61 protein-coding genes (1 of these 61 only partly in view) are annotated in these 57286 nt (G+C 39.1%); 25 read left to right on the top strand and 36 right to left on the bottom strand.

Going from position 1 to position 57286, the window contains the following annotated elements; all coding sequences use genetic code 11:
• Nucleotides 1–236: 236 nt before the first annotated feature.
• Complete coding sequence (locus tag kam1_RS10035) at nt 237–1409, bottom strand: L,D-transpeptidase family protein (RefSeq protein ID WP_143958436.1); 1173 nt, start codon at nt 1407–1409, stop codon at nt 237–239.
• 35 nt (nt 1410–1444) lie between these two features.
• On the opposite strand from kam1_RS10035, the gene kam1_RS10030 reads away from it, so the two are divergent.
• From kam1_RS10030 to kam1_RS10020, 3 genes are all read left to right on the top strand, one after another.
• Complete coding sequence (locus tag kam1_RS10030) at nt 1445–1660, top strand: hypothetical protein (RefSeq protein WP_143958435.1); 216 nt, start codon at nt 1445–1447, stop codon at nt 1658–1660.
• Nucleotides 1661–1764: 104 nt separating this feature from the next.
• Nucleotides 1765–2073 (top strand): Rieske (2Fe-2S) protein, encoded by a 309-nt coding sequence (locus kam1_RS10025; protein WP_039721502.1) that lies wholly within the window; start codon nt 1765–1767, stop codon nt 2071–2073.
• Nucleotides 2074–2111: 38 nt separating this feature from the next.
• Nucleotides 2112–3281, top strand: a complete 1170-nt coding sequence (locus kam1_RS10020) for a hypothetical protein (RefSeq protein WP_039721501.1) — start codon at nt 2112–2114, stop codon at nt 3279–3281.
• On the opposite strand, the gene kam1_RS10015 is transcribed toward kam1_RS10020, so the two are convergent.
• The 13 genes from kam1_RS10015 to kam1_RS09970 form a co-directional block, all read right to left on the bottom strand.
• Complete coding sequence (locus kam1_RS10015; protein ID WP_244946080.1) at nt 3278–5137, bottom strand: BatD family protein; 1860 nt, start codon at nt 5135–5137, stop codon at nt 3278–3280. The genes kam1_RS10020 and kam1_RS10015 overlap by 4 nt on opposite strands.
• A 65-nt stretch (nt 5138–5202) precedes the next feature.
• Nucleotides 5203–6003 carry a BatD family protein gene (locus kam1_RS10910; RefSeq protein ID WP_244946079.1) on the bottom strand — a complete coding sequence of 267 codons (801 nt, stop codon included), beginning with the start codon at nt 6001–6003 and terminating at the stop codon, nt 5203–5205.
• Nucleotides 5957–6577: a hypothetical protein gene (locus tag kam1_RS10010; protein WP_172616770.1), complete on the bottom strand. Its 621-nt coding sequence runs from the start codon at nt 6575–6577 to the stop codon at nt 5957–5959. Before kam1_RS10010 ends, kam1_RS10910 begins: the two co-directional genes overlap by 47 nt.
• A 109-nt stretch (nt 6578–6686) precedes the next feature.
• Entirely contained in the window at nt 6687–7718 is a 1032-nt protein-coding gene (locus tag kam1_RS10005) for a vWA domain-containing protein (protein WP_039721499.1), read from the bottom strand.
• Between the two features lie 69 nt (nt 7719–7787).
• Complete coding sequence (locus kam1_RS10000) at nt 7788–8891, bottom strand: replication-associated recombination protein A (RefSeq protein WP_235277247.1); 1104 nt, start codon at nt 8889–8891, stop codon at nt 7788–7790.
• A gap of 5 nt (nt 8892–8896) precedes the next feature.
• Nucleotides 8897–9193, bottom strand: coding sequence for an AAA family ATPase (locus tag kam1_RS10905; protein WP_244946078.1), 297 nt, complete (start codon nt 9191–9193; stop codon nt 8897–8899).
• Nucleotides 9194–9223: 30 nt separating this feature from the next.
• Nucleotides 9224–9859, bottom strand: a complete 636-nt coding sequence (locus kam1_RS09995) for a peptidoglycan-associated lipoprotein (protein WP_244946077.1) — start codon at nt 9857–9859, stop codon at nt 9224–9226.
• A gap of 21 nt (nt 9860–9880) precedes the next feature.
• Nucleotides 9881–11026, bottom strand: coding sequence for a DPP IV N-terminal domain-containing protein (locus tag kam1_RS09990; protein WP_143958433.1), 1146 nt, complete (start codon nt 11024–11026; stop codon nt 9881–9883).
• Nucleotides 11027–11028: 2 nt separating this feature from the next.
• Entirely contained in the window at nt 11029–11496 is a 468-nt protein-coding gene (locus kam1_RS09985) for a hypothetical protein (RefSeq protein ID WP_039721497.1), read from the bottom strand.
• The gene (locus kam1_RS09980) at nt 11493–12065 is read right to left on the bottom strand and encodes an energy transducer TonB (RefSeq protein ID WP_161792035.1); all 573 of its coding nucleotides are present in this window, start codon (nt 12063–12065) and stop codon (nt 11493–11495) included. Before kam1_RS09980 ends, kam1_RS09985 begins: the two co-directional genes overlap by 4 nt.
• Before the next feature lie 318 nt (nt 12066–12383).
• On the bottom strand, nt 12384–12815 hold the full coding sequence (locus tag kam1_RS09975; protein WP_039721495.1) for an ExbD/TolR family protein: 432 nt from the start codon (nt 12813–12815) through the stop codon (nt 12384–12386).
• A gap of 22 nt (nt 12816–12837) precedes the next feature.
• Complete coding sequence (locus tag kam1_RS10900) at nt 12838–13074, bottom strand: MotA/TolQ/ExbB proton channel family protein (RefSeq protein WP_244946076.1); 237 nt, start codon at nt 13072–13074, stop codon at nt 12838–12840.
• A 17-nt stretch (nt 13075–13091) separates the two neighbouring features.
• Nucleotides 13092–13571: a hypothetical protein gene (locus kam1_RS09970; RefSeq protein ID WP_244946075.1), complete on the bottom strand. Its 480-nt coding sequence runs from the start codon at nt 13569–13571 to the stop codon at nt 13092–13094.
• Between the two features lie 171 nt (nt 13572–13742).
• Here kam1_RS09970 and kam1_RS09965 point away from each other — a divergent pair, with 171 nt between their 5' ends.
• From kam1_RS09965 to kam1_RS11105, 7 genes are all read left to right on the top strand, one after another.
• Nucleotides 13743–14546, top strand: coding sequence for a hypothetical protein (locus tag kam1_RS09965; RefSeq protein ID WP_143958431.1), 804 nt, complete (start codon nt 13743–13745; stop codon nt 14544–14546).
• Between the two features lie 274 nt (nt 14547–14820).
• Complete coding sequence (locus tag kam1_RS09960) at nt 14821–16170, top strand: CHASE2 domain-containing protein (RefSeq protein WP_143958430.1); 1350 nt, start codon at nt 14821–14823, stop codon at nt 16168–16170.
• Nucleotides 16167–16844, top strand: coding sequence for an ABC transporter ATP-binding protein (locus kam1_RS09955; RefSeq protein WP_039721491.1), 678 nt, complete (start codon nt 16167–16169; stop codon nt 16842–16844). The genes kam1_RS09960 and kam1_RS09955 overlap by 4 nt, the downstream gene beginning before the upstream one ends.
• A gap of 23 nt (nt 16845–16867) precedes the next feature.
• Complete coding sequence (locus kam1_RS09950) at nt 16868–19420, top strand: ABC transporter permease (RefSeq protein WP_039721490.1); 2553 nt, start codon at nt 16868–16870, stop codon at nt 19418–19420.
• Nucleotides 19421–20590: a lipocalin-like domain-containing protein gene (locus kam1_RS09945; RefSeq protein WP_039721489.1), complete on the top strand. Its 1170-nt coding sequence runs from the start codon at nt 19421–19423 to the stop codon at nt 20588–20590.
• 107 nt (nt 20591–20697) lie between these two features.
• Complete coding sequence (trhA, locus tag kam1_RS09940) at nt 20698–21114, top strand: PAQR family membrane homeostasis protein TrhA (protein ID WP_052250483.1); 417 nt, start codon at nt 20698–20700, stop codon at nt 21112–21114.
• Entirely contained in the window at nt 21102–21323 is a 222-nt protein-coding gene (locus kam1_RS11105) for a hemolysin III family protein (RefSeq protein ID WP_052250482.1), read from the top strand. The genes trhA and kam1_RS11105 overlap by 13 nt, the downstream gene beginning before the upstream one ends.
• Here kam1_RS11105 and kam1_RS09935 read toward each other — a convergent pair.
• On the bottom strand, nt 21318–21833 hold the full coding sequence (locus kam1_RS09935; protein WP_052250481.1) for an NUDIX hydrolase: 516 nt from the start codon (nt 21831–21833) through the stop codon (nt 21318–21320). The two genes, kam1_RS11105 and kam1_RS09935, sit on opposite strands and share 6 nt — an antisense overlap.
• Before the next feature lie 54 nt (nt 21834–21887).
• On the opposite strand from kam1_RS09935, the gene kam1_RS09930 reads away from it, so the two are divergent.
• From kam1_RS09930 to haoB, 4 genes are all read left to right on the top strand, one after another.
• On the top strand, nt 21888–22580 hold the full coding sequence (locus kam1_RS09930; RefSeq protein ID WP_039721488.1) for a hypothetical protein: 693 nt from the start codon (nt 21888–21890) through the stop codon (nt 22578–22580).
• A 168-nt stretch (nt 22581–22748) separates the two neighbouring features.
• Entirely contained in the window at nt 22749–23252 is a 504-nt protein-coding gene (locus kam1_RS09925) for a YdbL family protein (protein ID WP_039721487.1), read from the top strand.
• Between the two features lie 94 nt (nt 23253–23346).
• The gene (locus kam1_RS09920; protein ID WP_143958429.1) at nt 23347–25494 is read left to right on the top strand and encodes a multiheme c-type cytochrome; all 2148 of its coding nucleotides are present in this window, start codon (nt 23347–23349) and stop codon (nt 25492–25494) included.
• A gap of 30 nt (nt 25495–25524) precedes the next feature.
• Nucleotides 25525–26496 (top strand): hydroxylamine oxidation protein HaoB, encoded by a 972-nt coding sequence (haoB, locus tag kam1_RS09915; RefSeq protein WP_143958428.1) that lies wholly within the window; start codon nt 25525–25527, stop codon nt 26494–26496.
• 57 nt (nt 26497–26553) lie between these two features.
• On the opposite strand, the gene kam1_RS09910 is transcribed toward haoB, so the two are convergent.
• The 3 genes from kam1_RS09910 to kam1_RS09900 are packed head-to-tail and all read right to left on the bottom strand — an operon-like array spanning nt 26554 to nt 29185.
• A complete protein-coding gene (locus kam1_RS09910; protein ID WP_244946074.1) occupies nt 26554–27171 on the bottom strand; it encodes a hypothetical protein in 618 nt (205 codons plus the stop codon).
• Nucleotides 27159–27884, bottom strand: a complete 726-nt coding sequence (locus tag kam1_RS09905) for a hypothetical protein (RefSeq protein ID WP_235277243.1) — start codon at nt 27882–27884, stop codon at nt 27159–27161. The genes kam1_RS09910 and kam1_RS09905 overlap by 13 nt, the downstream gene beginning before the upstream one ends.
• A 53-nt stretch (nt 27885–27937) precedes the next feature.
• The gene (locus kam1_RS09900) at nt 27938–29185 is read right to left on the bottom strand and encodes a bifunctional 3,4-dihydroxy-2-butanone-4-phosphate synthase/GTP cyclohydrolase II (protein ID WP_039721482.1); all 1248 of its coding nucleotides are present in this window, start codon (nt 29183–29185) and stop codon (nt 27938–27940) included.
• Between the two features lie 323 nt (nt 29186–29508).
• Here kam1_RS09900 and kam1_RS09895 point away from each other — a divergent pair, with 323 nt between their 5' ends.
• Complete coding sequence (locus kam1_RS09895; protein WP_039721481.1) at nt 29509–31194, top strand: cytochrome c biogenesis protein; 1686 nt, start codon at nt 29509–29511, stop codon at nt 31192–31194.
• Between the two features lie 45 nt (nt 31195–31239).
• Here kam1_RS09895 and argH read toward each other — a convergent pair whose 3' ends face one another.
• The 15 genes from argH to kam1_RS09820 all read right to left on the bottom strand — a co-directional run bounded on the left by argH (nt 31240) and on the right by kam1_RS09820 (nt 43232).
• Nucleotides 31240–32634, bottom strand: a complete 1395-nt coding sequence (argH, locus tag kam1_RS09890; protein ID WP_143958427.1) for an argininosuccinate lyase — start codon at nt 32632–32634, stop codon at nt 31240–31242.
• 3 nt (nt 32635–32637) lie between these two features.
• Nucleotides 32638–33375 carry a pseudouridine synthase gene (locus kam1_RS09885; protein ID WP_235277232.1) on the bottom strand — a complete coding sequence of 246 codons (738 nt, stop codon included), beginning with the start codon at nt 33373–33375 and terminating at the stop codon, nt 32638–32640.
• Nucleotides 33376–33389: 14 nt separating this feature from the next.
• Nucleotides 33390–34325 carry a tRNA lysidine(34) synthetase TilS gene (tilS, locus tag kam1_RS09880; RefSeq protein WP_039721479.1) on the bottom strand — a complete coding sequence of 312 codons (936 nt, stop codon included), beginning with the start codon at nt 34323–34325 and terminating at the stop codon, nt 33390–33392.
• Between the two features lie 12 nt (nt 34326–34337).
• Nucleotides 34338–34643 carry a DUF971 domain-containing protein gene (locus tag kam1_RS09875; RefSeq protein ID WP_039721478.1) on the bottom strand — a complete coding sequence of 102 codons (306 nt, stop codon included), beginning with the start codon at nt 34641–34643 and terminating at the stop codon, nt 34338–34340.
• 74 nt (nt 34644–34717) lie between these two features.
• Nucleotides 34718–35155 carry an ATP synthase F1 subunit epsilon gene (atpC, locus tag kam1_RS09870; protein ID WP_039721477.1) on the bottom strand — a complete coding sequence of 146 codons (438 nt, stop codon included), beginning with the start codon at nt 35153–35155 and terminating at the stop codon, nt 34718–34720.
• A 6-nt stretch (nt 35156–35161) separates the two neighbouring features.
• Entirely contained in the window at nt 35162–36565 is a 1404-nt protein-coding gene (gene atpD / locus kam1_RS09865) for a F0F1 ATP synthase subunit beta (protein ID WP_039721476.1), read from the bottom strand.
• A gap of 24 nt (nt 36566–36589) precedes the next feature.
• Nucleotides 36590–37471 carry an ATP synthase F1 subunit gamma gene (gene atpG, locus kam1_RS09860; RefSeq protein WP_039721475.1) on the bottom strand — a complete coding sequence of 294 codons (882 nt, stop codon included), beginning with the start codon at nt 37469–37471 and terminating at the stop codon, nt 36590–36592.
• Between the two features lie 23 nt (nt 37472–37494).
• Nucleotides 37495–39048 (bottom strand): F0F1 ATP synthase subunit alpha, encoded by a 1554-nt coding sequence (gene atpA, locus kam1_RS09855; RefSeq protein WP_039721474.1) that lies wholly within the window; start codon nt 39046–39048, stop codon nt 37495–37497.
• A gap of 53 nt (nt 39049–39101) precedes the next feature.
• A complete protein-coding gene (locus tag kam1_RS09850; protein ID WP_039721473.1) occupies nt 39102–39497 on the bottom strand; it encodes a F0F1 ATP synthase subunit delta in 396 nt (131 codons plus the stop codon).
• Nucleotides 39498–39527: 30 nt separating this feature from the next.
• On the bottom strand, nt 39528–40058 hold the full coding sequence (gene atpF / locus kam1_RS09845; RefSeq protein WP_039721472.1) for a F0F1 ATP synthase subunit B: 531 nt from the start codon (nt 40056–40058) through the stop codon (nt 39528–39530).
• 12 nt (nt 40059–40070) lie between these two features.
• A complete protein-coding gene (locus tag kam1_RS09840) occupies nt 40071–40283 on the bottom strand; it encodes an ATPase (RefSeq protein ID WP_009061820.1) in 213 nt (70 codons plus the stop codon).
• 166 nt (nt 40284–40449) lie between these two features.
• A complete protein-coding gene (atpB, locus tag kam1_RS09835; RefSeq protein ID WP_039721471.1) occupies nt 40450–41307 on the bottom strand; it encodes a F0F1 ATP synthase subunit A in 858 nt (285 codons plus the stop codon).
• 70 nt (nt 41308–41377) lie between these two features.
• Complete coding sequence (locus kam1_RS09830; RefSeq protein WP_009061816.1) at nt 41378–41752, bottom strand: roadblock/LC7 domain-containing protein; 375 nt, start codon at nt 41750–41752, stop codon at nt 41378–41380.
• A 153-nt stretch (nt 41753–41905) separates the two neighbouring features.
• A complete protein-coding gene (locus kam1_RS09825) occupies nt 41906–42439 on the bottom strand; it encodes a GTP-binding protein (RefSeq protein WP_039721590.1) in 534 nt (177 codons plus the stop codon).
• The gene (locus kam1_RS09820) at nt 42432–43232 is read right to left on the bottom strand and encodes a DUF4388 domain-containing protein (protein WP_039721470.1); all 801 of its coding nucleotides are present in this window, start codon (nt 43230–43232) and stop codon (nt 42432–42434) included. The genes kam1_RS09825 and kam1_RS09820 overlap by 8 nt, the downstream gene beginning before the upstream one ends.
• Before the next feature lie 271 nt (nt 43233–43503).
• Between kam1_RS09820 and nadC the strand changes: the two genes are divergently transcribed.
• The 4 genes from nadC to kam1_RS09800 all read left to right on the top strand — a co-directional run bounded on the left by nadC (nt 43504) and on the right by kam1_RS09800 (nt 46923).
• Nucleotides 43504–44388 carry a carboxylating nicotinate-nucleotide diphosphorylase gene (nadC, locus tag kam1_RS09815; protein WP_039721469.1) on the top strand — a complete coding sequence of 295 codons (885 nt, stop codon included), beginning with the start codon at nt 43504–43506 and terminating at the stop codon, nt 44386–44388.
• 141 nt (nt 44389–44529) lie between these two features.
• Nucleotides 44530–45240, top strand: coding sequence for a rhomboid family intramembrane serine protease (locus kam1_RS09810; protein ID WP_039721468.1), 711 nt, complete (start codon nt 44530–44532; stop codon nt 45238–45240).
• Nucleotides 45241–45262: 22 nt separating this feature from the next.
• Nucleotides 45263–46144: a homoserine kinase gene (gene thrB / locus kam1_RS09805; RefSeq protein ID WP_039721467.1), complete on the top strand. Its 882-nt coding sequence runs from the start codon at nt 45263–45265 to the stop codon at nt 46142–46144.
• A 380-nt stretch (nt 46145–46524) separates the two neighbouring features.
• Nucleotides 46525–46923, top strand: coding sequence for a cytochrome C (locus kam1_RS09800; RefSeq protein ID WP_143958426.1), 399 nt, complete (start codon nt 46525–46527; stop codon nt 46921–46923).
• 52 nt (nt 46924–46975) lie between these two features.
• Here the strand turns inward: kam1_RS09800 and kam1_RS09795 are convergent, their stop codons facing one another.
• Nucleotides 46976–47920 carry a histone deacetylase family protein gene (locus kam1_RS09795; protein WP_039721465.1) on the bottom strand — a complete coding sequence of 315 codons (945 nt, stop codon included), beginning with the start codon at nt 47918–47920 and terminating at the stop codon, nt 46976–46978.
• 71 nt (nt 47921–47991) lie between these two features.
• On the opposite strand from kam1_RS09795, the gene kam1_RS09790 reads away from it, so the two are divergent.
• Both kam1_RS09790 and kam1_RS09785 read left to right on the top strand, forming a co-directional pair.
• Nucleotides 47992–48840 carry an MqnA/MqnD/SBP family protein gene (locus kam1_RS09790; RefSeq protein WP_039721464.1) on the top strand — a complete coding sequence of 283 codons (849 nt, stop codon included), beginning with the start codon at nt 47992–47994 and terminating at the stop codon, nt 48838–48840.
• A gap of 60 nt (nt 48841–48900) precedes the next feature.
• Nucleotides 48901–49695 (top strand): thiazole synthase, encoded by a 795-nt coding sequence (locus tag kam1_RS09785; RefSeq protein WP_039721463.1) that lies wholly within the window; start codon nt 48901–48903, stop codon nt 49693–49695.
• 85 nt (nt 49696–49780) lie between these two features.
• Here the strand turns inward: kam1_RS09785 and dnaB are convergent, their stop codons facing one another.
• Nucleotides 49781–51187, bottom strand: coding sequence for a replicative DNA helicase (dnaB, locus tag kam1_RS09780; RefSeq protein WP_235277228.1), 1407 nt, complete (start codon nt 51185–51187; stop codon nt 49781–49783).
• Nucleotides 51188–51432: 245 nt separating this feature from the next.
• Between dnaB and mnmG the strand changes: the two genes are divergently transcribed.
• The 4 genes from mnmG (at nt 51433) to kam1_RS09760 (ending at nt 56310) form a co-directional block, all read left to right on the top strand.
• Nucleotides 51433–53292, top strand: a complete 1860-nt coding sequence (gene mnmG, locus kam1_RS09775; RefSeq protein ID WP_039721462.1) for a tRNA uridine-5-carboxymethylaminomethyl(34) synthesis enzyme MnmG — start codon at nt 51433–51435, stop codon at nt 53290–53292.
• 83 nt (nt 53293–53375) lie between these two features.
• Nucleotides 53376–54137, top strand: a complete 762-nt coding sequence (locus tag kam1_RS09770) for a rhodanese-like domain-containing protein (RefSeq protein WP_143958425.1) — start codon at nt 53376–53378, stop codon at nt 54135–54137.
• 62 nt (nt 54138–54199) lie between these two features.
• Nucleotides 54200–54853 (top strand): ComEC/Rec2 family competence protein, encoded by a 654-nt coding sequence (locus kam1_RS09765; RefSeq protein WP_143958424.1) that lies wholly within the window; start codon nt 54200–54202, stop codon nt 54851–54853.
• Between the two features lie 68 nt (nt 54854–54921).
• Nucleotides 54922–56310 (top strand): ComEC/Rec2 family competence protein, encoded by a 1389-nt coding sequence (locus kam1_RS09760; RefSeq protein WP_039721460.1) that lies wholly within the window; start codon nt 54922–54924, stop codon nt 56308–56310.
• Nucleotides 56311–56312: 2 nt separating this feature from the next.
• On the opposite strand, the gene kam1_RS09755 is transcribed toward kam1_RS09760, so the two are convergent.
• Nucleotides 56313–57286, bottom strand: the 3' portion of a protein-coding gene (locus kam1_RS09755; RefSeq protein ID WP_039721459.1) for an L-histidine N(alpha)-methyltransferase. Its footprint extends 25 nt past the window's final position; the window shows 974 of its 999 coding nt (coding positions 26–999); its start codon lies off the right edge, out of view — the gene reads right to left on this strand; it ends in the stop codon at nt 56313–56315.

Below are 57286 nucleotides of genomic sequence, written 5' to 3'. Positions count from 1 at the left end.
ACGTTTCTGGGAGTACAGGTTTGCTCGTTTGCTTTGCCAGGGCAACGAGCTTTTGAAAATCAAAAATTAGTTTTTATCCAAAAGTCGTCCATTCGGCCCATTTATATACGATTTGATGCATCAAAATCGTCTAACGAATCCATTTTTCAGCATGATGAGAGGATAAAAACCATTCTTTCAATAGTTTAATCCAATTGATTCCCTTTTGTGCCATTGCAAGAAGGAACAAAGATGCTTTATGCAACGATAAGATGACAAGTTCTGCTGCTTTTACATCGCAACGATTGCTTTCTACATTTGCTGCATTTCAAAAATTTGAAGAACGGAAAATAACGGCTTCTCTTTGCATGGTGCTTGGCTTCAATCCAGTCACTCAAGAGGCTTTTTCTTTTTGAAGAGGAAGGATCAACTGTAGAGGATTTTGTTGAATGGCTTGCTAACTTAATAGCACTTATTTTTTTCTTGCTGTGAACCAATGGTTTTGTCGAATGGGGATGTTTAGAACTATGAGTAGTAGTGGCTTGCCTTTTGGAGGCCAATTGGGAATGACTCTTTGAGTTAGTGGGTTGGGCTACGGTTCTAGGAGCCTGTTTGACAAGGACATTATTGCTTTGGATTACAGTTTTTTGAGGACTACTTCCTGAAATAGTTGTGTTTGATGTTGGCTCAGAAGCTACTGCTATAGCTGGCACAACCTTAATGGAAGGCTGTTCTTGAATAGAGGAAGAAGCCGTTGATTGAATTCTTGGCTGATTATAAAAATGAAAGCTTGCTAAAACCTCTTTAGGAACCGGCTTTTTGAGTGGTTCTTTCTGAATATATACAGGGGTGTTTTCTCCGACCATATCGTAAAGTTCAAGAACATCCCTATTTTTCATTCTTATGCACCCATAGCTGACAGGCTGTCCGACAAGCGGTTCTTGATTAGTCCCATGGATAAATATTCCTCTGTAAAAGGAATTTTTATTCTGAGAATCCAAACCTCTAAGCCAAAGAATTCTTGTCAAAATGCTGTCATGATCAAAAGCCGGATTTGAAGGGTCATAAGCGGTCAATTTAATGACATCTCCAGTAAATTTTCTATGGTAAAACTTGCCGCCCAAAGGGATGCCATCCCCTATTTTTTTTGCAATAACAAATCTTCCAATAGGGGTTTTATAACTATTCCATTCATCCCCAATACCATATTTAGAGGTTGATACAGGGTAATAACGGTGGGATTCTCCATTTTTGCCTACATTTTGAATCAGCTCCATTTTTTGATCATGAATGCTCACCCGAATCAAATTGGAAGGGAATGCCGAAGAAAGTTGCTTTGTCTTTTGTGTGTTGTTTAGAGCGCATCCTCCCATAAATAAAGCGGATAGAAGAGTTAGATAAAAAAACCGAGGGAAAGAAGATTTTTGCATTTTTACTCATTTTATGGAATTAAGGCCTTTTGGCAATGAATTTGTCTAAGTTTTTTCATGACCCGATGAGTCTAAAGCCCTATGAATCAAGGAAGAGAGAAGAGAACGTGGAGGGAGAGGCTATTAGTAGCATGGAGACAGCGATAAATATAAAGCAAGAAAGAGAGGAGACGACTGGGGGAGCCAAAAGGGATACTAGGCAGAAAGAGCTTAGCCCAGAGAAAAGGAAAAGAGAAGCCAATGGCAGTTAACTGAGGCATATCCATTTGTAAGTGTATTTAAGGGGTAAAACATAGCATTCAGCAGCCTCTCAAATTTCATTGACAACTGCATAGAGCCCATTAAAAATCGGAGCATGGCTAAGTTTAAATGTCCTTTTAAAGCTTCTGAAATTCCTGAAGGAGGAGCTAAATGCATCGAACTGGAGGGAAAAAAAATAGCTATCTTTTGTTATAAGGGAGCCTATTATGCTCTTGATGATACCTGTCCCCACGAAGGAGGTCCTCTGAGTGAAGGATTTCTGGAAGAGGGGGAAGTGGAATGCCCCTGGCATGGTGCACGATTTAGTTTAAAGACAGGAGAAGTTCTTTGTGGACCGGCAACTAAAGGAGTAACAGCTTATCATTGTCAAAAAATTGGAGAAGACTTAGAGGTGGAGATTTAATTTTATTTTTTGGCCTAAAAATGATAGTGGAATGATGCATGGCCAAAAAGGTAGTCATCGGATGTCGTATTGCTGGTTATCCGATTTCTGCGATTGGGATTAATCTTCTCTTTATTCAATGGGCATATGCCTTTCGTAACCTTGGGTGGGATGTTTGGCTTTTAGAAGAGATCACCCAAGAGAGTTTGCCAAAAATTAAAAATTATCATCCCAAACAAGCCCTGGAATTAGGTTTAAACCATTGGAAGCTACTTACTTCCTATTTTGATTTTGTCGAGCAATCTACGATTTTTATTAATGGTGAAGCAGACAATCTCGATGCCTTTCTGCATTTTGCAAGGGAAAGTTCTTTTCTTTTAAATATTTCAGGGCTCATACGTAATAAGAACCTACTTTCTGCCTTTAAAAAAAGGGTTTATCTGGATTTGGATCCTACCTTTACCCAAATATGGGCCAAGGGTTATGGCTGCGATATGAATCTGGAAGCCCATGACATTTTTTTTACAGTTGGCCTTTCTTTGCAAGAGGATGGAAAGAGCATCCCTTTCACGGGGATCAATTGGATTCCTACATTTCCTCCAGTATGTTTAGAGCTGTGGCCCAAACGGTTTGGCGGCACAAAATGGTCAACAATCACTCATTGGTGTGGCTATCCTGAAGTAAATTGGGAAGGTAAGGTTTACGGGAACAAAGCCAATGAGTTCGAAAAGGTGATTGAGCTTCCTCTTTTTTTTGATGGGAAAGTTCTTTTTCAGATTGCTTCGGATCTGCAAGAAGACCACGAAATTCGTAACCGTTTTCTTTCCAAGGACTGGGAAATGATCAGCGTTTCAGCTATAGCCTCAGATTTTGAAAGCTATAGAAATTTTATCGGTGTTTCTCGGGGAGAATTTTCTGTGGTTAAAAATGGCTACTGGCTGAGCGATTGTGGCTGGTTTAGCGATCGAACAGTATGTTATTTGGCAATGGGAAAACCAGCAGTAATTCAGGATACAGGGTGGTCAAGGATCATCCCTACCGGAGCGGGTCTTTTCTCTTTTACGACGATGTCTGAAGCGATTGAGGCCATAAAAAGGATTGAAAAAAATTATGCTTATCATTCCATGAAAGCCAGAGAATTGGCCGAAAGCTTATTTGATTCGGTGAAAGTAGCTCAAAATATGGTTGAACAAATAGAAAGCTTAGAGAAGAAAAGACTGCCTCTTTAGTTATGAAAAATGGAGAAATAAAAAGCTTTTTCTTTTTCAGAAACGAATGCATGAGGAGTTTTATAAAAGAGAGTTACGCATTGGGACCTTACCCAGCCATTCTGGCCATTTATAAATTCTATTTTGTACCATCCTAAATAGGCTTTTAGAACTTTAATCACTGACCCTGCTTTTACAGGTAGGTTTTGTTGTTGGACCTCTGTTGGAACCGACCGCAAGGGGGTATCCTGAACAAGCATCCCGGCATTGGGTGTTGCAAAAAGACCGTATGAAAAAAATTCTAACAAAGAAAGACTGCTTATAAAAGCCAACACCAATACAATGCTGAAGCAAAAGGCTGGAATTCTGATTTTCTGATACAAATGCAAAAGAAAAATACATAAGGAAAGGAACAACAAAAAGATACTTATAGCAGCTACTCTTTCCCATTCTCCAGGAGAGAGAAAGATTTTTAACCTGTTTGAATAGCCATTTTTCTGTAGAGAATGAATATGTGTATCAGCTTCAGGGTTTTTATTGATTCCGACAGTGAAATTCCATCTGACTGAAGCATTGCGAGGGGCTAATAGAAAAGCTGCTGTCCATTCTCCTAAGGCTCTTTGCCATTGTTCTTGTTGTGAAAAGGCTAGCCCAAGATTATTTCTTGTTTTCCAATCCAGAGGTTGGAATAGGGTTTTTTTCTTCCAAATGTCAATAGCCTTAGCAAACTCCCCTTTTTCATAGCATCGATAAGCCTCTTCAGAACTAAACGCTTCAACTTTCGAATCAGAAGGAGGATCAGATAGTGAACAAAATAGAATGGAAGAGGCATAAGAGGGGAGCCTTTTGTTGCTTGTAAAAGAAAAGGGGAGTGGGCCAACTAGATTTTTTGATCCTTTTAGATTGCTTGTTAAAATACTAAATATCAGCCCGACGAAAATAATCAGGGAAAGGAAGGGAAGGAAATTGGCCGTGGTAAAGAATTCTTTTAAGGGAATCTTAGCTTTGGGAAGTCTTCGAGCTAGCTCTTGAGCCTCATCAATCCATTGTGGAGAAGGAGTAGAGAGTCGACCAAACAAATAAAGCTGGGACTGATTCCACAAAGCTGCCCATTTTTTTGCAATGGCAGAGTTCTTTAGATAGGTCTTTATAAGCCGTTTTTCAATAGATTCCTCATCTGGGAAGGGATAAGGAATATCCCAAAACTCTTTAAATGCTTTTTGCCACAGTAACAGATACCTATAAATCTCCTCATTAGTCTTTGCTTTAGCAATCGCTTGCGGGATGGTCCTTAAACAATGACCCGCCTTTTTCTTCTGGAGCAGAAAAGGTTTATGGGCAACCCGATCCCAGCAAAGCAAACACCAAAGAAATAAGAATATAAATGCAAAAAGTAGGCTTTCTCTCCCAAGGTCCCATGGCGGAAAAGGGGCTAAGCCTTTTTCCATACCAAGGAGAGGCCCAGTTGGTAACATATCTTGAGGATAGCCTGTATTAATCGACTGAGAGCGCTCACTAAGGAGCTCTGGTTTATTGTCTAGAGTCTGTTTTGAAAGGGAGGATTTTTTCACAGATAAATGAATTGGATCAGATTTTAATGTTTGATATTCCCCTTGCGTCACGTCAAAGTAGGTAAAAGAATAGGCAGGCAGATCTATTTCTCCAAAAATATCAGGTATAAGGACTAACTCCATTTTCAGAACCCCAGTAAACAAAGACTCGGGGTCTATTTGACGGGATGGCAACGAATTTATAACTCTTATACCTTTAAAAGGGGGATATTCCGGTAGTTTCCAGGGGACTGCCCAATTCCCTGTACCTTCTATTCGTATCGAGAGGGAAATTGGTTCGCCTTGAATGGCTTCAACGGGGTTCACCTTACAGGAAAGTTTAAAGGTTCCTATTGCTTCAGAAAAATCAGGAGGCGCTGCCGGAAGAGGAGCTATTTCAATGACTTTGGGTTCGGTTGTGGAGTGGATGGGTTTGACAATAGGTTGAGAAAAAGACCGCGCCCAAATCTTTCTATTTCCAAAGTAAGTTGCTGACTGATTGGAGGTAAAACAATTTTGCCTGCTTTTAAGGATAATAAAGTGGTGGTGTAGCGCAGACCGCTAGCATACGTTCCGTTGGCATTTAAAATCACTCGTTGAGGTTTTCCCCAACGATTGGAAAGAAAATCCTTTGGATCCCATTCAGGCTGACTTGTGATATCTAAAAAAGTTCCTGAGCGGGTTAAGAGTCTATATTCTATGACAAAAGGCTCGCCTTTCCATAATGTTCTTTGGGGGATAAGCACTTGGGCATCTACGCCATCAGCCGATATAGGAGCTATTTCTACTTCTTTTACTGTAAAAGAAATAGGGGGGATTTCCACCAGTCCATGGTCTGTGGCAATCAAAAACGGAGGAATAATATAATTGCCAGGTTGGTGAGGAATAATAGGAAAGTCGTATATAAGCTCGTTACGGCTATTTCGGCTGATGGATGGAGCCTCTATTTCCAAAAAAGCAACTTTGGGTGGTTTTACTTCATCTTGAGGAGAACAATTTTCGAAAATAAGAGAGAGATGTCCAGATACCCCAGGTTCCAACTTCTCATTTATGGGCAACCAATGGGCAGAAAAGGCCATTACATTGCCTAGAGTCATTATGCTGAGCAATGTATAAAAACAACAAGCTAGGAAAACCAATCGGATCTTACCAATCGGGATCTTCCAAATAAGAATCGTTTGTCTCACTTTCAATTTGACGCATTCTTTTGAAGAATGTTGATGGGTTATCTAGCTGTTTGATTTGCCTTAATTTTATCTCTTTTTCTGTCTCTTCTCCAGTTGAATTTTCTGAATCGGAAAAGAGATTATCAGGTGAAAGGGGAGAGTTTTGAGTTTGTTTTGATTCGCTAGTTGTTGATTCTTTTTGTTCTTTTTTAGAAGAAGGAAAAGCAGAGGGATTTTTTCCTAAAGAAAGGTTATCTTTCGAAAAGCCTTGTTTTTTTTCTTTTAGATCCATCCCCCCTTTTTTGAGATTCGACTCTGACATAGGTTCGGACAGAGTGTTTTTTTCTTTTTGATTCTGAGCTGGCTCAGTCTTTTTGTTTGACATGTTTGAAGAAGAGGCATTCTCTTCAAGAAGTTTTAAAAGTTCTTTTAAATAGTTTTCCCAATAGGGAAAATTGGGATCGAGCAACTTTCCTAATTCCACAGCTTTTATTCCATCTTCAATCACTCCAGTGGGAAGTTTGTTTTTTTTCCCAAGATCAATGGTTGACTGGGCAATCATCACACAATCATTTTTTGTCAATTCAGCCTTTTTACTCACTGCTTCTATTCTATCAATGAAGTTAAAGTAAAGTTCTCTATTTGTATTTTCTCCTTGTGCCGAACTGAAAAAAAATAAAACTAACAACAAGGAAAGAAAAAAAAGGCCTTTAATTTTTTTTTCCTTTTGCACCGGGTTTATTAACCATAATGAATCTTTCATGACGAGGAAATTCCCAATAAAAACTAGCTATGGCCAGCAACAATGCTGGTAAAAGGAAGTAAATGTATTTTTCTGCAAGTACTTTCATTTTTTCTTTATTTTTTGAATACTCTGGACTCTTTACCATCTTTTGAACCAAAGGGACAATGTCAAGCCACTTATCAGCCTGGACATAGATACCACCAGTAGAGTGTGCAATAAGTTCCAATGAAGAAGGATTGAAAAAGCTGACTATAGGCTGACCATTGTAATCTTTATAGAGCGCCCCATTGGAATTTTTTATTAATGCCCCGTTGGACGAACCAATGCCGATGGCTAGCACTTGAACACCATTTTTTTTCAATTCAGTAAGTTTTTGTTCCCATCTCCCCCCATGGTCTTCGCCGTCACTGAAAAGAATAAGTATTTTTTTATGCCTTTCTTCGGAAGAGAAAAAAAGAAGCACTTCTTCCATCATGGCAGCAAAACTTGTTCCTCCATTTGAAAAATCATCTAGGGACAATGCTGAAATCATTTCTTGGATTAAATCATAATCAGTTGAAAAAGGGACTTCTACAAATGCATTCCTAGTAAAAGCGAGCAATCCGACTCTTTCTCCTTGAAGTTTGGCAATAAAATTGGAAGCAAGCAGTTTTGCTCTTTCCAGTCTAGAGGGAACGGTATCTTCTGCTAACATGCTTTTAGATACATCTATAGCCAGGAGATAATCGCTGTTTGATTGAAGCAACTCGATGTCTGTTTCCCCCCATTGGGGTCTGGATAAAGCGACAATAAAAAGGATTGAAGAAAGGAGGAAGAGCCAGGGAATAGGGTTCTTTTGGCTCTCTTCTCTTTTAATTTCAACTCCTTGGTGGGAAAAGAAAACTTTGAATAAGTGGGCAAAAGTGGCTTTTGAGGCGGAGTTTTGATGATAATATAAAAATAAAAAAAGAGGCAAAAGCAACAAGCCAAAAAGGATTTGGGGATTTTTAAACTGCATCTTATTTCTTTAGCAATTTTCCATGAACGCTCATCAGTTTAGTCAACAACGGTTGTAAAAAAAGTCGCTCTAAGTAATCGAATCCTCTGCAGAAATATTCATCGGATTGTTTTGTTTTCTTAGGCTTTCTATGTATTTCAATCTTTCTGAGAATTCTTTTTCTTTTCCGTGATCCGTTGGAGAGTAAAAAGTTCCTGGCTTAATACCGTATCGTTGAGGGCTGATTGCATCCCTAAAATCGTGGCTGTAGAGATAGCCAATACCACGGCCCAGTTTAGTTGCCCAAGAATAATGGGTATCTTTTAAAAATTGAGGGACTTCAACTGTCTCCTTTTTCTCCACCCACTCCATAGCTTTGTTGATAGCATTATAGGCGGAGTTGCTTTTCGGAGACAAACAAAGATAAATAGTTGCAAAAGCAAGTGGAATCCGTCCTTCAGGCATACCTATTTTTTCAATCGCATCGAAAGCTCCCATTGCCACAGTTAAGCCATTGGGGTCTGCTAACCCAATATCTTCGGTCGAAAGGATCACTAGCCTTCTAGCAATAAATCTAGGGTCTTCGCCTGCAGCCAGCATTTTGGCAAGCCAATAAATAGCAGAATCTGGATCGCTGCCACGCACTGATTTAATAAAGGCAGAGATTGTGTCATAATGTTCGTCTTCGCCGTGATCATAGCGTGGGGTCTTTTTCTGGATTAAATTTTCAATGACATCAATACCAATGATTAAGGGTTGTTTATTTTCCTGATAAGAGGAGAGCACAGCCACCTCAAGGTAGTTAAGTAGGCGTCTTGCGTCCCCCTCACAGATATCCAATAATAATTCTTGAGCTGCTTTATCAATTTTAGCTTCATAGTTGCCAAGTCCTCTCTCTTTATCTGCGAGAGCAAGGTTTAGGAGAAATTCTAGCGATTTTTTTGATAGCGCTTTAAACTCGAAAAGTTGGGAACGGGAAAGCAATGGGGCTGTTAAGTAAAAACATGGATTATGGGTGGTTGCTCCTATTAGTTTAATGATGCCTGTTTCCAAATCTGGAAGGAGGACATCTTGTTGCGATTTGTTAAATCGATGAATCTCATCGATAAAAAGAAGCGTCCCTCTTTTTTGCTCTTTCCAGCGTGTCGAGGCTTTGTTTAGAATTTTTCTTAAATCAGCTACTCCAGATTCCACAGCGTTTAGTCTTTCAAAAAACTTTTCGTTTTTTTAGCGATAATTTCCGCAAGCGTCGTTTTTCCTGTTCCTGGAGGACCAAATAAAATGATCGATTGAATCCTGTCTGCATCTATTAGTCTTCGAAGGGGCTTCCCGGGCAAAAGAATCTCTTCCTGGCCAACAAGCTCTTCTAGTGATCTAGGACGCATTTTTGTTGCTAGAGGAGCTGTCGGACTAATGGTCTGTTTCTCCTCGTTTTCCTGCCAGTCAAACAATTCTTGCATTAATCGAAATAGAATCAAAGAAAATAGAATATGCAAAAAAAGAATTTCTTGAGAGGACAAAAAAGCCTATTTGCGAATCTCTCCAATTTCGACTCGGCGGTTTTTGGCATAATCGGCTTCCGTGTGTCCAATGGCTGCAGGTCGATCTTTCCCATAGGATATAGTATGTATTCTTTCCGGAGCCACCCCTAGTCCCACTAGATATTCTCTAACGGCAATAGCTCTTCTTTCGCCTAGTCCACGGTTATATTCTTCAGTTCCTCTTTCATCACAATGTCCAGCAAGAAGAATTGAATCGCCTGGATGATCGTTCATCCATTGGGCTATTTTTTCAATTTTTCCTCTTTCGGTAGCAGGAATAGCAGAACTGTCGAAGGCAAAATAGATCGTTTGGTCTTTAAACGGAGAATAATCAACGTCAAAATCTGGATTGAATGCCCCTCGACTTGGTAAAGGAGAACTTTCCAGAAATTCTTCTTCTGCTGTTGGTTTTTCTTTCCCTTTGGGGTGTTTGGCGCATCCTGTCCAACTAAAAGCAAGAAGACAGGCAAACAAGAAAAAAAGAAAAAAAGGATTGTATTTAGAAAAAGGGAGAAGTCTTTTCATAATACCGCCTGAGGGAACATAAAGAATGGATAAAAGGGGCTTATTTTCAAATTTTTTATGATTTTTATTGCTAATCGCTAAACCTTGTAAAGGCAAAAAGAGGAGACTTTTTGAAAATTATGGAGAGACCGATGGCTGATAACAATTTTTAAGTTCACAATCAATTTTTACAGTTTGTCGGCTGACTGTATCTAATAAATACAAGGAGCCATGTGATTCATAAATAAGATGGCGTGAATTTGGAGTCCATGAAGGATCTTCTCCACCTTGCGTTGTAAGAATTGATGCTTCCTGTTTGTTTAAATCATAAACTCCAATCTGAAATTGGCCGCCAATTCTTGCACTAAAAGCAATTTTTTTCCCATCCTTTGACCAGTCTGGCTCTGAACTGTAGGTGTTGCCTGTAATCAGTCTTCTTGAGGTACCTCCTTCTGAAGGAATTATAAAAAGCTGAATGCTTCCTCTTTCATCAGAGGTATAAACGATTTGACTCCCATCTGGGGACCAGCAGGGTGATGTGTTTGTGGCTCTATTCCGAGTTAGTTGCCTGGGAGTACCTCCCTCTATGGACATGATATAAATTTCTGGATTGCCATCTTTGCTCAGGGTTAAAGCCAAGTATTTATCATCTGGGGAGAAGGCAGCGCCGGAATTGACTCCAGGGAAAAAGGCGAATCGAACTCTGGAATGCTTAGAAAGTTTGATTAAGTAGACATCAGGATAACCGCTTTTATAGGAAGTATAGGCGATCATCGTACGGTCGTGACTCCATCGCGGATGAGCGCTAATGGTTTTATCAGAAGTTAGCCGCTGTAGACCCGCTCCATCCATGTCCATCAAGTAGAGCTCTTTAAATCCAGTATCTGATGATATAAAGGCTATTTTACAGGTAGCAAACCCTTTCACACCGGTTAATGTTTCTAAAATGGAATCTGAGAATAGATGAGAAGATTGCCTAATATCTCCTCCAGCAAAAGTTTTATGAATGAGTTCCTCTTTTTTGGTTCTATCTAGAAGGATGCCTTCAAGAACGTTTCCAGAAATTCTCCCTGAAATAATATAGCGTTCGTTACCCGTAGCACTAACATCTATAAGCATGGTCTGAAGCAGGTCTTTTGAGATTATTTTTTGACAGGCTTCAGCTTCTTTCCCAACGAATGATCCCAAGGATAGCTTGACTTTGCCACCGGTTACTTCAACCTGCGCATTGAGCTTACCAAAAAGGATAATAAAAAAATAAAAAAACAAAAGCAAAGGGGTCATTTTTAGAAAAGATCCTTATTTTTATTTGGCCTGAAATAGGTTTCCCATTGCATAAGCCGTTTGTTCTTTCGTATCCTTCCGATGGATTGAAAGGGCTGTTCCCTATGGGGTTGAGAGTTGAATATCTCTCTTGAAAAGGTATGCCTTCCAAAGATGTTTGCTACAATAAGAAAAATCCTTTCTGCTTCAGTTTGAAAAGGCACTCTTGGAAGAATAGAACAATTTCCACAGTCATGCACAAAGTATTGTCCTCCAATTGGGGTAATGCGTTTTCTCTTAAGGTATTGCACACTAACAAATCGGTATAAAAGCAGAAAGAACTGAGTGCTTATTAATGTCAAGTGTTGACTGATATCCTGAATAGGTTTCTCAACTCTTTTTATACCCTCCTTCCAGTTTGTCAAGCGCATTTCATCCATCCCATGCAGGATGAGTTGATAGCGATGAGATTCAAAAACGAAAAGATTCATTCTGCCATTTGAAATTTGACAGTGATAACTTCTGGTATAGTAGAGGGCCTTGGTTCGCCAATGCTTTCGAGTTTTTTTACTGCCTCTAGGGCGCTTTGATCAAATTTTTCGTTTCCAGAACTTTGAACTAGCTTAAATTGTCGAACCTTCCCATTACTCTCCACTGTCATTTCAATTGTAGCAGAAAGTCCAAGTCCCAAAAGCTCTACTGGTTGGTCCCATAGAGAGTATAATTTTTCACGAATAAGCAAGTAATATTGTTCATAATCCCCTGATTCGGTACTGGTCGTTGCCGATTCATTATTAGATAAATTCTGGTTTTTATTTTCTTTTTCTTCTAGTGGACTAGTGTTGGGATGGATTGGGATTTTTCTAGTGACTTCGGTCAGATCGGGAACAACCGTATGCTTCGGTTGAGGCAAAGAATCGGATCTTTTTAATTCTTTGTCGGCAATGGAATGCTTCCGTTGAGAACTTTTGATAGTGTTTCTGTTAGAGGAAAATTTGGAATGACTCTCATCTGCGATTTTCAAAGAAGAAGCGTTGGTTTTTTCTACTTTTTTAGTCATTTCTTTTGGAGTATTGTCCGCATGTAATTTTACATTTGACGGCTCACGGGAAGGAGAAGAAGGCATGAATTGGAAATAAGATGTTTTTGGTTGAGTAGATTTTTTAAAAGAATGGAATAAAAAAAACTTAAAATGATAGCAAGATGAAGACTAGCTACGAGGAGAAATATTTTCCAAAAAAGGTGTCTTTTGTGCAAATCTTTATTTTTTTGACTATGCGTTACATACATAGGCTATTGGGTAAAGAAACAAAAGAGAGGAATGTAAAAGATTCCATCTAGGCAAGCAGCGTAAAGTCCAAAGGGTAATTTTTTTTGTCTACTTTCGGATTGTTTGCTTTTCATCGACATTGTGAACAAGGCCTATCCTTTTTATTCCAGCTTTTTCAAGTATTTCTACAAAAGGCAAAAATTCTTCATACTTTAGATCCTTGTCCATTTTAAGAGATACCGTTAACTCAGGATCTTTTTGTATTCTGTCCAAAAGTATCTTCTCTAGAGTATCCTTATCCACTGGGATGTTATCACAAACTATTTTCCCATTTTTGTTTATTTCTAAAACTAGGGGACTATTAGAAAAAGAGGATTCTTTTTTGGAGTTGAGAGATGGTAGAGAAATCTCGAGATTTTGTTCGAGTAACGGAGTAGTAATGAGAAAGATAATCATTAAGGTAAAAGCAAAATCAAGCATAGGGGTAACATTCAGTTCTGAAAATCCAGTATAGCGCCATTTGCTTGAGAATTTTTTCATCTTATTTGGCTCTCTTACAAGATCAGATGGAGTCCTCCGCCACAAATCTTTTTTCTATTTCACTTAAGACTTCTGTTCCGAAATTTTCCAAATCGATAGTCAGAGCTTTAATAGTAGCGACAATGAAGTTATATCCGAAAAGCGCAGGGATAGCAACTAAAAGTCCCATGACAGTGGACAATAGAGAGCCTGAAACCCCAGGAGCCATTGTAGCCAAAGCGGCTTTTCCAGAAAGAGCTAGATCTCCGAACGCGTCCATCACTCCCCACACTGTTCCTAATAAGCCAATAAAGGGGCACCACTGGCTGCTGTAGCAAGTAAAATCATTTGGTCTTCTAACTGGAGTAGCTGATTGCCAATTTCTCTTTCAATAGCTCCTTGAATTAATTTGAGAGATTTTTCTGGAATTTTTATTTTTAAAAGAGATTTCTCAGAATATCCCTCCATGGGATCAGATTGTCCATGGTATAGGTTAAACAATTCTTTACATCCAGTCATGTATATGGCGTGATGGGGAGAGCCTGGATAACTTTCTTTACTTAAAAAAATGCCTAGCCATTTTGAGGAGACTTTCAACTTACGCAAAAATTTTCGACTCTGTTTTTTGGCCGAGTGGATTTGCCACAGTTTTATTAAAAGTACAGTCCAGCTGATGGATGAGACACCCAAAAGAAATAGGAGAATGAGCTTAGTTGCTAGGGTTGCTTTTTCAAAAGAAAAAATCAAACCAGAGGTTTGAAAAAAAAACGCGTTCATTCTTTTTATTTCAAATGGGTAGACAAAGAGAAGAAGGTTTTAAAAAAATAAAACAAAGATCCTTCTTTTCTCAAGAGATGAATTACTTTGGTAGATTTTTAATTGTTTGATTGCTTTTTTTTTAAAACATTTTAATCTTTTTGCCTCGGAGATTGTTTTAAATCTCCTTTGATGAAAGGGAAAAAACCAATCATTTCTCCACTCTACCGTCAGACTTTAAATAAAAACAAAGCCTCTTTTTCTCTTGTTGCAATAGACGACAAACAAATCAGGCAAAATTGGCAAATCAGATATTTGTATCTCCAAAAAGAACTGGAAAATGTCCAAAGCAAACTGCAAAAGTTTCTATCTGTTGAAAAGCCTCAATATACCATTTGGCTAGAGTCGACCTTCCCTCAAGAAACAGCCGAATTAAAAAATATCGAGCTAAAAATAAATGACTTAAAACAATTTATATTTGAAGTGGAACTGGATAGTTTGTTGCATAATCGCAGTGTTGCCATTTCGTATCATTTTCTTTTACAGAAAAAAAATAAGAAATTGTCCAATATAGTCTCAGCTGATGCTTGTGCTGATTGTCTTCCAAACAACGAAAAAACAGATGAGATCCCAGATAACAATCTGAAAAGAAATTCTCGCGAATCCAAAATTAAAGCAGCATTTAGGACGATTGCTCGACTCCTTCATCCTGATGCCAACAACTCCGTTTCTCCAGAGAAAATGGAAAGGTGGTATGCTGCCCAGATGGCCTACAAAGCAAAAGATTTAGAATTGCTAGAATCCCTCTGTTATTTGGAAGAAAAGCAAACCGAGGCTCTTCCAATCGCTATCATTCAAAAAGAATTGTCGTGTTGGACAAAACGCTTCAAAAAAAAAGAAAGAATTAGAAGGATGTTTGGGCCATCCAGCCTGGGGATTTTCTCAATGCCAAATCGACAGGCAGTATGTTCGAAAAATAAAAATTTGGATCAATGAAAAGATAAAGGAAAAGAAAAAGAATTTAACAGATTGAATGAGAAAATGAGGGGTTGGAAGCTAGAAGCCAATCGCGTCCTTCTAAAAAATAAAACAAAGAAGAAGCGTATCAAGAAAAATCTCTCAAAGAAAAAATAAAGATTGGCTCGTTATTTTCTGGACATTTTGGTTCTAAATATTCAAATTAAATCACTTGGTTGTTTCATAAGTAAACAGAAAGAAACCAGGTCAAAACTCTTGGAAAACTGTTTTTTCAATGTGGTTTCATTATTAAATGGCTGTATTAAATAGAGTTCCTGTCGAAATAGAAAAAAGGCTGTTACTTGCTTCTATTTTAGGTTTTTTCTGGGGTTCTGCCATTGGCACATTTTGTTGGGTAGGGCTCTTCAATGCTATAGAAGAGAAGGTTGTTCATTTACAGGAATATTTGCCTACTCCTACCAAAGACACACAGTTCGTTTTAGTAGAAATTGATAGAATTCCCGTTGATCGGCCTTGGCCATGGCCCCGATTAGAATATTCTCTTTTTTTAAGAAGTTTGATTCCTCAAATGCCTCAAAGTGTGGTTTTGGATATTTTATTTACGGATCGAGGGCCGAGACTGGACAGTTTTGACGAAACATTCCGATCATTAATCAGCAGGTTAAATAGAGTATGTTTTGCAGGGGCTGCCCTTAAAACAGAGTCTTTGGCGCCTCAACAGTTCCTCTTTGAAAAATTTTTGGTTCGTGGAGATCCAAGCCTCTTACCGAAGTATGGATCGGCATTCTGGCCATCGACTGATCTGACTGTAGGCAATCCAGTAGGAATTAATAACCTAGGAGTTGGCACAAAACGCAAAATCAGATCTGTGCCTCTTTTTTTTCAGCTCAAGGACAACTTAGTTCCTTCCCTGACTTTAGTTGCTGCTGCTTCTTACATGCAAGCATCCATAGAAAATTCAGAAGCAAGGTTGAATAAAGCTTTTCTTTTGCGCAACTCCACAGGAAATATTTTAAGAAGAATTCCACTAGATTCAGAGGGACGAATGCAGTTGAGGTTTAAGCGTTTTCCCTCTGGAATCATTCGAATCAAATATGATGATTTTTTGCTCTATACTGATGAAATGGCTCGAGGAATTAAACCGGCTTTTGATCTTAATTTGCTTCATGGAAAGCAAGTATGGCTTGGGGTGACAGATCCTGCTGTTATCAACTGGGTAGAGACGGATATGGGGAAGATGAGTCCTGTGGAAATAAAATTAGAAGCTGCAAGACAGATAGTCCAAGGAGATTTCTTAAGAAGAACGCCTAAAGGAGTGGCCTTTGTGTTCCTTTTTTTATTTTCTGTTTTAGCTCCTAGATTATTTGTACGCTTTTCCTTTCTTAAAGCTTTTGGCTGGTTTTTAGTTTTATTTGGAACTGTTGTTGGCACTTCCGTTGCAGGATTTATACTGTTTAACCTAGTATTCCCTTTAGCTTCTTTTCTTTTTGTGTCTTTAGGGGTTATATTATGTGGACTATCAGCTCGTTTTTGGAAATTCCACGTGATCCCCTTGAAATCTCCTCATTTGGAAAGGGTAGAAGCTGCCTTAGAAAGAATAGAGAAAAAGTTCTTGCATGATGGATCAAAATTTAATCAATGAACAACCCTATCATAAGCGTTCAGGATGTATCCAAAAGTTATTGGAACGGAGAAGTACAAACCGTGGCTTTGAGGAAAGCAAATCTAGAAATTTATCCTGGACAATCTATCGCTCTTGTTGGGCCTAGCGGCTGTGGCAAGAGCACTTTACTACACTTAATTGCCGGAATTGATACCCCAACCCAAGGGGAAATTTATGTTGATGGCTATCCCTTTCATTTGTTAAAGGAAGAAAAATTGGCCAAGTTACGTGGCAGTATTATTGGCATTGTATTCCAATTCTTTAATCTGCTTCCTACTCTTACTGCCCTTGATAATGTGATGCTTCCTGCCCTCTTGCAGGGAGTCTATCCTTCGGAAGCCTCCTCTAGGGCTAAAGAGCTATTGGAACAAGTAGGGCTTTCTCATAGATCCCATCATTACCCTCATCAGCTCTCTGGTGGAGAGATGCAACGAGTTGCTTTGGCTAGGGCTTTGGTTATGAAACCAAAAATTGTATTGGCTGATGAACCTACAGGTAATTTAGATTCAGAAGCGAGCCAGAAAGTCTTATATCTTCTTAGAAAATTCGTAGAAGAATATCAGCTGACTCTATTTATGGTTACCCATAGTCTGGAAGTGGCAAAAGCCACTGACAGAATCTTGCAGATGAAAGACGGCTATCTTATCTCTTAATACCAGATACTGAGTTTAAAATAATGGGTTTATTGAAGATTTTTGTTCATCATAGCTTTCGGTATTTCATAAGCCATCCCTATCTCTTCTTATTGAACGTATTTTGTATTGCTTTGGGGGTAGCAAATTTCGTAGCCATTCAGTTGATCAACCACTCGGCATTGGAATCATTCAAGGCCTCGATAGATCTCGTTGCGGGTAAAGCCAACCTAGAAATTGTCGCTGAGAGTTATCCTTTTGATGAGAAGATCTTAACTGATATTCTGAAAAAACCATATGTCGAGGTAGCTACCCCCATTCTCGAACAGGTGTCCATGTTGGATAAATATCCTGGAGAATATCTTGATGTGGTAGGAGTGGATTTTCTCACTGATCAACCTATTAGGAATTTTGAGTTGGCATCGGGTGTAAACAAAAAAGAGGACATTCTCGATTTTTTGAAAGATTCTAGAGCTGTAGGGATAAACAAAAAGTTGGGGCAAAGACTTGGTATAAAGCTAGGGGATACCATACAACTTCGGACTCCCGAAGGGATTGTGAGTTTAAAAGTGCATTCATTTTTGGAGATGGAATCTGGGGCGATCGGCTCTGACGAACATCTTGCGGTGATGGACATTGCTAATGCCCAGGAAATGTTCCATATGCCTAACAAATTGACACGAATCAGCTGTCTAGTCAGATCTCAAAGCAATCGTATGGAGATCGCCCGAGCTCTTCAAGAGGAGCTCCCCTCCTCGGTGATGGTACAAACTCCCGAGAAAAGAACCTTAAAGGTTGAAAAAATGCTTGGATCTTTCCAGCTTAATTTAACGGCTCTTTCCTTAATTTCCTTATTTGTTGGAATGTTTATAATATACAATACTGTACTTGTAGGGGTCGTCAGGAGAAGGTCTGAAATTGCCTTATTACGATGCCTTGGTGTTGGACCAAAAGCAATCATCCTCGCTTGCCTTGGAGAATCAATGTTAATAGGGCTGATTGGTATAGTTATTGGTATTCCAGCTGGCTATATCCTTTCCACTAAGCTTATTGGCTGGGTCTCTTCCAGTCTTACTTCTCTTTATCTTTTATCTAGTATAGAACATATCTTTATTTCTCCCATCCAGTTTGTTCTTGCAGTAGGAATGGGTCTATTAGCTGTAGGAGTCGCTTCCCTTTTCCCTTCAATGGAAGCATCTAAAATCGCACCTTCTCAAGCCTTTTCTGTAGCCACTTTGGAAGAAAAGGTACATAGATTTGGATTCTTTTGGTTCCTTGGTGTTGGCCTCTGCCTGTTGCTTGCGTGTCTCTTCTCTTATTTTAGTTTTAAAGAAAACCTTTCGGTTCTTAGTTTTGGAGCTGCACTATTTACCATTCTTTCTTTTGCTTTCCTCTCTCCTTTGATTTGCCAACTCATCGTTCGGTTGTCGCAACCTAAGCATATTCTCTTGAAGCTGATCGTGTCACATTTTAGTAGATCTTTGCATCGAAATGTCTTGACCGTTGCTGCTCTTCTTACTGCTCTTGCGATGGTCATCAGCGTTTCCATTATGATAAAGAGCTTTCGTTACACAGTTGATGGATGGTTAAAACAAAGCGTCAGAGCTGATTTGTTTGTTACGACTGCAGCGAATCTGGTCAGTGGTATCCATCAATCCCTTTCAAAGGACGCGGAAGCACTGATCGAAAAAGATAACCGAATAGAAACCGTAGACCGTTATTATGAGTTTAGATCAGAATTTAGAAATTCTCCTATAAAAATTTCCTCGATTTCATTTCCTGTGGCTGCAGAAAAAAACAATCTTGAGTTTAGAAGAGGAAACCCTAAAGAACTTTTTAGACAAGCAGCTGGATCCAATCGAATATTCATCAATGAAAGTTTATCGAGAAAATTTGGTCTTAAAGAAGGAGATGTGATAACTCTTAAGACGGGTTTAGGAATGATCAACTTTGAAATTTTTGGGGTTTTTAAGGATTTTACGACCGAATTTGGCCTTGTGCTGCTCGATCGACAAACTTTAATTAGATTTTGGAATATCAATAGTAGCAATAGCTTAGCTTTGTATTTGAAAAATCCAAAGGAAGCACAAGAACTGAAAAAAGACTTAGATAAAAAGCTTCAAGCAGTTGGAGATTACATCGTGTATTCTAATGAGCAACTAAGAACGGAAATATTTCGGATATTCGACCAAACTTTTTCTATCACCAATCTGCTAAAGATTACCAGCTTGCTAGTCTCGGCGGCGGGAATATTTTTTAATTTATTAATTCTTTCTTCCGAAAGAAGTCGAGAAATAGCCGTCATGCGTTCGATTGGTGCTTCTAAATCGACGGTTTTTACATTGGTAATAGGTGAATCTGGCCTTGTGGGCCTTATTGCTTCTTTCCTTGGGGTTATGGCTGGATTTGCCTTAGCCGTTGTGTTGACTTATGTGATTAATAGGGCATTTTTTGGTTGGACCATCGACTGGTCAACTCCTTGGGACATTATCTTCTGGCTACCTTTTGCCGTTCTTATTATTGCTATCATGGCTTCTGTTCTGCCTGCCTATCAGTTATCTAAGGACAACATTGCAAAAAATCTAAGGATGGAATAAATGCCTAGTTTTCAAAAAAATTTTTTTACTTTTTTCTCTCCTATTTTAGCCTTCTTCTGCTTGGTTTTTTGGAATGTAGGAGCCTTTCTATATGCCCAACAAGATTGGAAAATAGTAGATCAACCATGGGTATGGGTTTTTCCAAGAGATCATGGAGCCCATCCAGAATTTAAAACGGAGTGGTGGTATTTTACTGGGAATCTCTATGGAGAGAATAGAGAGCCTTTTGGATTTCAATGGACATTATTTAGGCAAGGTCTTTTTTGTTCTCCACCCCAAAAAATAAGCAAGTGGGGACTCAGGGATATTTATTTTGCTCATTTTGCTTTAAGTGATATCCGGAGAAAGAAGTTTTATGCCTATGAAAGAGCTGATCGGGGAGCTTTGGAACTTGCAGGCGTCCTAGAAGGAAGCATGGGTGGATGGATTAGAGGATGGGAACTGCGAACTATAGACAACACAAAAGAAAAGTTTCATATCCATGCTAATGAGGGCGAGATTGCTATTGATCTTAATCTAGAAACTTGCAAACCTCCAGTTTTACATGGTGCAAATGGGCTGAGTAAAAAAGCCGATCAAAAGGGATGTGCTTCCTATTACTATTCCTTTACCAGGCTCATGACCAATGGATCAATTCGGGTCTCAAACAAAGAATGGCGCGTTCATGGGACCAGTTGGTTTGATCATGAATTTACTACAAATTCACTTGGGAATAACGAAGTGGGTTGGGATTGGTTTGCCATTCAGCTGGATACGAATGAAGAACTCATGCTTTATTGTTTGCGGACAAAAGAAGGAGTGTTCGACTCCAATTCCGGAGGAACATGGGTAGGGAAAAACACTGTTCGAATTCTCAAAAAAGAAGATTTTAGCGTTGATCGAACTGCTTTTTGGAAAAGTCCCAATACCCAAGCAACTTATCCAGCTGGTTGGAAGATTAAATTATTTGATCCTCCGATTGAAATTACAGTGAAACCCAAAATGGCTTCCCAAGAGCTGGTTCTGCACCAATTAGGTTTTCTTGCTTATTGGGAGGGAGCCGTAAGCGTTGAAGGAAAAAAAGAGGGCATACCTATCCATGGGGAAGGGTATGTCGAACTGACTGGATATGCTTCTCCCTTGCAAGAAGCTTTCGGTTATTCTTTACAAACCCAAACAGAGCCTCAATAAGATTCCAACTGCCCTGTAAAAAAATAGTATTTTCTTATATTGTCCTATAGAGATAAAAAGTTAGCTGAAGGCTATTCAGTTTTTATGAATCATGAGGAACGGACATAGTGAAAAAAATCAGAGAGCCTTTTAATACCTATTCGCATGTTTTTGGGGCCATACTCTCTGTCATAGGCCTTGAAGTTCTCTTCTTTAAAGATTTGCGGAGTTCCATCAATCCATTGGATAATCTGATTTATGGACTCAGTTTGATCTTCATGTTTGTCTCCAGTAGCCTCTATCATTCTGTAGATATTACTTCTAAACTGCTTCCCTCCTTTAGGAAATTAGATCATTGTTCGATTTATATTCTCATTGCAGCTACTTATACGCCTGTTATTGTAAAAGCTGCCGATAAGGAATACAGGGTAATGCTACTTGCCCTTATGTGGGCGATAGCAATAACTGGTATTCTTATAAAAATTTTTTTTCCTATCCTTCTAGATGGTTATATACAGGATTTTATTTGGGAATGGGTTGGGTAGGAATTTTGTTTTTACCGAGAATCCATCTTTCAAAAGTTTCTTTGGATTATGCATTAAGTGGGGGGATAATTTATACAATTGGTGCTTTCAGTTACATTCTCAAATGGCCTCAAAGCAGGAATTTTAATTTCCATAATCTTTGGCATCTAATGGTTCTCCTCGGAAGCTTTTTTATGTATCTCATGGTGTACTCATTAGTTCCTTCATAACAGATGGCATTTTTTATAGCCGGTGAAACATTGCCATATATAGGCGAAAGCATTGGAAAAAGATTCAGGTTCAGTGGCTAATTTGAAGTTGATCCAGGAAAAGGAATAAAAGTTGCCTTCTGCAATTTCTTGAGGATTCAGTTGAAAGGGGCCGTTTGAAAACCCTAAATAAACCCAAATAAATTCATTTCCTGTCTTAGCATCTGCAGATAATTTGAAGAGTTTAATTAATGGTTGGTTAAGTTGCAAACCAAGTTCTTCAGTTAACTCTCTGTGAGCTGCCGTATCATAATCTTCTCCCGAAAGCACATGACCACTGCAAGAAGAATCCCAACAATTAGGATTTACATCCTTGAGAGGAGATCTTTTTTGAAGAAAAACTTCTTTGTTTTGATTTTGTAAAAGGATATGTACCGCACGGTGCTTTAGTTTTTTCAAATGCACATTTTGCCGAGTGTCTTTCCCAATGATCTTATCTTTGTCATCAACAATATCAAAATATTCTTCCATAGTAATAAATAGCTTCTTGATGCTGGAATTAAAACTGCTTAATAAATAATTGAAATGAACCCAAAAATCACTCACATAACCGAAAAAGATATTGAAATTCTAGCACAAAAACTTGGGAAAAACCAAAAAGAAAAGATAGCTTTAATCCATCTCCTCAAGCAAGAACCTGAGAAGATTGATCAGATTTTGGATTTTGAGTCCATAAAAAGATACATCCTTGAAGCTCCTAGTCCTATCCCCATATCTGCTCAACTCTACTTTCAGTATTTAGGTAGACTTGCCTTGGGTAAAAGAGGACTGAAAAATCAAGAATTAATTTCCTATATTACAAAACTGCTTATGCGATTTTTGAAAATGGACTCGTTAGCCCCTTTCTACCGACTAGGGAGTCGAAGAAATTTTGTGAGAATGTCTGATTTGCTTTTATCTTTGGAGAAAACGGCAGGTTCCATGCAGGCTTATCGACTACATCATTTTATCGCCGATTATTCTCTATTTGTTTGTGGCCTATTTAAAGAAAATATAGAACGATGCTGGAATGGATCGCCTGGCATGGAATTTTATGAAAGCCTTGGCATGCGGAGTTATGCCCTAGCAGCAAGTTATCCGGAAGCCCAAAAAAATAGCTTGCAAGGTATTTTTTCCTTTCTTTCTGCTGCCTTTAAAGAAGTGCGATTTGCTTTGAATGAAATTCAGGAGCAATTTTTTCACTTTTCTGATATATCTCCTTCACCCTACGATTCATAGAAAGACCCAAACTATTCCCTTTTGTCCTCTCTAGAGATTGCCATTTGATTCTAAGTGAAGAACCTTTCTTGTTGTTGCAACAATGATTTTTTTGAAATTGCCTCTGTATAGACTTATCCGCAATTATCCCCTTGCTTCTTGTAGAGGCTTCTTGTTAAACGGATAATCATGGGCTCAGAGAGTGAATATAGGGCTAAGGTTTTGTGGATTGGGGTATTTTTTGTTTTCCTCCTCATAGTAAACGGCTGTCGTTCTGTGCGAATATCTCCCAAGCAACCCAAGCTTTATGATGTTAATGCTTCTGTGAATGTAAAAAGCCCTCCTATTCAGCAACCTTTCTATTCTTATCATTCCATTCAGGAAAGGCGAAGAATGAGAATGGGTGAAATTCAAGCATTGAAAAACAACAGAATGATTGGAGAAGGAAAAGATGGCTATCTTCACATAGTGAAGAGCACTGAAGATGAAGAATACAGAAATTATATTCAAAAAATCGTTGACGAGGAAAATCGTGACAGACAAATCCTCTATAATCTAGAAGCAAAAAAAAGTGGGAAGGAGATATCACAAATAGAAAAAGAATATGGGCAAAAATGGCAATCTAGAGCCTTCAAGGGAGAAATGATTGAAGAGGAAGATGGATGGAAAACAAAAACCGAAGACTTCTTCTAAAAACAAATCTTTCGTTTTGAGATAAAAATAATTAATAATATTTGCCGTTACGCAGATGATAATTATGATAAGTTTCTAAATATTTTGGAAACCGATGAGATGGGCATTTGGCTTTCTTTTTTTTCTCTTATTTTGTTCTTTGAGCAATCTTGTTGCTCAAGTAACCACTACTCAGGGGAAAATTGTTTTGGATCAATGGTTGCAAAATCTCACTACACAGTATGTACTGACTGAAGAGCCCCCGCTTTCTAGAGAAAAAGAACAAAAGGAATTTATTCGTGGTCAGGAACTATTCAGCCGGAGTTGTATTGGTTGCCATCAACAAAGTGGACAAGGATTAGTCGGATCTTATCCCCCTCTTGTGGGACATGTGCCGAATATTGTAAACTCAAAAAATGGTAAAGAATATCTTATCGATGTCGTGCTCTATGGTCTTGAAGGTCCCATTCAAGTCGGTACTCAACAATACGACGGATCAATGCCTGGTTGGGGAAAAGTATTCGATGATCAACAGCTAGTTGATGTCCTCAACTATGTTTTATCTGCCTGGGGCAACAAAGAAAAACTGGCTTCCGATAAGTCATTCATCAGTCTGGATGATATTAAGAAAGAAAGAAAAAAAGTGTTGAGTCCTTCAGCTGTTTTAGCTTTAAGACCTCACAATCTTTCTAGTTCCTACGTCAAGAAGCCGGAAGAAGATCTCAAAGAGCTAATAAAAAATTATGACGCCTCTCATCCAGGGAAAGGAATTCATGCGCAGTATTGGGAACCAATCCCTATGGAAATGTATTGGAATCCAAAAAACTTTTATCATCCGCCTCAAAGTATCAAAGGCGAGGTCAGTCGTTCTGATTGCTTGGCCTGCCATAAAACAGTAACCCCAGGAGTATTTCATGCTTGGGAAAACAGTATACATGGCAATCTTGAGGCAATAAGAAAACTCTCGGATCAGGACCCTAAAGCTTATAAAAAGAAGGAACTAGCAGAGGTGGAAAAACAGCTTCACTCTCAAGGAATACTCAAAAATCATGAGCAGCTTAAAGAAGTCTCTTGCATCGACTGTCATGGATCCATAGGTGCACAGAAAATACGCCATGATGTCGATCTTCATATGCCTGATAGAGTGACATGCGGTAGTTGTCATGTGCGACAATTTGCTGAATCAGAATCGGAACGTAAACAAAAGTGGCCTCATAATGAATGGCCTCAAGGTCATCCCTCTCATGCTGTAGATTGGGAAGCAAATGTGAACTTGGCAGCTTGGGCAGCCATGTCTGAAAGAGCTGTAGCTCAAGGCTGTGATATGTGTCATTATCAACAGAATCGCTGTGATGGATGCCACACACGGCATAGTTTTTCAGCTGCAGAGGCCCGTAATCCTCTTTCATGTGCAACCTGTCATAATGGAGTGGACCATAATGAATTTGAAAATTACATGCTTTCAAAGCATGGGACCATTTTTCAGGCTCAAGCTAAGAACTGGAATTTTGATGTTCCTTTAAAAGATGCTATCGCCAAGGGTGGATATACTGCTCCAACCTGTGCGAGTTGCCATTTTGAATATCATGGGGAGTACAGCCACAATTTGGTAAGAAAAGTCCGTTGGGCCTTTAATCCCACCCCAGAAATTGCCCAGGGCATTAAGGAAAAACAGCCTTGGTACCAACAAAGGAAAGAAGATTGGATAGCCACATGTTCGGCTTGCCATTCTGCTCGGTTTGCAGGAGAATGGTTAGAGACAGCCGATCAGGCGATCTTTGATGGATTAAAAGTTCAGGAAGAAGCAAAAAAAGTTATCGAAGCTCTTTATAAGGATGGACTGTTGGTTGGACAAAAAACGAACCGTCCTGTCCCTCCCCCTCCCGAAAAGGACGCTCCTGGTGCTTTTTTCCAGCTTTTTTGGGCTAAGGGAAACAATCCAAGTCATGTTGAACGAGTGTATGCTAATATGTGGGAACATGACATGATTCAACACTATAAGGGAGTCATGCATGCCAATCCTGGAGGTTTTACTTATTCGGCTGGTTGGAGTGTATTGCTTGAAAGATATACGGAGATTATGGATGAAAATACAAGGTTAAGAAATAGACCTCATGAATCTCAGCTTTCAACAGGAGATCATACTTCTCTTTTATCTAGTAAAGCAAAACTCCTATTTGGTATTATTGGATCGAGTGCTGGGATCATCCTTTTAAGTTCATCTTTTGGGAAAAGCTTTGGGAATAAAAGGAAAAAAAAGTAATTTTTAATTTTATTTTTTTAATTCAAAAAATTGCCTACAGAAGAAACTAAAAATTTTTTTCTAAAAAAAAGAGGACCAGTTTTTTGGGGATTGATTCTATTTGCTGGTGGGATTGTGTTAATCCTCCAAAGCCTTTGGAGCAATCACGAAAAAAAACGTGAACCCTTGATTAAAATTGAAACGAAGGACTCCCAATTTCTATCCTTGCCTACATTCTTCCCAGTCCAAAAGTATTGGCATTATGCTTTTGGAAATAAAGGCCATTTTTGGATCGCACAATATCTCGACTCGCAAAATACGAGCTGTTTTGCTAGGGTTTTTCCTCCAAAACCGATTGGTTCGGAAATTGACGATGTGCTCAATCGGATATGGATAGAGGCCATGCGATCGGTTAACGCACATGCTCCATCCAATGCTCTTTTCATAGGGTGGTGGGATGTCTCACAAAGGTTAAAACTCTTTACAGGAAAGGAAATATGGATTGAAAGCTATGATTCGACAGTAATCCCAAAAGATGGATTGAAGATGCTTGAAGAAATGTTTGGAGCTCCAAAAGAAACAAATCGATTGAGCATTTTAGCAAAATCTTATGCTGCCAATGCTGTGGAAGGATTGGAAATTTTGAAAAAAGCCTTACCGCAGAGCCGTCCCCTCTATCTATGCATTACTACTGAAGACATTTCTAATCTGGCTTTGGCTTTTGGCCAATCTCCTCAATCGATGGGATATGATTGGCGAGTCTTTCCAAGAGCCGGAACAGACATCCATGGATTGATTCCTATGGTTATGAAATGGGTCAATGAGAAGGAATCTGCTGGATATATGATCCAAGAACTGCCTTCGCATGACATATTGGTTTGGAGAGCGGACAAAAAAGCGAAAGAAAGCCTACTTGGAAGACTTTTGCCTTTAACTACTTCCATTGCCAACCCTCTTCCTGGAGTAAGACGTTTGTATCAATCTTCATGGGGAGGCTACCTACAATTTTATGCATTGGAATAGCCTAAAGACTCTATTGTTGATCCTACCAATCGTTTTGAGCCCGCAGCGTTATGAAGTTTATTGGACGTTTCTCCTAGGATTCCATTCTTCAGGTATGTGAGCAAATCGAGAAGGAGGGCCAGGCTTCCTTGTTAAAGGTTTTGCTGGACCAATGGGTTCGATCATTTCTGGAACAAAAACTTCTAGTAACTCGTTTGTGTGCGGATCATACACTTTATAATCAGCAATGTAGCCTCTCATCCGATATTCGAAATTATCATCGGCAGCCTTTTTTTTAAGCTTTCTCCAAGGAGCGACAACGCCACCAGGCGTTTCTTTTAGGGCAATCCAATGCGCATCTTTCCAGTCTTCGTTAGGTTTTTTAACCCAACCCCATCCGCTCCCATGCTTGTCAACAGCTCTATGCCCTATATAGTCTTCTACAATGATACCGGGAGGCGGTTTTAAAGGCTCTTTTGCGTATTGTGCTGGAGGAAAGATCAGTTTTTCTTTTTCACGGTTTGCGTTTGTTCCATTGGCATTAGATTGTTGTTCTTCTTGATAACCAGGAGGAGAAGGGATTGGAAGATGTGGTATTTGTGGGTCGGCGGTCTCTTCTCCATAAAAGGGTTCCTTAATTAAAAAGAAAAACAGACTAAAAAATAAAAAGGCTAGGAGTCTTCTCATTGAGTCCATCGACCAGTTTTTGATAAGAACGGCAAACTAGCACTTGTATAATCTGTTTTGCCTACGGCCCCCACCATTGGTATGCCAAACCTTTTTTTCCATCTTTGAGAGAAAAATTCTCCAGAATGACAACCCCAGCTTTTTATAGTCGCTTTTTTAGTAAAAATTTTCTTTTCAATTAAAGACAATTCTTTCTCATGAAGGAATTCTTGAGAAAGATTATCAAATTGCGAACTGTAATCGAACATAAAACAAGCTTTGTTAGAATGCCCAAAATAATCAAAATTTCCAATCGGTTCTCGTTTTCTGTCTTTCCCAAAATTCAGATAATTGACAAGTTCCTCTTTTGTATCAAACCAAAAAAGTTGCACCCCAAGAGCATCTGCTTGAGATACAATCTGTGAAAGTATATCAAGCTTTTCTTCTTGACTCCTTCTTTGATAGGCAGGGCGAAACACAAGCCAACTAATTTCTACGTTTTTAGGTTTGGATAATTGGAGTTGCTCAATGCGTGCGACAGAGGCTCGAATAAAATTCCCCCAGTACTTGTCGTGAGAATCTGCTTTACCATGCTCAAAAAAACGTAAAGCAGGTCCACCGCTAACGACAATCCATTCTTCGGGTTTGTCTTCATTGGAGCCGCCATAGGCAGCAGGAAAAAGCAAAAAGAAAGCACAACTGCCAGCAATGAACAAAAAGCCCAATCTCCCTAGATGATTCAAGCAGCTGATTATTAGCTTTTGTACCCTCAGCCCTACCATCTTAACACACAACCTTATTTTTCCTCGGATGAATCTATTAATTCTTTTGGAATTAAATGTCCAAGCTTATCTACTTTTGTTCGAAGATAATTTCTGTTATGATCATTGGCTTTGACATGCAATGGAATTCGTTCCACAATTTCTAGTCCAAAACCTTCCAAACCAATTCGTTTGACTGGATTATTTGTCAAAAGTCGAATTCTGTGAATTCCCAAAGAACGCAAAATCTGACAACCAATGCCATAATCTCTATTGTCGGCAGCGAAAGCCAAAGCCAAATTAGCCTCTACTGTATCCATTCCAGCATCTTGAAGTCTATAAGCCTTGAGTTTATTTAAAAGTCCGATTCCCCTCCCCTCTTGCTTTAAGTAAACAATCGCTCCTTTTCCTTCTTTTTCTATGGCAGCCATTGCCATTTCCAGTTGCTGTCGGCAATCACATCGTAAAGAATGGAAAATTTCTCCAGTCAGGCACTGAGAATGAACTCTAACCAAAACAGGTTCTTGGGGATCCCATTTTCCTTTGATTAATGCCAAATGCTCTTCATTTGTTAAAACATTTCTAAAGGCTAACAGTTGAAAATCACCAAATTCGGTAGGAAGATTCACGGAAATGACTTTTTCTACAAGGGATTCTGTTTGGGTACGATAGGCTATGAGATCTTTGATCGTAATTATAGGCAAGTTATAAGTTCTAGCAATTTTTTTTAGGTCTTCTAGTCTGGCCATTGTGCCATCATCCTTCATAATTTCAACAAGAACACCTGCAGGGTTTAAACCACTGAGTCTGGCTAAATCGACTGCAGCTTCTGTATGGCCTGCGCGCATTAAGACTCCACCCGGAGAAGAACGCAGTGGAAAAATATGCCCTGGTCTTCTGAAATCTGTGGACAGAGAGTGAGGATGCGATAAAGCTCGAATCGTTTTTGCTCTGTCATCGGCCGAAATACCCGTCGTCGTTCCTTTTATATAATCGACTGATATTGTAAAAGGAGTACCATAGAGGGCAGTGTTATCTTTAGGTTGCACCATTAAAGGTAAGTTGAGTCTGTCAGCTTGTTCTTGCGTGATAGCTACACAAATAAGGCCACGGCCGACTTTTGTCATGAAATTAACCATCTCTGCATGACAAAGCTCAGCGGCTCCAATAAAATCGCCTTCGTTTTCTCTATCTTCGTCATCGACTACGATGACCAGTTTACCCTGTCTGAAGTTCTCTAAAGCTTCTGGAATGGAGCTAAGGTTGTTATGATATTCCGACATCTTTTGAGAGTAGATAAAATAATTTTATAGACTACACAAAGTAAAAATATTTGTTGTTTTCAACTTTTTATCTGAACTTTGAAATGTCAAATATAAATTTTCTTCTCTCTTTGTTGCAAAGATAAGAAAGAATTGGCTTTGTATCAAGGTATACTAATTAAATTCCCTAAGCTCTTGACTCAAAGAGAACAGCCTTTACAGTCTGATAGTATGTGATAGCTCTTTTCTCTTTAGAACACTTTGTCCCTCCTCTATAAAAAGAGGAGAAGAGGATTATAATTTTTGTTTTACTATTCACTCGTAATTACTATCTTTTTACTATCATGATCAATAGAAGTGGTCTAAGGATTTTTCTTATCATTTTATGCATACTTCTTCCCTCAACCCTCCTAGGGAAAGAACTGAATCAATTTTCTCAAATAGCCATTCAGCATGGAGGAAGAAAAAAGCCTTTAACAGTTTTTGCGCGTGAAATTTTACTTTCTCTTAGTGGCAGAGACTCAATAAAAACCCTTGAAGGAGAAAAAGTAGGCAGTACCGATTTTGTCTTATCTTTGTGGTTTCATCCTGAAGGCTGGGAAAGGCAGCCCGTTATCCTTGTAGACAATCCCTTGTTAAGAAAAGATATTGGAATAGATTCAGCAAAGAAACTCTTCTCTTTTCAACAGCTTAGAGAAAATAATCTTTTTAAAGACTTTGTAGTGAAACATCTTCATAGGCCAGAAGCCGAAGGTGCCTCATTGAATCCAGAAGAAAAAGAGGCGATGGCTGTTTCCGGTAGATTGAAATTATTTGAAGAGTTATATTCAGGAGAGATTTTCCACGTGATCCCCAATCCCTTGGATCCAAATAAAAAATGGGTTACGATTGAAAATGCAACTCAGTATTATCCTCAAGGACTTTCCGAATCACTCCTTGTCATTTTCGATTCCATGAAAAGAGCCTATCTTCAAGGAAATTTTAGTAAAGCCCAAGAAGAAGCTTCTTTGTTTTCTAAACAACTTAAGGATTATGCTCCTAGGATATATCCTTCAAATGATTCGCTTCTTTTCGAACATGCTTACACGGTCTTAAATCCCTGGAAATGGACGTTGATTTGCTATGGGATAGCCTCCCTTGTTTTTCTTTTATCTCGAGGATGGCAGCCTGAATTAGGGTATAGAATTGGCTGGGGATTTGCCGTCTTCGGTTTCTTGTTTCATGTATATGGATTTGTCTGCAGAATCCTCATTGCGGGTCGTCCACCCGTGAGCAATATGTATGAATCAGTTGTATGGGTTTCTTTTGGGGTGATGTTCTTTGCTCTTGTTTTTGAAGCGATTTATCATTCCAGATTCTTTCTTATGGCTGCCTGCCCTTTTGCAGCAATCTGTATGATGCTCGTGGATTCTCAGCCTTTAATCTTTGATCCCACTATCCAACCTCTTGTCCCGGTTTTAAGGAATAATTTTTGGCTTACTATTCATGTATTGACAATCACTTTAAGCTATGCAGCTTTTGCTCTCGCCCTCGGACTAAGTCATATTTATTTATGGAATACCTCTAAAAATGCAGGCATGGGAGGATTCCAAAAAGGGGTATTAGCAAAGTATATTTACAGGTCTCTTCAAATAGGCGTTTTTTTGTTGGCTGCTGGAACAATATTAGGAGGCGTCTGGGCCAATTATTCTTGGGGCAGATTCTGGGATTGGGATCCAAAAGAAACATGGGCCTTAATTACGCTTCTTTGTTACTTGGCTGTACTGCATGGTCGAATTGCTCATTGGTGGGGAGAGTTTGGACTGGCGGTGGGCTCTGTCCTTTGCTTCCTTAGCGTGTTGATGGCATGGTATGGAGTAAATTTTGTTCTGGGTAAGGGTTTGCATAGCTATGGGTTTGGTAGCGGAGGGATAGGCTATGTCCTGCTCTATGTCTTTCTTGAAATCAGTTTTGTTGCTTACTGTTTGTTGAAATATCGATTGAGGAAAAAAGAACAACAAAATCCTCCCCCTTCTCCCATCCAGGTTTGAATACTCTCTTCAATTAGAGTACTAATCAAATGATTTATTTTTACTTTATAAAGCATTGGTCGTTTTTAGCCGCTCTTTCCAATGTGCGATCCTTTGCCTGACAGAACTTGGGTTAGGAGCCCCGATGGTTTTTTTTCTATCCAAAGATTTTTGTGGATCAAAAAGCTCTTTCCAAACCTTAGGAAGATCCGGATGGATCCGAGATAAAACTGACTCTGGCGCCTCTGATAATAAAATGGAATTTTTTTCGCAATAACCAATGAGTTCACCAACTTTATGATGAGCTTCCCTAAAGGGAACCTGCCTTTGCACAAGCCAATCAGTAATGTCTGTGGCAAATAGAAGGGGATCTTTCGCTCGTTCCAAACAATTAGCCGTCTTAATGTTTAGTTCCGGTATCATGGCTATAAGAATTTCAAGACTGCTTTCAATTGTATCAGCAGAATCAAATAAAGGTTCTTTATCCTCTTGCAGATCCCGGTTGTAAGTCAAAGGTAACGATTTCAATAGGATGCATAATCTATTGAGATTAGCGATCAATCGTGCTGATTTCCCACGGAGTAGTTCAAAAATGTCCGGATTTTTTTTATTAGGCATCAGACTAGAACCAGACGAAAAGGAATCAGGTAATTCTAAAAAGCCAAATTCACTACTCGACCAAAGAATCATATCTTCAGCAAACCGCGAAAGATGGATTCCTAAGGATGCTCCTCCATAAAGAAAATCTAGAACAAAATCGCGATCACTTACCCCATCCATTGAATTTTCTGATACCTTACTAAAGCCCAACAACTTGGCTACATATTCTCTGTCCAAAGGCAGGCTACTTCCTGCCAAGGCACCACTGCCTAAAATTAAAACATCCGCGCTTTTATAACAGGCTAAAAACTTTTCTTTATCTCTTTCGAGCATTTCGACATACGCAAGAATCTGATGAGCAATTGAAACGGGTTGAGCCCGCTGGAGATGGGTGTAGCCAGGAATAACTAGGTCTGTATACTTTTCAGCCCATTGGACCAGTATGGCTTGGAGTCGACAGAGAAGATTGAAAATTTTTTGGACTTCCTCTTTGACCCACATACGCATAGTAGTAGCTATTTGGTCATTTCTGCTTCTTGCCGTATGGAGTTTTAAGCCAGCTTTTGTTTTTTGAGTCAGGGCATACTCAATGTTCATATGAACATCTTCGTGCTCCATCGACCATTGAAACTGTCCCTGCTCTATTTGATGGGAAATTTCCGATAGTGCGCTTTGGATTTCCTCGCTTTCTTTTGAGTCGATAATTCCTATTTTTTCAAGCATTCGCGCATGAGCAATACTGCCTTGGATATCTTGATAGTATAATCGCCAATCAAAACTGATTGATTGGCTAAAACGAGTAAATAAGGAAGAGGGTTTTTCATGAAAACGTCCTCCCCAAAGGGCTTTGTCAGCATTCATAGTTTAAATACTATTGGGTTGTTTTATTTGAGCAGCTTCAATGGCTGCATAAAGCAAATCTATTTCTTTCTTAGTTAATCGACGGTATTGACCAATATAAAGCCCCTTGAGAGTTAAAGGACCTAAGGATATTCTTTGTAGTCTGGTAACCTTATAGCCAAGTATTGATAGCATGTTTCGGATCTGTCTCTTGATCCCTTGGGTTAAGATTATTTTTAGCTTGTTTTTCTCTTTGATTTGAACATCTTGAACTTTTGCGATTTTACCCTCCATATACATGCCTCTCAGCAATGCTTTTTTACTGTTTTCGTCGAAAGGAGTAGCAAGACTAACCAAATAAGTTTTAGGAATGTGAAATTTCGGATGCAGTATTTTATTGGCCAGAAGACCATCATTGGTCAAAAGAATAAGACCTTCACTATCCTTATCGAGTCGGCCAACATAGAAATATTTCTGAAAGGATGGAGGTAGGATATGGTAAATGGTCCTTTCTCCAATGAGCCCTGTCTTACTGCATAGGAATCCTCTGGGCTTGTAAAAGAGAATATAATCCTTTTTAAGGGGATACAGAATTTGACCATTGATCTCAACTTTATCCTGAGGATTTATTTTGACTGATAGCGATCTAACTATTTTGTCATTTACTTTGACAAGACCAGAACGGATAAAAGCTTCACAACTTCTCCTGGATCCTAGACCACAAGAAGCAAGATACCGGTTGATTCTAATGGGTTCTACCATGCGAGGATTTTCTTTCATTGATGTGTCAAAACAAGTTCGTCGTTTTTAAAAATTACGGCTAAATTTCTACTTAAATTACATTTTTTCTTGCCCTTTTTTCCAATCATTTCCCTTATCGATTCAATGTCTTCAAAACTGATATCTGCTACTCCCCTTTTTTTAAGCCATAGCCCTATCGCTAATCTTTGTTTTCCAATCGGTGCTTTCTCTAGATCAGAAAAGCGAAGCGATGGACCACTGGCTATTTCTTGTGTGAGCTGCATAAGCCACTTTTTTTCTTCTCTTAATATCTCACAAAATTTCCAAAGAGACTTTTTTACTGACTTGGAAAATCTGTTTTCTAAAAATGGTATTAATTCTTTGCGAATTTTGTTCCTTAAATAGAGCGCATTGTCGTTGGTTTCATCTTCTCTCCAGCAATATAGGTTTTTTTTGGCAAAGGCTATAATGTCTGCTTTCCAGAAATCTAGAAAAGGCCTATATATGGTTAATTTTCCAAAAGAACTTATTTTATCCATTCCCCATCCTTTTGTGCCCGTGCCGCGAAGTAGTTGCATCAAAAATGTTTCTACTTGATCATCTGCATGGTGAGCTAATACCAGGTTATAACAGTTTTTCCTTTGGGCGGTATCAATAAAAAATCTAAAACGCTCTTCTCTTGCTCCTGCTTCTGTTTTCGGAAAACTTTTTTCAGATTTTTTTTTAATAAACTCTACATTTAGTTTTTTCGATAATTCCTCAACAAGTTTTGAATCTAACGTTTCGTCTTTTCTCCATCCATGTTCGAAGTGCAGTACGATGGGTTTTTTCCCAGCCTCAACCAAGCTGTGTAAGAGAACTATAGAATCGACACCACCAGAAATTCCGCAAAGAACAACCTCTGGAATAGATTTTAAGGATTCTGCAAATGGATTGTTTTGAATATGCTTCTTTGTAAGCACTTTTTGCATGGCTTAGTTTTTTTACTCCTTTTCTTTGCCAAGTTCTAACAGCAGAGAAAAAGGATAAATGCCACTTTGATGTCCATCGCCCCAAAGACATTGTAAAGCATAACTGCCAACCATCCGTATTTCTTTAAGTTCCATACTTTTGGGTCCAAAAGCAATCTTTGGAGCTTTTACCTTAGTCAAAATGGTGCTTTCCCCTTGACATAAAGCACAAGGACAGTTTTTTCTTAGTTTTTCAAGAGCAATTAAAGACTCTGAGAGATCATTCCACTGGATGGCTAAATAATTTCCAACGATTTCAACGCGCTGAGGAATAATCATCTATAGATAAAAAAGCTGAAATGGGAAAAGCTGCAAACAAGTTAAAATCGTTTTTTATCCAATGCAAACAAAACTTAGCTAGGTGTTATCGGTGGGGCTCCAGTGCCATGTCTTCTTCTCTTGACTTTAAGTTGAGCCATTGACTTCAGAAGCATGGCTTGTGTAGCTGCAAGTTCCTCTTCTCCAAGTAGCTTTTGTTTTATAGCAGCCTGAGCACGAGCTATAGCCTCTTCGACTTTTTTCTCCTCGATTTCTTCTTCTCTTAATGCCATATCGACCAAAATGGATACATCTTTTGCTGTTATCTTAACAAAACCTTCACCAATTGCCAGGTAAAATTTCTTACCACCATTTTTCGTATAAGATAATTCCCCAGGTGCAATTTGAGTAATCAATGGCTCATGATTTGCGTATATACCCATCTCGCCATCAATACCCGGTAAAGTAACCTGTTCGACTTCCTCTGATAATGTCACCCCTTCAGGAGTAACGAGTCGCAAAGTAAAGCTCATGGGACATCAAGATCGAATTTGATCGATGGTTCCTTTCATATAGAAATTGCCTTCAGGGACATCGTCATGCTTACCTTCTAGAATTTCTTTGAATCCTCGAATTGTTTCGCTAATAGGTACATACTGTCCTTTAATACCTGTAAAAACTTCAGCTACATGAAATGGTTGGCTTAGAAAGCGTTGAATCTTTCTAGCCCTATAGACCGTTAGTTTATCTTCAGGGGAAAGCTCATCCATTCCTAAAATAGCAATAATGTCCTGTAAATCTTTGTATCTTTGAAGCACCCGTTGAACGCCTCTAGCCACTTCATAATGCTCTTGCCCGACTATCTCTGGTGCTAGTGCTTTTGAAGTGGAAGCTAAAGGATCTACGGCTGGATAAATGCCTTGTTCGGCTATCGATCTTTCAAGAACAATTGTCGAATCCAAATGCGCAAAGGTATTTGCTGGAGCAGGATCTGTCAAATCATCAGCGGGAACATAAACGGCTTGAAACGAAGTAATCGATCCTTGCCGCGTCGAGGTAATTCTTTCCTGTAGAGCGCCCATCTCTGATGCCAATGTGGGTTGATAACCTACTGCACTGGGAGTTCGGCCAAGAAGGGCTGATACTTCAGAACCTGCTTGAGAAAATCGAAATATGTTATCGATGAACAACAAAACATCCTGTTTCATCTCATCCCTAAAATATTCTGCCATAGTTAGCCCAGAAAGCCCTACCCTTAATCTTGCTCCAGGCGGCTCATTCATCTGTCCATACACTAGGGCGACTTTTGATTTCGATAGGTCTTCCAAATCGATCACTTTGGCTTCAGACATTTCATTATAAAGATCGTTACCCTCGCGGGTACGTTCTCCAACCCCAGAAAATACAGAAAATCCTCCATGGGCTTTAGCAATATTGTTGATGAGCTCCATTATAACCACAGTCTTGCCCACGCCAGCTCCCCCAAAAGCTCCAACCTTTCCTCCTCTGAGGAATGGACAGATCAAATCAATAACTTTAATACCAGTTTCAAGAATGGTGGCTTTGATGTCTTGGTCCAATAAGGATGGAGCTGGCCTATGGATAGGCAGTCGTTTTTCTGCTCGCACCTCTCCTTTTTCGTCAATAGGCTCCCCAAGGACATTGAAGATTCTTCCTAAAACTTGAGGTCCCACTGGCACCGATATAAAATTTCCAGTGTCCTCCACCTCCATTCCTCTTTTTAAGCCATCGGTGCTTGACATCGCTATGGTTCTCACCCAACCATCCCCAAGATGCTGTTGCACCTCTAAAATCAAGGTTGTTGGTTGTCCTTCTTTTTGATAATTAATCTTTAAAGCATTATAGATAGGTGGAACCTCTGTATCTGAAAATTCCACGTCTACTACCGGACCGATAATTTGAACGACCTTTCCTTTTTTCATCGCTTCTTGTTGTTGATAATTATATTATCCAATCGCGTATTGTGCTGTTGAAATTTCTAAAATTTCTTTTGTAATCGATTCCTGTCTAGCTTTGTTATATTCCAAAGATAAATCCTGTAATAAACTTTTAGCATTTTCTGTTGCACTTTTCATAGCAACCATTCTGGCGCTATGCTCAGAAGCCAAATTATCAAGTATTGATTGATAGATTTCCAGATGGATGTAAAAGGGCAAAATGTTATCCAGAAGTTCTTCTGGAGAGGGCTCAAAATTAAAAGGGACAAAGTTTTCTGGGGTAGTCTCTTGAGTATTGTCTTTTTTCGTTAACTCTACTTGACTGATTGGAGCAATACGTCGGTAGATAGGATGTTGTACTAAAGGATTAACAAAATGGGAATAGGCAATCGATATGGCATCGATTTCTTTGTTTAGATATTTTTCTATTAGGAAATTGCCGATTCTCTTGGCTTCACGAAAGGAAAGGTTATCTTTGAGCTCAAAATCTGCTAAAAGGAGGTTCTCTCCTTGATTGCCCTTCAGCAAAGCCAGATAATTTCTTACCTTTTTGCCCATACTTACATAACGATGGTTTGGATTGTGGCGCTTCTGAATTTCACGCAACAAATTTGTATTCAATGGACCACATAACCCTTTATCGGTTCCTATGACAAAAACAGCTTCTCTTTGTATAGGCCGTGCTTGAAGCAAAGGATGCCTTAGCTGACCAGCCTGAGGAACAAGGCTTTGAACAATTTCTTGAAAAAGGTTTTGATAGGGCCTTCCTTCTATGGCTCTTTGCTGCGCTTTCCGCATTTTGGATGCCGCCACCATTTGCATCGCCTTGGTGATTTGTGCGGTATTTTTAATAGACCTGATTCGTCTACGTATTTCCCTAGTTGTAGCCATATACAATACTAGTCAGGTTGTGCTTATTCCACTAGACTCTGAAAGAAATTATCAAGGGCTCCCCGAAGAGATTTGATTATATCGTCGTCCAGGGCCTTTTTAGTCTTTATAGCCTCTAAAATAGTTGGCTCTCTGCTCTCCAGATAATCCACAAGTCTTGTCTGCGTTTGCTTGACTTTATCTAAAGGAATCTTGTCAAAATATCCATTTTGAACTGCCCATAAAACAGCTACCTGCAATTCGACCGAAACGGGAGAATATTGAGACTGCTTAAAGACTTCTACGATACGACTTCCCCGATCCAACTTAGCTTTCGTTGCAGGATCTAAATCCGTTGCAAATTGAGCGAAAGCTGCAAGTTCCCTAAATTGAGCCAGTTCGAGTTTTATTTTCCCAGCTACCTGTTTGACCGCCTTTATTTGTGCCGAAGAGCCAACACGAGATACTGATAGTCCGACATTAATGGCAGGCCGAATCCCTTGATAAAACAGATCGGTCTCCAAATAAATTTGTCCGTCGGTAATGGAAATGACATTTGTTGGGATGTAGGCAGAGACGTCCCCTGCCTGCGTTTCAATAATTGGCAAAGCGGTTAGACTTCCCCCTCCATTTGCTTCATTTAGTCTAGCTGATCGTTCTAGTAACCTGGAATGAAGATAGAATATGTCGCCCGGATAAGCTTCTCTTCCTGAGGGGCGTTTTAAAACAAGTGAAATTTGTCTATATGCAGCCGCATGCTTCGATAAATCATCATATACAATTAAGGCATCCATTCCATTTTCCATAAACCATTCCCCAATAGCTGTCCCAGCAAATGGAGCGAGGTATTGCAAAGTAACCGGATCTGAAGCAGCAGCTACGACAACAATAGAATAAGGCAGCGCACCATATTTTTCTAAAGTATCAATAACTCTAGATATATTTGAATTTTTCTGCCCTACAGCAACATAAATACTATACAATGGCCTATAGTTTTTCTCATTTTCATAGGCTTTGTTCAGACGTGCTTGATTAATAATAGTATCAATAGCAATGGTTGTCTTTCCAGTAGACCGATCTCCAATAATAAGCTCTCTTTGGCCTCTACCAATTGGGATCATTGCATCGATAGCAATAATTCCCGTTTGTACTGGTTGATTAACACTTCTGCGCTTGATAATCCCAGGAGCTATTCTTTCCATGGGATAGGTTGTGCTTGCCAATATAGGTCCTCTGCCATCAAGTGGTTGGCCAAGGGGATTGATCACCCTTCCTAAAAGTTCTTTTCCAACAGGAACCCGAAGTAGCTGGCCGGTTGTTCTTACTTCATCTCCCTCCCGAATTGCTAGGTAGTTTCCAAGAACGACACCGCCCACTTCTGTTTCTTCTAAGTTTAAACAAAGTGCTCTTATTGGCTGTCCAAATTCGTCCAATCGTTGGGGAAATTCTATAACTTCGTTCATCCCTGCGTCGCTAAGCCCCTCAATTTTTACAACCCCATCACCAATTTCCCTAACGATACCAACGTTCGTTTTCCCTATTTCAAATTTAAGTTCCGATATTTTTTCCTCTATTTCTTGGAGTAAGGGAATATCCATATATAAATCTCCTTTTTAAAAATAGCCTCCAGATAGAATTCCACAACACCTAATTACTTACTTAATAGTGTCTCGATGTTTTTCAATTTATAAGCAATCGATCCATCCCATACATCACAACCTACTTGGATTCTAACTCCACCAATTAATTCTGGACAAATCTGATATTTTTTTTCTAAAGCAGGTCCAAAAGATTTCTCTAACTTTTCAAAAATAGATTTTCCTTGATCTGGAAGTTCGGCGGCACTTTGCACCACATAGGTTTTTTTTGCTACTTCATTAGCAAGCAATTGCTTCAGCCATTCGAGAATTTCAAGATAGTGCCGAGGCTTTTCCTGAGCCAATTTGTTTAGGATCTCTTTAAGTTTTTCCTCATCAATAGAACCGTTGTTTTGACAAAACCTAAAAAGTGCTTTTGCCTGTCGTTTTGCTTCCCTACTGATTTTCATTTGCTTTTTTCATAACGAAGCTTTCAGACATTAATTACGAGAAAAAATATTCTCCTCCCCTCTTTGAGGGATTTTGCTGAGGACCTCATTTTTTAATCGTTCCTGATCTTCCGCTGAAAGGGTTTTGCCAATAACTTTTGAACTAATGTCGATGACAAGGTTTAAAATTTCCCTTCGTATCTCTTCCTTTGCCTTTTCCCTTTCTAGTCGAGCGGTCTCTTCAGCTTTTTTAAGGATTCTCTTTGCTTCTTCAATTGCTTCTAGAATTTTTTTCTCTCCCTGATATGCAGCAGCTTTTTGTGCTTCAGCAACAATCATGGCTGCTTGCTCATTTGCTTTACGCAAGATTTCCTTTCTTGCTTCTTCTGCTGCGGCTAATTCTTGTTTGATTTTTTCTGCATTTTGCAGGCTTTCGGCTATTTTTTCTCTCCTTTGTTCCAGTATTTTTAGTACGGGTCGAAAGGCAAACCGATTCAGCACCCACAGCACGATGACAAAATTAATAATCTGAGCAATAAGCTTATTCCACTCAATCCCAAGCTGATGTAAAGTGTTTTCCATACAATACCCGGTTTACTTTCCAACCACGAAGAAAACCAATATGGCTAACCCTTCAGACAAGGCCATTCCAAGCAAAGCAGTAGTAAATACGAGACCAAAAGATCCCGGATTTCTACCAATGGCCCCTGCTGCACCTAATGCAGCTAGACCTACACCCACAGCACCACCTAAAGCAGCCAACCCTATGGCTACATTTCCAGTTACCATTTGAGCTAAGAACAACATGTTTAATCTCCCTTATGTTTTATTATTTGAAGTTTTTCTTTATTGATTTTTATATTCTATGACAAGCACATGAAAACAAGTAGCTGCTTCATGTGTTTATCATTGTAAATTTTTAAGACGGCTTCAATGATCACATACCCTATACAGATTATTATCCCTGCTTTCCTTATCCTTCCTTTGACTCTCCTTCTCCAAAATGAGAGCAAAGGGTTCCTGTAAAAACAATAGAAAGCAACGTAAAGATTAATGCCTGAATAATAGCTACCATGAATTCAAAAAAATAAAAAGGAACCGCTGGCAGCCCCCATAATATTCCCGTCATCATATGCAGAACTGTCTCTCCCCCATAGATATTCCCATAGAGCCGCATGGCTAACGCTACGGGGCGTATGAGAATGGAGATGATTTCCATAAATCCAACGGCGGTAAAAAGAACGGTCAATGGAATTACAATCCATCCCTTAAATCCACCCTTTACACCAAATATATGATGGAGCACTCCTTTAATCCCATGATGATAACGAAATGCCCAAAAGGTGCTCATAATAAAGAATATCAACGCCATCGCTGTCGTCATATTCGCGTCCGAAGTCGGAGGCCTGAATATGGGAACGGAGGTATGTTTTATAGCAAATGGAAGGTGTCTAGAAGGGTCTTTTTCTCCAAAACCGATGCTCCCTACCCCTGGGATTAAATCAGTTATATTAGAAAACACTATGAATATAAAATAGGTCGCAACCAGTGGGAAGGCCCAATCGGCTACTTTTGGTTCAAGCAACCCTTTAGTTAGTTTTTCTAAACCCTCTACAGCAGCTTCTATGGCGTTTTGAAGACCACTTGGAATGAGGGATAGCCGCAAGGTGCCTAGGCGAATAATTAAAAATATCACCCCCATCACTATCCAAGTTTGGATCATAGAACTAGTAACAGGCAAGAAACCTATCCAAAATAAGGTTTCTGCCGCAGGCTGCACAAGGGGCTCCACTTTGCCCTCAGACAGTGATTCAGTAGCCCAAAAAATCATTGGTTGTTTTTTTTAAATAAGTACAATTTAAAGTCAAGTAAAAATTTTAATAATATCCGCTATGGTGCTTTTACATACCACGATTAAGAATAGCAGCAATTTTGCTGGCAGCATCTCTTGCTTCTAGATGAATGAGTCCAACATTCCCACCAGTTTTGGTAATCACTCCAAGAACCGCTTTGCCGCCAGCTGAATAAATAAACATTTGTCCTTCTGATCCCGATACCGTGTTTTCCTTAAATTCCCCACCCCCATACGTTTCACAAATTCGTTTTCCTAGACCTAAGGCTGTTGCTGCCATTGCAGAGAGTCGATTAGGATCGCCTGAGCTAAGAGAATGAGCTACAGGAAGTCCATCAGTGGTTGCAATTAATGCTGCAGTAATTTCTGGGACAGCACTCCGCAGTCCCCCTAATACGATATTTAACTCCTCTGATATCGACATTGTTTAAGGCTCCTTTTTATATGGTTAAAATAAAATTAAAACTTTCATAATTGTCTTCTTGGAATAGATCAAGAAAAATAGATGGATTTTTTTTAATACAACTCCATGATTTTTCAACAATTTAAAAAGGAATTTAACAATAGGTCCCTTAATTTATCCTTCTATTTCTTTTTCAATGATCTCAAACAATCTGACAAGAACATCTGTGGCACTATTTTCATCTAAAGCATTGATACCCACACAGAGAAAAGGATCAATTTCAAGATAGTCTGCTACCTCGGCAGGTGTCCAGACTTCAGCAAGATCTTGATGGGTCACTCCTAAAATATAGGGAATGGTTAATTCCGTTAGGAATTTGTCATGCATTTTTTTCAATAAAGGGAGTTGTTCAGGATCATGCCCTCCTACAAGCATAATGACCCCTAAGGCACCCTGCCTGAGGATATCCCATGTAAAATCGAAACGATCTTGCCCTGGAGACCCAAATAGATGAATCGAATATCTATCCAGATTGAGTGATCCATAATCCATAGCCACTGTGGTCTCTTTTTTTCCTTTTGCGTTTGTACATGGAACATCGGTTGTTAAAACTTCGGACTGGCTTATGGAACGGATAAAAGTAGTTTTTCCTGCTCCAGATGGACCCGTTACGAAAATTTTTATATTCTGATTTTTATGGTTATTCATACATCTTTCTAAAGAAGTTTTTAAAACCATAAATCAATCTTCGGAGCAACCCTTTTTTAATGTCTTGTTGATCAGAATGATAAATTTGGATTGCAGTGGTCGAAGATTCGTAAGGGAGAGGTGGTGGATTGGATCCAGTCGCAGCGGAATCCGGACCAATATTTAAAATGGCATGGGTATTTTCAATGCTGTTTAAATCAGATCGGTCAGAAATAGGTAAATAAAAAGTCCTTTTTTTGCTTGCTGTCTTGATCATGTTCAAAAGTCGTAATGTATAGATATAGAATAAGATGTCTTCGAGCTCAATGGGGAGATTTTTGGCTAATTCCTTTGCACTAGAGCCTTTGGAAAAGAAAGGTTCCGCTTCTATCCAAAAAGAAAAAAATTCACTGCCTATCCAACTTGGGTCATTCCCTGTAGAAAGAAAAACAGTTTCTGGATCTGGAAAAAAAATAGGCAGATTCTTTTGATACATTGCCCGGAGAGCATGCAAAGAGGCGATGATAAGCTGCACGGCTGGCAGCGAAAAAGAAACATTATCTTCTTGTTGTTCTATTTCCTTAAAAATAAAAAAGCTCTCTTCTTTTTGGGATAATTCCAGAAGAATCGATTTGAGTTCAAAGGTATCCCCAATTGGAATATCTTGTTTTTCGGCACCTAAAAATTGACGTCTTGAAAAGCGAAATCTATAAAGCTTATTTTCTGGGGATTTTATTTCTAAAACACCGCTTTTTACCCCTATCATTCTAACAATTTGAGGAAGCGGAATCGATTTTATTTTCCCAAAGAGCATATTTTAGTTGTAATCTTAGCTTGTATTTGAATAAAGTTTATCAAAAAGAAACAAAGAAAAAATTTTATTCTTTTCTTTTTTGCCTTTATCTTAAAGGCAGTGGCGATTTCAAAATATTTTCAAGCATCGTAATTTCTTAAAATTAATAAATTAGAAAAAAATATTAATAATTACCATATTTTCCTTAGACTGCAAAAAGGCTTTTCTATTTTGCCTTTCACACTATAAATGACTAAATTAGTCTTTTTAATAATTAATTAATAAGAAAAAAATGGAAAACAATAATTTTCCAAGTTATTCTATTCCATATTTTCTTCTAAAAGAAGTCATCAAACGTTCTTTAGAAGAAGATATAGGAAATGGGGATTTAACTTCCTCTCTCTTAATACCTAGAAATGAAAAAGCAAAGGCGCATATAATTGTCCGAGAAGAGGCAGTGTTAAGTGGTCTTGAAGTGGCTTGTCAGGTATTTTCTTATATCGATCCTTCTCTTCATTGCGTTTCTTTTTTTATGGATGGTCAAAAAGTAGAAAAAAACACTCCCATTATTGAAATCAGTGGGAATGCTCAAGCACTTTTGATGGGAGAAAGAGTGGCTCTAAATTTTTTGTCTCATCTTTGCGGCATCGCCACATTGACTCATCGTTTTGTTGAGGTTCTTCGAGAATCAAAGACAAAAATTCTTGATACACGAAAAACTCTTCCTGGCCTTCGGTTCTTACAGAAATACGCTGTCTTGTGCGGGGGAGGAGCGAATCATAGATATTCTCTTAGTGATCATATTCTTATTAAAGATAACCATTTAAGCCTTATAAGAAGAAAGATGGGAGAAAGCTGGCTAGAATGGTTGCAAGAAAAGCTCACTATCATCCGGTATCGCAAGCCATTGGTTAGAATAGAAATCGAAACTAAAACCTTAGAAGAGCTCTCCTGCATTTGTACTTTATCTCCAGATATCATAATGCTTGACAATATGGAGCTGAATCAGATTTCAGAAGGAATGAAAATTATAAATCATAAGGCTCTAGTTGAAGTCTCTGGAAGAGTCAATTTAGAAAAGTTACAAGCAGTGGCTCGATTAGGAGTTGATTTTGTCTCCCTTGGGCTTCTTACACATAGTGCTCCTGCGATAGATATTTCTATGGATATTCATTGATCAAGTAGCTGAAACCACAAGAGAATCTATCTGAAAGCAGTTGATTTTTGCCTTTTTAACAGCCATCTTAGAAAAACCATTAATTTTGTTTGAAAGGCACAAAAATAACAAAATGCGTTTTTTGCCGAAACGAAGGATACAATGAAAAAAGACAAGATGGTTTTATTGAAGGACTTTTCTTCCAATGATTTTTTCAAAACGTTGCCTTGGTTGACTCAAGCTTTAGTCACCTTCCTGTTTATTGTATACTTTATTCAGATCACCTTTTTGTTCATTTTTGGTTCCACTTGGTTTAGATCTTCTTTTGCTTTGACGACAGAAGGCGTTGCCCATGGGAAGATTTGGGAATTTTTGACCTATGCCTTTCTCCACGATGAACTCGAACCACTCCATCTTCTAACCAATGCCATAGCCATTTATTTTCTTGGGAACCAACTGGAGAAAGTTCTTGGGCATTTCAGGCTGGCGCTTCTTTTTGTTGGTGGAGCTATTGCTGGAGGATTGGGGTGGTATTTTTTTGGAGGGCCCATGCATGAGCCGGGCTTGATAGGAGCCAGTGGTGTTGTTTTTTCTTTTTTGCTGGCTTTCGCTTTTTGTCTTCAAGAAATTTGGATAAGATCCTTGACTTTCCATTATGATATTCAATCAAATCGGTTCATTTTTAACCCTACTTTTTTTCTTTCCATTCAAGTCGTTGTACTTATATTCGTCATTTTTGAAGCTATTTGCCTTGTCTTTGACATTCCTACTGGCTCTTCCCATACTGCCCATTTGGCTGGGGCTATATTTGGATATCTTTATGTTAGGCTTTGGCCAATAAAGCCATTGGCTAACACTAAAAGTGCTTCTTAAGTCTTTTTGACGGATACTATCAGTGAGAGCAACCAATCATAAAAACCGATGGTTAGTCAAAGTCCCTGCGACAACCACAAATTTTGGTCCTGGTTTCGATACTTTCGGAGCTGCTCTTAGTCTATATAATGAATTTATTATTGAAGCAATCGACGATTCTCTTTCTTCTCCTGATCCCCCTCATCCAATGGTTTTTGAAACAGTTAAGGCTTTTGAAAAGAAAATTCAATCTGCTTCAATTCCTTTTAAATGGACTGTTAAATCACAAATCCCTCAAGCCCGTGGGCTTGGGAGCAGTGCATCCATCCGTTTAGGGATCTTGGCTGGTTTGAATGCGCTCTCAGGCAATCCTTTAAATAGAGAAGAACTTCTAGAGATCGCTTCGGAACTTGAGGGACATCCAGATAATGTTACTCCTGCTCTTTTCGGAGGATTTACCATATGTGGTCCAGCCAAAATGTTACGATGCCGGATTGAAAGTAAGCTTTTTTTCGTTGCATTTGTGCCTCAAATCGAAATACCCACGGAGTCATCCAGACGCATCCTGCCTGCGGAAATTAAATTAAAGGAAGCTATCCAGAATCTGCAACGCGCCACTTTAATGGCAATTTGCTTTTTTGAAAAGAAATATGAAACTCTTTCAGGATTGTTTGTCGATTATTTTCATGAACCATATCGACTTCCTGCTATTCCTTTTTGGGAAAAACTTAGGGATACCTCTTTAAAAGCCGGTGCTTTGGGATTTTATTTGAGTGGATCAGGTTCTACGTTGATGTCCCTTGCTTATAAAAATCCAACCAACGTGGTTCAAGCCTTAAAAGAAGAATTATTAAAGCTGGCTATTCCTGGAGAAATCTTAGTTTTAAAACCTGATAACTTAGGTTTACGTATTACTCATTGCTAAATCGGCTAAGTCTTTATTGGAAAAATAAATAAAAAACTCTTGTATAGGGTACAATTGTAAGGAATACTCAAAAAACAGGGTCAAACAACTAGATTTGATCTCTGCTTCAAGAAACCAACAACCAAGAATATTATCAACATATTATAATACCAATTGATTTGTACTTGAGATAGCAATACGACTTGCCTACTTATAAGAAAATCAAGCAAGTGGTTGAAACCGGTGAAGGAAATAGTTTTGGTTTGTTTGCTAAGCCTCTTTATACTTTGCCAGTTAATGGGAGCAGAAGAAGAGCTTTATTTAGCTCCACTATCTAAAGAAGAGCTTTCTCAGTCTCAGCCTCCCCCGTAAAACAAATCTCCAATACAAAGACCGGAGAAATGATTCAACATGGAAAGTATTTGGTGGAAGCAGTGGCCCTATGTGCGGAGTGTCATACCCCTAGAGATAGAAATGGACAACTCATTATGGATAAATGGCTTCAAGGTTCTCCTTTACAATGGGTGGAACAATCCGGACAAAAAGAATGGGCTTCGTATGCTGGATCCCTAGTTGGTTTGCCTGAGGGATGGAAAGAGTCAGATATGGTACAGTATCTGGAAACAGGCATACTACCTAGAGGCGGCTATTCCAGACTGCCAATGCCTCCCTATCGAATGAGCCACAAAGATGCCCTGGCCATTACCCTTTATTTGGAGAGTTTAAGTGAGCAAAATACTAATATTAAAAGAGATGCTTTTAATAAATCTGAGAGTGATCTTCCACCTATTGAAAAATAATAAGTTATAGAATAAATAGTGACTATAAAATAGGTATATATATACAGGACAATTAAGGGCTTGAAAGAACTTTTAAATGACTTTTAATGGAGTTATATAGACTTTCCGTATTATATCCTCCTTCCAAAACAGATATTATTTTGCCTTCACAATGCTTTTGTGCAGCATTTTTAAGAAGTTGGGTCATTGTTTCATACCCCTGCTCTGTGAGACAGATTTCTCCTAATGGATCGTCTTTATGTGCATCGAAACCAGCAGAAACAAAAATGATTTCCGGTTTGTACTTATCAATAGCTGGAAGGACTTTTGCATGAAAAGCTTCTTCATATTCTTTGTCCGTAGCTCCCCTATGCATACATATATTCATTGTATAGCCTTCTCCTGCGCCTTTCCCAATTTCGCTTGCTTTTCCAGTTCCAGGATAATATGGAAATTGGTGCAAGCTAATAAAATAAACTTGGGGATCTTCATAGAAAATATCTTGCGTGCCATTCCCATGATGCACATCCCAGTCTAAGATTAAAATTCTCTTTATCCCATAATTTTTTATTGCGTAGCGGGCAGCAATTCCAACGGTATTAAATATGCAAAAGCCCATAGCGGAGTTAGGAAGCGCATGGTGTCCGGGAGGTCTCACTAAGCAAAAGGCATTTTTTATTTGCTTAGTAATCACTTTATCGACAGCTTCTAAAGCTGCACCAACAGCTAATAAAGCAACCTCAAAGGAAGGACCATGGGCAAAAGTGTCTCCCCAATCTAATAAAACCATAGGACCGATTTGTGTTTTTTTTACTTTTTCTACATACTCTGGGGTATGAACGGATAATACCCAATCTAAAGAGGCCGGCGAAGGTTCAATCCAGAGCAGTGAATCACCAAAGGCATCTTTGAGTTTTGGAAGAACAGAACTGATACGTGTAGGAGCGTCTGGATGTCCAGAGGGCGGTGCATGCAGGGCAAATTTTTCGCTTGTTATTATAGCTGTTTTTAAATCCATACCTAAGAATTATTCTATATTTCTCTGTTGAAGCAAGCATGAAGAATGTTAACATCTCAAAAGGATTAAATATGAATTTCATCGAAATTACTTTAGGTCATTCGCCGGATGCTGACGACGCATTTATGTTTTATGCCATTTCAAAGAAGAAAATCTCCACCCAGAACTATGTGTTTAAGGAGCTGATAGTAGACATTGAAACACTAAATAATTTAGCTTTTTCTGAAATGATTGATCTAACAGCCTTGTCCATCTATGCGTATTGTAAGGTGGCAAAAAACTATCTGCTTATGTCTTGTGGGGCAAGTATGGGCGAAGGCTATGGACCAAGACTCATCGCAAAACAATACTTTGATAAGAAGGATATGGTGCGGAAAAAAATAGCGGTACCAGGTTTGCATACTAGCGCTTGTTTGGCTCTCTCCTTATATTTTGAGAAAAAACCAGCAGAGTTAAATCTTTTAGTCTGTCCATTTGATAAAATATTTGATGTGGTTAAAAGTGGATCAGCCGATGTAGGCTTGATCATCCATGAAGGGCAGCTTGCTTACGTATTGGAAGGCTTGGTATTATGTGAGGATTTGGGAAAGTGGTGGAAAAAGAGCACTGGATTACCATTACCACTTGGGGGGAATGCTATACGCCGTTCCTTGGGAATGGATAGGTGTAGAGAGTTGCAATCGATTGTCAAAGAAAGTATCCGGTGGGCATTGCAGAACCGTGACGAAGCTATTAGCTATGCAAGAAAGTATAGTAGGGGGAGCCAAGATTCAATGATCGATGAATTTGTAGGAATGTATGTTAATGAAAGGACGTTAGATTATGGGCCAGAAGGGAAGGCAGCTGTTTCTGAGTTTATTGAAAGAGGCAAATCTCTTGGAGTTGTGGATCAGAATATGAAAATTGAATTTGTCGAATGAAAAACTCTTAGGATTTTATATCAGCTTTTGCAATAAAGCTCTTATGTTGGATATTAAACCATGGATGGTATAGCTACAACGAGTGATTTTGTCATTGCAGGCAAGCATTTTCAATCGCGTCTTCTTATTGGGACTGGAAAGTTTGGTTCTCATTTGCAAATGGCTCAAGCATTGGAAGCTAGTGGGAGTCAAATTGTAACGGTTGCTTTGAGAAGAGTGGAAATTGGTTCCCCTAAAAAAGAAGAGGACATCCTGTCTTTCATTGATTCAGAAAAATATCTGATAGTCATTAATACGAGTGGAGCGATGGATGCTGAAGAGGCGATACGAATAGCAAAAATCGCTGAAAAAGCAGGTTTACCCAAATGGATAAAACTTGAAATCCATCCTGATCCTCGGTATTTGTTGCCCGATCCGATTGAGACTCTGAAGGCTGCGGAGCGGTTAGTTAAAGATGGCTTTGTCGTCTTGCCTTATATTAATGCAGATCCGGTGCTTGCAAAAAGACTAGAAGAAGTTGGCTCCGCTGCCGTTATGCCCCTTGGCTCTCCTATTGGTTCGATGAGAGGATTAGAAACTAGATCCCAGCTTGAAATTATTATAGAACAGGCAAATGTGCCGGTGATTATTGATGCTGGAATTGGAAAGCCTTCACATGCAGCATTGGCCATGGAAATGGGTGCTGATGGAGTGCTTATTAATACGGCAATTGCTATTGCTGAGGATCCCCTTCAAATGGCTGTGGCTTTTAAAAATGCGGTGGTAGCCGGAAGAATTGCTTATGAGTATGGATCTGGACAAGCCTCTAAATTTGCGGTGGCCACAAGCCCAATAGAATCTTTTCTTTGGAAATAACTGTAGTCGACGTAAGTAACTACCTATCCCTCATATGGCTATATCCTTCCAAGCACAACTAGGCGGGCAAGCTTATTCCTTTCTTTTACACATAGGACTGCTCTATTTCGTGTCGCAAGGGATCTTCGAATCGGGTATAGGGAGCATTAAATAAAACTTCGATTTTATCTGTTGGTCCATTTCTTTGTTTGGCAACATGAATAAGGTAGGGAATTTTGGTCATATCCGTTACTGAATCGGACTCCAGTCTATGGAGAAGAATAACTACATCGGCATCTTGTTCAATAGCACCAGATTCTCTTAAATGATGAAGGGCCGGCTCACTTCTTCCCTCTTCCATTCTTCGGTTTAATTGAGCTAAAACAATGATGGGAATATTCAGTTCTTTGGCTAAGGCTTTAATGCCTCTAGATATTTCTGAAATCTCGACCTGTCTATTTTCTTTGGCTTGCTGTGAGTCCGAATGTAAAAGCTGCAAGTAATCAATGATAATGAGATCTACTCCAAACTGATTTTTCATTCTTCTCGCTTTGGCTCGTAACTGATGAATGGTTAAATCACTAGAATCATCAATGTAGAATGGCCACTCTTTAGCATCATCAGCAAGCATTTTTAATTTTTCGAGGCTTGCAGGCTCTAGTTCTCCTCGTCGTATTTTTTGAAGACTTTCACTGCCTATGGCAGCTAATAGTCTAAGCATGATCTGTACGGCCGTCATTTCCAAGCTGAAAAATCCTACTGAATAGCCAGGTTTAATCCAGAGATCTCTGGTTTGATCGTATCTTTCTTTTAAAGCACGACAAGCAAAGGTCAGTCCCAGGGCTGTTTTCCCCACACCAGGTCTAGCTGCTAAAACAATCATGTCTCCATTTTGCCATCCTGTCGTAATTTGGTCCAAGTGATGAAATCCAGTTGGGATGCCAAATAATCTGCCTTTTCTTTTATGAAAGCAATCGATGAGTTCTATCGCTTTTTGAATCTCAACAGATGCCTTGACAGTGGATCGACTCACTGCAAGGTCAGTTATTTCAAAAATCTGTTTTTCTGCTTGGTCAAGGACTTGGGAAACAGAGTGAGAATTTTCATAAATGTTTTGTACGATAGTTAAGGCTGCAGAATGGAGACGACGCAAAATACTTTTTTCCTTGAGTATTTTGATATAAGATTCGAGGTTAAGATGGGTGGCAAATGAAGCGACTAAATCAGCCAGAAGAGCCGCTCCCCCAATTTTTTCATCTAGGTGGTGATCAACTAGATACTGGTGAACTGTTGTTAGATCAATAGCGATATTTTTTGCATGTAATTCACTGATAGCTTCATACAAAATCCGATGAGCGGGAATATAGAAATCTTCAACTGTTAATCGTTCCCTGATCTGATCGAAAACCAATTCAGGATTTGTCAGCATTAATCCTAGCAAAGCTTTTTCAGCTTCAATACTAAAAAGAGCAGGAATCGCTTCTTTGATTGTATCGACCCCTTTTCTTTTCATATTTTTAGTCATATCTATTATTTCATAGTGAAGGAGGAGCACAAAAGACAAGCATATTTTCTTAGAGATAAAAGAATATGTCTTTTATGATGAAGAAGATACTACAGTACAAACTCTTTCTTGAACCTTCTCAAAAGATCATTACAGTATCCTGAGTCTTCTGGTAGTAGCCTATTTTCTTTGAAGGGGATAATAAGTAGATTGCTTGTGATGGATGACTTATCAATAGGGGTTGTAGAAAGAAGATGGAATACACAAAAACATACGATGTTATTGTTGTTGGAGCAGGACATGCGGGAGTCGAAGCCGCATTGGCTTCTTCGCGCATGGGCTGTCGCACCCTGTTGTTGACAATGAATCTTGATACTATTGGACAGATGTCTTGCAATCCGTCGATTGGAGGCATTGGAAAGGGACATTTAGTAAGAGAAATTGATGCCCTTGGTGGCGAAATGGCGATCAATACAGATCTTACGGGCATTCAGTTTAGAATGCTCAATCTGAGAAAAGGTTATAGTGTTCAAGCCCCTCGAGCGCAATGCGATAAAAAGGCCTATCAATTTCGGCTAAAAGCTGTATGTGAAAGAACGCCTTTATTAGATTTATTTCAAGCTTCGGTTGCTGATCTCATTGTCAATGAAGATAGAGTCAAGGGGGTTATCACAGAACTAGGAATGATCATCCATAGCTCGGCAGTTATTATTACTACGGGTACTTTTTTGAAGGGCTTATTACATGTTGGGAGAAGCAAGAAGATGGGAGGCAGAATGGGTGAGTCCTCTAGTGGTTTATCTGAAATCCTAAAAAAATATGGATTTGAAGTCGGCCGATTAAAAACTGGGACCCCGCCAAGGATTAATGGAAAGACTATCGATTTTTCTAAGTGTATCCTACAGCCTGGAGACTTTCCTCCTCCTCATTTTTCTTTTGCCTTACCAGATATAGATATGGAAAAGGAAGGACTTTTTACACTCAATCAATGGAAGGATGGAATGTTCCACGTGGAACAATTATCTTGTGCTATAACCTATACCAATGCAAAAACTCATGAAATCATCAAGGAAAACCTAGATAAATCCCCATTGTATTGTGGAGAAATTCAAGGCATTGGACCAAGATATTGCCCATCCATAGAAGATAAAATTGTTCGTTTTGCCGACAAAGAACGGCATCAAATTTTTTTGGAACCAGAAGGCAAACATACAGAAGAGTACTATGTGAATGGCTGTTCGACCAGTTTACCATATGAAGTCCAAGACCAATTCATCCACACCATTGCAGGTTTAGAAAAATGTCAGATCATTAGACCTGGATATGCCGTTGAATACGATTATTGTCCCGCTACTCAGATCTATCCAACATTGGAAACGAAGAACATTTCAGGTCTCTTTTTTGCGGGTCAGATTAATGGAACAACTGGATATGAAGAAGCCGCCGCTCAAGGGTTACTTGCAGGGATTAATGCAGCCAGAAAGATCCAAAATCGTCCCCCATTAGTCTTGGGAAGGGACCAAGCCTATATAGGGGTATTAATTGATGATTTAACAACCAAGCCTATCAGAGAACCCTATAGGATTTTTACTTCGAGAGCTGAGCATCGGCTGTTGCTTCGCCAAGACAATGCCGATTTGCGTCTGACAGAAATAGGTTATGAAATTGGATTGGTATCTAAGGCCAGAGCGATACGTTTAGAGGAAAAAAAGAGACTCATTGAAGAGACGTTTCAGAAAGTAAGAAAGTATCGATACAATGGAATGAGTTGTGAAGATATGCTGAAGCGGCCGGAATACTCATGGAAAGACCTTCCGGAGGAGTTTCAAAAGATTCCCAAAGAAGTAGCTTTGCATATCGAATGTGAAATCAAATATGCGGGGTATATTGCCCGGGAAAAAGAATCGATTTTGAAGAGTCACAAGCTAGAAGAAACTTTGATTCCTGCAAATATCGATTATGAAAAAATTCCAGGGTTAAAACAAGAGGCTAGGGAAAAACTTATGAAGATAAGGCCATTGACTTTTGGGCAAGCTTCAAGAATTCCGGGAGTCAATCCAACGGATGTCTCCATTTTAATTGTATGGTCTAAGAAAAAAGCAGCATTGAGTTGATTGTTTTTTTGAGTCTTAAACACAGTGGATCTAATGGTTTTTAGGTTCTTAGTTTGCTTTGGGGAAATGCTAAGGATAAAAAAATGAATAATGAAATGAAGGCAAACAAGAACAATCCATTGCCCCATTCTCGGTTCAATGCCTATTTAGAAAAAATTACAAGAAGGCTAAAAAGCATTACGCTAAAGAATACTTTTTCAGATTTACAAAATAAAAGTGGCCTTGTAATTGATGTTCGGAAAAAGGAAGATTGGTTTATGGGGCATATTCCAGGGGCTATTTGGATTGAGAGATCAAAGCTAGAAAAAGAAGTAGAAAATATTGTACCACAGTTGGAAAGCAAAATCATTTGTTATGGAGAAGATGGGGCGCAATCCATTTTGGCTGCCTATACGCTGAATGAAATGGGTTACCTAAATACCTATTGGATGGAAAAAGGATGGGAAGGGTGGAAAGAAAGGAAATATCCTATCAGTACTGCCGATGGGATAGAAATGAGAGATCCCTTAGAAAAATTAGGGGGTATTTGTTATTTGCCCAGACTTTTTGATAAAATAAAGGGGCTATATTCTTCGAAACTGCCTCCTACAGAATATCTCCAGGACGATTGGGACAAGGCCATTCTCGAACTACTCTGTATCGATGCCACACTTCTTGAACAGGTATGCGTTAGCTCGGAAAATGAGCAGAAGTTTTTGATGGAGTTAAAAAAAATTCTTGGTCCTTCGTGGCCAAGTCAGCATATGATTGATCAATTTAACGAAAGATGTCAATTAAGAAAAATGGTAGGATTTCAGAAGCCACAATTCTGGTTTTGGAGAGCAGATAAAAAAACAAAAAAATAATTTCACATTTTCCACATTATATCCATTCCCTTCGCCCTACGGAATTAATAAAAAGCGAGGAAATGGTATTCGAAGCACAAAACGAGGGAATGGATAGGAAAGAGAAGGAAAAGGTTCCTCTTTTTTTCCCTGCTATTATCTTTGCTACAGGTTGTTATCTTGGTGCTCAAGGAACGTTCAATGTAGGACTTCTTCTGGGCAGCCTGGTTTTTTCCCTATCTTTGTGGCGTCAAGCTAGTCGCAATCGGCTCTTTAGCGAAATGTTTTGTCTTTGTAGCCTTTTTCTTCTCGGACTACTCAATTGTAGCGTCCATAGGTATCTGGCAGAAAAAGAAATGGTCATGCTTCACGAAAAGTTGGCAGCGTTCCAAAGTCTCCATTGCTTAGGCTATGTGTCCAGTTTCCCTCAACAAAAAGAGAGAGCCACCTGTTTTCTTTTGAATCTCAAGGCAATCGCATCTGGGGAGAAGTGGTTCCCAATGAAGGGGAAAGTCTTATGTAGAGTGGAAGATTGGCAGGGTACAATCCATCTTGGACAGCTAATTACGGTAAGTGGAAAAATAATTTTGCCACATAAAAAGAGTAATGCTGGAGAAGTCGACTTTTACAACTATATGGTGGAAAAAGGAATAAGTTTTGAATTGTTAAGTAAGGATAAGTTTTTTTTTACACGGATGATTCCAATAAGAGCCTTGGGTCTTGGATCGAGAAAATAAGAAAAAAGGTAAAAAAGAATCTTTCCCTTGGTATTGAAGATCCTAAAGCCCATTCGCTGCTCTGTGGAATGATTTATGGGGATGTTTCTGGACTTGACCAAGAGGATGCTTTAGCTTTCAAACGAGCCGGGACTTATCATTTGTTTGCCGTCAGCGGTCAGAATGTAGGAATAATGCTAGGGTTTTGGATCCTTTTGTTACAATATACAGGAAACAATCGATGGAAATATTCGCTCGTTTTTATTCCAGTCCTTTTTGTTTTTAGTATGGTATCTGGAAGCAGTGCCAGTGTTCTCCGTGCTTTCTCCGCTGCTGTTTATTGTACCATCGGTTGGTTTCTCAGAAGGAAGGTTAGCGGGCTTAATTGCTGGGCTTTTACTCTTCTTCTGTTCTTGCTTTTTGAGCCTCTTTCCATAATGGATGCAAGTTTAGAACTTTCTTATTCAGTTGTTTTGGCATTATTGCTTCTTTCAAAGCCACTTTTTCAGTTATTTTATAGTTTTTTTAAATTGGATCCTTATTTGCCTTTGGAACTGGCACCGGTAGGCAAGCAAGTTATTGATCGGATTGGAAAATCCTTTTGCCTTCTTTTATCAACTTCACTCTCCGCTTGGCTAGGAGCCTGGCCATGGGAGTTTTGCATCTTTCATTCCATCTGCTGGTTAGGGATTTTCTACAACATCATAGCGGTTCCTATTGCTGAAATTATCGTACTGCTAGGTTCTCTGGCAGCGGTGGGTGGTTTTGTTTCAGGTTTGTTGGCTTCCATGTTAAACAAAATTACATATATGTTCCTGGTGGTATTACTAGCAGTGGTTCATTCGTCTACCAAAATTCCAGGAGCAATACTTTCCGTACCAGATCTGAAAATCTTATCCCATCCTTTTGACTCATGGCTGTATGTAGCCCATGCACAATCCGGTTATTTTTTAGCAATACAAAATAAGAAAAATTATTTCATAGTTAATTCCTTACAGCCATGGGAAGAAGAGCGTCTCCTGCCAATCCTACAAAAAGCTTTATTTTTTCCGTACAACTCCCCCTCTTTAACATTCCGAAATGGAGAATGGTTCTATAATGAAAAGTCGATAGGTAACCAATGGTGGACGGGACAAGAAGATCCCGAAGGCTTGCGGTTGTTCTTTCGAGGGACCAATCGAGGGGAGATACAATGTTTAATAGGAATAAAAAATAAAAAAATATTTTTTCGATCGCTTTCTACTTATAACTATTCATCCATCAACGACTTACAAATAGACTTATTGATTGAGCAATCGCTAGGGTCCCGCCAAAACCATCGACTGCCATTTTCCTCTTTTATTAGAACCACTTATGGAAGGAGTCAATTTTCAGTAAATGCTGTGCCCTTTTATGTAGATTCTTCAAAATCATATTATAGAGAAGGAATATGGGTGTTTGTAGGAAAAGAAAAACTACAAATAATAGCAGAAAAATAAGCCTAATTAGTTGGCATTTTGTGTTGTAAAAGCCAAATCCCTTCTTCTTTATTGTGGAATATCCAACGAGCAAGCACCTTGTAATGCCATTTTGAAAAAAACTCCTCCAGTCTTTCAACTGTAAACCGATAGCTATAAAATAGGCGCAATGGCTTTCCTTTGCTTATCGGCACTTCCTTGCCGCTACCCACAGGGATTGACCCATTTTCCTTCCAATATACCGTTGCTTCAATTCGAAAGAAATTGTTCTCCATTCCGATGGAAATGTTAAACAACTCCGTTTTATCCTCAATTCCCCAATCCCGGAGGATTTCTGTCAACCATAAACGAGTTTCGGCATTGTCGTATTGATCAAGAACTGATTCAATGCCTTCAAGATAATCTTCAGTAGATTCGGTTTTGACTGGTGCCAAATGAGCGCTTAAAACTAAATAATCATTTGGTGAAAGGACTGATTCGAGGCTTCTGAAAAGCAAAAAAGGATCAATATTGGGTAGGATTCCAAAAAGGGTAAAAATTCTTCGTCCCATATGATCTGTTTGCAAAGCTTCGAGTGTGTCTTTCCAAAGAATGTCGGATAAAATGGGTGTTATTTTCTCTTTGTTGATTGGACAATGGATACAGGCTTCAAGAAGAAGTTGTAAACTTGTATCGATGCAAATCCAGCGCAACTCGCTGGCGATCACTATCAGTTCATTAAGAAAAATATGATCTTTTTCTCCTGTTCCACATCCCAAACTAATAAGTTCATAGGGAAGGGATGCCTGTAGATAGGGGATAATATTCTTCAGTGTATCTTTATAAAATTGATACCCTTGTGCATCTTTAAAAGGGGAATAACGTTCGAAGACCCTTTTCCATAGAAAAGATTGCCATGCTGTCGAATAGTGAAAAATAGGGTCTATTTCACCACGTACAAGACAGTTATATTTTCTTTCTTCCCATGCTGATAAGGAATGGGAAAGAAAAACTTGAA

It is taken from the genome of Methylacidiphilum kamchatkense Kam1 (assembly GCF_007475525.1).
Lineage (GTDB): Bacteria > Verrucomicrobiota > Verrucomicrobiia > Methylacidiphilales > Methylacidiphilaceae > Methylacidiphilum > Methylacidiphilum kamchatkense.
The sequence above is the reverse complement of the archived record's forward strand: the minus strand, read 5'-3'. Positions and strand labels throughout refer to the sequence as shown.

Coding starts and splice junctions, on each gene's coding strand:
- kam1_RS10035 (WP_143958436.1), bottom strand. CDS start 1,409: ATGCAAAAATCTTCTTTCCCTCGGTTTTTTTATCTAACTCTTCTATCC.
- kam1_RS10030 (WP_143958435.1), top strand. CDS start 1,445: ATGAATTTGTCTAAGTTTTTTCATGACCCGATGAGTCTAAAGCCCTAT.
- kam1_RS10025 (WP_039721502.1), top strand. CDS start 1,765: ATGGCTAAGTTTAAATGTCCTTTTAAAGCTTCTGAAATTCCTGAAGGA.
- kam1_RS10020 (WP_039721501.1), top strand. CDS start 2,112: ATGGCCAAAAAGGTAGTCATCGGATGTCGTATTGCTGGTTATCCGATT.
- kam1_RS10005 (WP_039721499.1), bottom strand. CDS start 7,718: ATGCAGTTTAAAAATCCCCAAATCCTTTTTGGCTTGTTGCTTTTGCCT.
- kam1_RS09990 (WP_143958433.1), bottom strand. CDS start 11,026: ATGACCCCTTTGCTTTTGTTTTTTTATTTTTTTATTATCCTTTTTGGT.
- kam1_RS09985 (WP_039721497.1), bottom strand. CDS start 11,496: ATGAATCTTTTCGTTTTTGAATCTCATCGCTATCAACTCATCCTGCAT.
- kam1_RS09980 (WP_161792035.1), bottom strand. CDS start 12,065: ATGACTAAAAAAGTAGAAAAAACCAACGCTTCTTCTTTGAAAATCGCA.
- kam1_RS09975 (WP_039721495.1), bottom strand. CDS start 12,815: ATGAAAAAATTCTCAAGCAAATGGCGCTATACTGGATTTTCAGAACTG.
- kam1_RS10900 (WP_244946076.1), bottom strand. CDS start 13,074: ATGGACGCGTTCGGAGATCTAGCTCTTTCTGGAAAAGCCGCTTTGGCT.
- kam1_RS09970 (WP_244946075.1), bottom strand. CDS start 13,571: ATGAACGCGTTTTTTTTTCAAACCTCTGGTTTGATTTTTTCTTTTGAA.
- kam1_RS09965 (WP_143958431.1), top strand. CDS start 13,743: ATGAAAGGGAAAAAACCAATCATTTCTCCACTCTACCGTCAGACTTTA.
- kam1_RS09960 (WP_143958430.1), top strand. CDS start 14,821: ATGGCTGTATTAAATAGAGTTCCTGTCGAAATAGAAAAAAGGCTGTTA.
- kam1_RS09955 (WP_039721491.1), top strand. CDS start 16,167: ATGAACAACCCTATCATAAGCGTTCAGGATGTATCCAAAAGTTATTGG.
- kam1_RS09950 (WP_039721490.1), top strand. CDS start 16,868: ATGGGTTTATTGAAGATTTTTGTTCATCATAGCTTTCGGTATTTCATA.
- kam1_RS09945 (WP_039721489.1), top strand. CDS start 19,421: ATGCCTAGTTTTCAAAAAAATTTTTTTACTTTTTTCTCTCCTATTTTA.
- kam1_RS11105 (WP_052250482.1), top strand. CDS start 21,102: ATGGGTTGGGTAGGAATTTTGTTTTTACCGAGAATCCATCTTTCAAAA.
- kam1_RS09935 (WP_052250481.1), bottom strand. CDS start 21,833: ATGGAAGAATATTTTGATATTGTTGATGACAAAGATAAGATCATTGGG.
- kam1_RS09930 (WP_039721488.1), top strand. CDS start 21,888: ATGAACCCAAAAATCACTCACATAACCGAAAAAGATATTGAAATTCTA.
- kam1_RS09925 (WP_039721487.1), top strand. CDS start 22,749: ATGGGCTCAGAGAGTGAATATAGGGCTAAGGTTTTGTGGATTGGGGTA.
- kam1_RS09920 (WP_143958429.1), top strand. CDS start 23,347: ATGAGATGGGCATTTGGCTTTCTTTTTTTTCTCTTATTTTGTTCTTTG.
- kam1_RS09910 (WP_244946074.1), bottom strand. CDS start 27,171: ATGGACTCAATGAGAAGACTCCTAGCCTTTTTATTTTTTAGTCTGTTT.
- kam1_RS09900 (WP_039721482.1), bottom strand. CDS start 29,185: ATGTCGGAATATCATAACAACCTTAGCTCCATTCCAGAAGCTTTAGAG.
- kam1_RS09895 (WP_039721481.1), top strand. CDS start 29,509: ATGATCAATAGAAGTGGTCTAAGGATTTTTCTTATCATTTTATGCATA.
- argH (WP_143958427.1), bottom strand. CDS start 32,634: ATGAATGCTGACAAAGCCCTTTGGGGAGGACGTTTTCATGAAAAACCC.
- kam1_RS09885 (WP_235277232.1), bottom strand. CDS start 33,375: ATGGTAGAACCCATTAGAATCAACCGGTATCTTGCTTCTTGTGGTCTA.
- tilS (WP_039721479.1), bottom strand. CDS start 34,325: ATGCAAAAAGTGCTTACAAAGAAGCATATTCAAAACAATCCATTTGCA.
- kam1_RS09875 (WP_039721478.1), bottom strand. CDS start 34,643: ATGATTATTCCTCAGCGCGTTGAAATCGTTGGAAATTATTTAGCCATC.
- atpC (WP_039721477.1), bottom strand. CDS start 35,155: ATGAGCTTTACTTTGCGACTCGTTACTCCTGAAGGGGTGACATTATCA.
- atpD (WP_039721476.1), bottom strand. CDS start 36,565: ATGAAAAAAGGAAAGGTCGTTCAAATTATCGGTCCGGTAGTAGACGTG.
- atpG (WP_039721475.1), bottom strand. CDS start 37,471: ATGGCTACAACTAGGGAAATACGTAGACGAATCAGGTCTATTAAAAAT.
- atpA (WP_039721474.1), bottom strand. CDS start 39,048: ATGGATATTCCCTTACTCCAAGAAATAGAGGAAAAAATATCGGAACTT.
- kam1_RS09850 (WP_039721473.1), bottom strand. CDS start 39,497: ATGAAAATCAGTAGGGAAGCAAAACGACAGGCAAAAGCACTTTTTAGG.
- atpF (WP_039721472.1), bottom strand. CDS start 40,058: ATGGAAAACACTTTACATCAGCTTGGGATTGAGTGGAATAAGCTTATT.
- kam1_RS09840 (WP_009061820.1), bottom strand. CDS start 40,283: ATGTTGTTCTTAGCTCAAATGGTAACTGGAAATGTAGCCATAGGGTTG.
- atpB (WP_039721471.1), bottom strand. CDS start 41,307: ATGATTTTTTGGGCTACTGAATCACTGTCTGAGGGCAAAGTGGAGCCC.
- kam1_RS09830 (WP_009061816.1), bottom strand. CDS start 41,752: ATGTCGATATCAGAGGAGTTAAATATCGTATTAGGGGGACTGCGGAGT.
- kam1_RS09825 (WP_039721590.1), bottom strand. CDS start 42,439: ATGAATAACCATAAAAATCAGAATATAAAAATTTTCGTAACGGGTCCA.
- kam1_RS09820 (WP_039721470.1), bottom strand. CDS start 43,232: ATGCTCTTTGGGAAAATAAAATCGATTCCGCTTCCTCAAATTGTTAGA.
- nadC (WP_039721469.1), top strand. CDS start 43,504: ATGGAAAACAATAATTTTCCAAGTTATTCTATTCCATATTTTCTTCTA.
- kam1_RS09810 (WP_039721468.1), top strand. CDS start 44,530: ATGAAAAAAGACAAGATGGTTTTATTGAAGGACTTTTCTTCCAATGAT.
- kam1_RS09800 (WP_143958426.1), top strand. CDS start 46,525: ATGATTCAACATGGAAAGTATTTGGTGGAAGCAGTGGCCCTATGTGCG.
- kam1_RS09795 (WP_039721465.1), bottom strand. CDS start 47,920: ATGGATTTAAAAACAGCTATAATAACAAGCGAAAAATTTGCCCTGCAT.
- kam1_RS09790 (WP_039721464.1), top strand. CDS start 47,992: ATGAATTTCATCGAAATTACTTTAGGTCATTCGCCGGATGCTGACGAC.
- kam1_RS09785 (WP_039721463.1), top strand. CDS start 48,901: ATGGATGGTATAGCTACAACGAGTGATTTTGTCATTGCAGGCAAGCAT.
- dnaB (WP_235277228.1), bottom strand. CDS start 51,187: ATGAAAAGAAAAGGGGTCGATACAATCAAAGAAGCGATTCCTGCTCTT.
- mnmG (WP_039721462.1), top strand. CDS start 51,433: ATGGAATACACAAAAACATACGATGTTATTGTTGTTGGAGCAGGACAT.
- kam1_RS09770 (WP_143958425.1), top strand. CDS start 53,376: ATGAATAATGAAATGAAGGCAAACAAGAACAATCCATTGCCCCATTCT.
- kam1_RS09765 (WP_143958424.1), top strand. CDS start 54,200: ATGGTATTCGAAGCACAAAACGAGGGAATGGATAGGAAAGAGAAGGAA.
- kam1_RS09760 (WP_039721460.1), top strand. CDS start 54,922: ATGATTTATGGGGATGTTTCTGGACTTGACCAAGAGGATGCTTTAGCT.